Below are 57,671 nucleotides of genomic sequence, written 5' to 3'. Positions count from 1 at the left end.
TCGATGCAGGTTTCAGCAGAATTCAGTTTACACCAGATCTTTTACCGGCAGATTTGCTGGGAACAATGATCTACAACCAAAAGAAAGAAGAATTTATTGTTAGAAAAGGTCCATTGTTCTCTAACTTTATTTTGGCGGATGAGATTAATCGTGCACCGGCTAAAGTACAGAGTGCTTTATTGGAAGCGATGCAGGAGCGCCAGGTAACCATTGGCGATAATACTTTCCCATTGCCTAAGCCTTTTTTGGTACTTGCTACTCAAAACCCAATTGAGCAAGAGGGTACTTACCCGTTGCCAGAAGCGCAAGTAGACAGGTTTATGTTGAAGGTTGTGATTGGTTATCCTAAAAAGGAGGATGAGAAAAAGATCATGCGGGCAAATATTGCACCTCAAGGTATGCCTAAGGCTAATGTAGTGATTCACACAGATGATATTTTGAGAGCAAGAAAGGTGGTTAGAGAAGTGTATATGGACGAGAAAATCGAACAATACATTATCGATATCGTTTTTGCGACACGTTTCCCTGCTGATTATAAATTGGCTGATTATAAGAATCTGATTAGTTTTGGTGCTTCGCCTCGTGCAAGTATCAATCTTGCCTTAGCTGCTAAAGCGTATGCTTTTATTAAAAGAAGAGGTTATGTAATCCCTGAAGATGTTAGGGCTGTTTGTCATGATGTATTGAGACATCGTATTGGGCTTACTTATGAGGCTGAAGCCGAAGATATCAATACGGAGACCATCATCACTGGAATACTAAATGCAGTAGAAGTTCCTTAGTATTATGGATACCAAAGACCTCTTAAAAAAAGTAAGGAAGATTGAGATCAAAACTCGTGGTTTAAGCAACCAGATCTTCTCAGGCGAATACCAATCGGCATTTAAAGGTCGTGGTATGGCCTTTAGCGAGGTGCGAGAATACCAGGTGGGAGATGAGATTCGTACCATCGACTGGAATGTAACTGCCCGTTTTAATCATCCTTATGTGAAGGTATTTGATGAAGAACGGGAAATGACAGTGATGTTGCTGGTGGATGTGAGTGGATCTAAGAATTTTGGAACACAGGTTCAGTTGAAGCAAGAATTGGCGACGGAACTATGCGCTGTACTTTCTTTTTCGGCCATACAGAATAATGATAAAGTTGGTGTGCTCTTTTTTAGCGATAAGGTAGAGAAATTTATCCCGCCAAAAAAAGGTCGAAGTCACATTCTGATGATCATTAGGGAGCTGATAGATTTTAAACCACAAAATAAGGGTACCAATGTGGCCGAAGGCTTAAGGTATTTTACCAGCGCTATCAAAAAAAGGTGTACTGCTTTTCTGATCTCAGATTTTATGAGCGGCCCTTTTGAAAATGAACTTAAAATTGCCAATCGTAAACATGACCTGGTTGCTTTAAGGTTATATGATATTCATGAAGAAGAGTTCCCTGATTTGGGATTGATTCCGGTGAAGGATGAAGAAAGTGGAGAAATTGAATGGATCAACACCAGTAGTAAGCAGGTACGTAATTCATTTAAGGCTGCGGCTTTGGAAAGGAATGGAAAGTTGGAAGATATGTTCAGAAAATCAGGGGTAGACTTTACCAAAATCGGGACGCATCAATCCTATATCAAGCCATTAATGACATTGTTTAAGAAAAGAGAAGCCAGAAGATAAGGGTATGAGACAATATTTTAATTTTAGCTGGTGCTTAATGCTGGCCTTAGCTGGTTTTACTTATTCGGCAAAAGCGCAGGACATTAGGGTTGAGGCTAAGCTAGACAAGACCACAATAGTGTTAGGAGATCAGACCAGATTACATTTGATTGTTCATTTGCCAGTTAATGGGCAGGTGGATTTTCCGGTGCTGGCAGATACCATTTCATCTAAAGTACAAATTGTTGAAATGGGTAAGACTGATACCATTGCCGATCAAAATAATCCAGGTGTAAAAACCATTAGCAGGCAATATACCATTACCTCTTTTGATGCAGGCTTACATATGATTCCTGCTTATACATTTGGTAGTAAGTCGGGAAATTTTAATACAGCTGCACTCCCCTTGGAGGTATTGGCTGTAAAGGTAGACACTACGAAGGCCATATATGATATTAAGGAACCTTTGGCGGTGTCTTATTCTTTTATGGACTGGCTTAGGGATAACTGGAAACTGGTGTTATTTGTGGCATTAGGGATCTTAGTAGTCGTTGGACTGATCTGGTACTTCATTAAAAAACGCAGAAATAAGCCTGCTAAAGTTGAAGCTCCTAAACCAATTGTTCCTTTGCATACCATCGCTTTAGACAAGCTGAATGCTTTGAAAAGCGAGAAATTATGGGAACAGGGTCAGATTAAACAGTACCATAGCGAGCTGACAGACATCATTAGGGAGTATTTGGAGAAAAGGTATGAAATCAATGCCTTGGAGCAAACATCTGAAGAGATCTTCGCCGGATTGCGCCATCTTGATATTTCGGAACAAAATACAAATAAGCTAAGGCAGATGTTGCTGCTTGCTGATTTGGTGAAGTTTGCCAAGGCAACACCATTGAACACAGATAATGAACAAAGTATGGAGAATGCAATCAGTTTTGTAATGAATACCAAAGCCGTTGTTGCTCCATTGACTGAAAATAAAGTACAAAATAAAGATAATGAATCTGTTTAGCGGAATTGAATTTGCCAATAAGGGCTTTTTCTGGCTCCTGATTATCATTCCTTTAATGATTGGTTGGTACATCTGGAGAAATAACAAACTTCAGGGGAGCCTGCGGATGTCAGCTTTAAAGGGTTTTTCATCCGGTAAAAAGAAGCGTAGTTATACTATTTTAAGGCATTACGGTATTGTTTTAAGGGTATTGGCATTGATCGCTTTGATTATTGCATTGGCAAGGCCTCAATCGGCTTTTAGTTGGCAAAACTCGACAACTGAGGGGATTGATATTGTAATTGCTACAGATATTTCTGGTAGTATGCTTGCGGAAGATTTGAAACCGAACCGCTTGGAAGCCGGTAAAAATATTGCGATAGACTTTATCAAAGACCGTCCGGAAGATCGAATAGGTTTGGTTATTTTTAGTGGAGAGAGCTTTACGCAGTGTCCACTTACTATTGATCATGATGTGTTGATTAATTTGTTTAAGGACGTTAACAATGGAATGATTGAGGATGGAACTGCGATTGGAATGGGACTGGCAACAGCAGTGAACCGCTTAAAAGAGAGTGAAGCCAAGAGTAAGGTTGTGATTTTGTTGACGGATGGATCGAATACTACAGGTTCTATTCCGCCAATGACTGCTGCCGAAATTGCTAAACAAATGAAGGTAAGGGTTTATACTGTTGGTGTGGGTACAAAAGGCTATGCGCCATATCCGGTAAAAACACCATTCGGGGTCGAGTATCAACAGGTTCCGGTTACCATTGATGAGGATGTATTGACTAAGATTGCTAACACTACTGGTGGAAAGTATTTCCGTGCTACTAATAATGAAAAACTAAAGCAGATTTATCAGCAAATAGATCAATTGGAAAAGGCAAAGATTGCGGTTACGCAATATCATAAAAAGACAGAGCGCTTTTTGCCTTTTGCTTTAATCGCATTGGTGTTGTTGCTGGCTGAGTTTTTATTGAGAAATACAATTTTTAAAGGAGCTTTAACTTAAACAGATGCTACGTTTTGAACATATAGAATTTTTATGGGGCTTAGCAGCCGTTCCACTATTCATCCTGATCTTTTTATGGGTGCGTAGATGGAAAAGAAAAGCTTTATTGGCTTTTGGTGATCCACATACGGTAAGAAGGATGATGCCTGAGGTTTCGTTGAGTAGACCGGGTTTAAAGTTTGTATTGTACACATTGGCTTATGCTTCTTTGGTGGTCGGTATTGCCAATCCTCAGATAGGAACTAAAATGGAAGAGGCGAAAAAGGATGGTGCAGATTTGATGATTTTGTTGGATGTTTCGAACAGTATGTTGGCGGGTGATTTGGCCCCTAATAGACTGGAGAACGCCAAGCGTGCCATTTCGCAGTTGATTGATAATTTACATAACGATCGAATAGGGATTATCATTTTTGCTGGCGAGGCTTATGTTCAGTTGCCTATAACAACGGATTACTCTGCGGCTAAGTTGTTCTTGAATAACATTACTACTGATATTGTGCCAACACAGGGTACTGCGATTGGTGCTGCGATTGATATGGGGATGAAATCCTTTAATTTCGTGAATGGTACCAGTAAGGCGATGATTTTAATGACGGATGGTGAAAACCATGAGGATGATGCAGTTTCGGCAGCTAAAAGTGCGAGCGCGAAGGATGTAGCCATACATGTGATTGGTGTGGGATCAGCTGAGGGGGCACCCGTGCCTATTTACAAGAATGGCAGACCGGTAGGTTTTCATACTGATGAGACTGGAAAAACGGTGGTGACGAAGTTGAACGAGGCGATGTGTAAGGAGATTTCGGAAGCCGGGAATGGTGTGTATGTGAGGGCTAGCAATGCCAATAGTGGTTTAAACATCGTGATGGATCAGGTAAATAAAATGGAAAAGAAAACGTACGACAGTAAGTCATTTAAAAACTATGAAGATAGGTTCCAGTTTTTCCTTGGATTATCTGTTTTGCTGTTGTTGCTAGAGTTTTTAATCTCCAACCGTAGAAACTTGAAATTAACTGAGTTGAATTTGTTTGAAGTGAGGTAGTTATGAAGCAATTGATCATTATTATATATATTGTATTACAAGGAGCTGTAGTTTTTGCACAGAAGGAGAAGAAATACATCCACAACGGCAATAAGTTATATCAGCAACAAAAATATGCAGAAGCTGAGGCAAGCTACCGGCAGTCGGTAGAGAAAACAAAGGAATCTGTAGCTGGTAATTTTAATTTGGGCGATGCTTTGTACAAGCAGAAGAAATTTGAGAATGCTGCACAAAAATTTACGGAGATTGCATCCTCATCAGAAAACAAAGCGGTAAAGGCGCAAGCTTACCATAATTTGGGTAATTCTTTGTTGGAAAATAAAAAGCTGGAAGAGAGTATTGAGGCCTATAAAAAATCTTTGATCAATAATCCTAAAGATGATCAGACGCGGTATAATCTGGCTTATGCTCAGGAAAAATTGAAGCAGCAACAGCAGCAGGATAAGAACAATAAGGATAAAAATAAAGACAAGAAAGATCAGGATAAGAAGGACAAGGATAAGCAGAATAAGGATAAGAAAGATCAGGATAAAAAGGACCAGGATAAAGATCAAAAAGACAAAGACAAGAAGGATCAGGACAAAAAAGATCAGCAGGGGCAACAGCCACAGCCAGATAAGTTGTCTAAAGAGGACGCTGAAAGGATGTTGGAGGCCTTGAAAAATGAAGAGAAAAATACCCAGGATAAGTTGAAAAACAAAAAAGCAAAAGGGGTAAAGGGACGTATTGTTAAAGACTGGTAAAAGGGGTATTATATAATGAAAATGAGATATTATTTATTGTCGGTATTGCTTTTATGGTCGACCATTGGTTTAGGCCAGATAAAGGTTACTGCATCAGTAAGTTCTAATCAGGTGGCAACTGGTGAGCAGTTTGAGATTACTTTTTCAACTACTGGAAATCCGGAATCATTTGATCCACCTGCATTTAACGGGTTTGAGGTAGTTGGTGGGCCTAATCAATCGTCCAGTTTCAGTTCTGTCAATGGAACTACAACGGCAAGCATTTCTGTAAGCTATGTGCTGATTGGAGTTAAAGAAGGGGAGTATGCTATTGGGCCAGCAAGTATGGTGGTCAATGGTAAGGCCTATAAATCTAACGGCGTAAAAATAAAGGTAACAAAGGGAAGAGCTGTTCTTCAGCAGTCGGGACAATCGGCTCAAGGAGGTCAGAGGGGCGCAGTGCCTACTGGCAATTCTGCTGACCTTTCGAAGCGGTTGTTTTTGAGAGCAATCGCCAGTAAAACGAATGTTTACCAGGGCGAGCAAATTGCGGTTACTTATAAGCTATATGCGAATATCGCCATTGTTGGCAATGAGCCTGAGAAATTACCAGATTTCAACGGATTTTGGAGTCAGGAGATTAAAAATGGCAGTCAGAGTGTGGAATGGAAAGAGGAAGTTTACAACGGGACCAGATATCATGTCGGAGTACTAAAAGAGATTATTTTATTCCCAGAACGTTTTGGAAAGCTAACGCTTGATCCTTTGATTATGAATTTTGTGGTGCGTAAAAATGTGCCATCCAATGATCCTATTGAGCAATTTTTTGGTGGTGGTTCTTATGAGGATGTGAAGTATAAAGTGAAAAGTGCACCTGTAACCATTAATGTAAAAGCCCTGCCTGATGCTGGTAAGCCTGAGGGTTTTGAAGGTGCTGTAGGTACTTTTGCAATTGGTGCTGCGATTGATAAATCATCGGTTAAAGCAAATGAAGCGGTTAATTATACACTCAAAATAACGGGCTCTGGTAATTTGAAGCTCTTGAAAGCACCTACTGTGAATTTTCCTGCAGATCTGGAGAAGTATGATCCGAAAATCACAGATCATCTAACTGAAAGCTTGAATGGTGTTTCTGGAAGCAGGGAGTTCAGTTATTTGCTTATTCCAAGACATGAAGGGAATTATACTATTGAACCTTTAAAATTCTCCTATTTTAATCCTGCTACCCAAAAGTATGTGACCTTAACTGCGGGACCTTTTAATTTAAAAGTCGCTAAAGGTGCTCCGGGGTCGAATGTTACAGCTTATGCTTCGGGTAACCAGAAGGACATTAAAATGTTGGCAAAAGATATCGCTTACATTAAAACGAGTACATCAGGTTTACATAAAAAGGGTAGTTCTTTTTACGGATCGGCAACTTACTACAGTTTACTTTGTTTAGGTCCTTTGCTGTTTATTGGTGCCTTGGCTTATCGTAAACGATACAGAGATAATAACAGAGATCAGGTGAAGGTAAAGGGTAGAAATGCCAATAAAATTGCGGCTAAACATTTGGCGAGTGCAAAGAAACAATTGCTGGCTGGAGATAAAAAGTTATTTTATCAAGATGTTTATAAAGGACTATACCAATACCTGAGTGATAAGTTTAATATTCCTGCTGCGGAATTGAATAAGGATAATATCAGTGAGCAGCTAAATGTGGCTGGCATCGCAATGCCATTAATCAGTCAACTCACAGAGACACTGGATTTGTGCGAAATGGCACGGTATGCTCCTGTCTCCGGAATTTCAGATCAGGAAGTATTTGATAAAGCTAAAAGTATCATTAATGACATTGAAGAGCATGGGTAACCTTTTGAAATATAGTTTGTATGTATGGCTATTACTGTTGGCCATCCCATTTTGCGTAACAGCAAAGGAGATCAATGCTGAGACATTTCTCCAGCAGGGGAATGAGGCTTATGCAAGGAATCGTTTTGAGGATGCTGCGGCGGCTTATAAGCAGGTATTGGATGCGGGCTATGAATCTGCGTCAGTTTATTTTAACCTGGGGAATGCGCAATATAAGTTGGCCGAAATGCCTGCTGCAATTTTAAACTATGAAAAGGCATTGAAGTTGGCACCTGGTGACGCAGATATTAAGCTGAACTTACAGTTGGCAAACCTTAAAATAACGGATAGAATCGAAGAGATACCTGAGTTTTTTCTGAGCAAATGGTGGAAAGGATTTATCTTATTCTTTTCTCTAAGTACCTTATCTGTATTTACAATTGTGTGCTTTATTGCAGGCTTTATTTTGCTGATCGCTTATCTGTTTTTGATTTCCGTTTGGCCGAAAAAGATGGCCTTTTATACTGGGATAACTGTGCTTTCCTTAGGCTTGATCTTTCGAGTGATGTCTAGTGTACAATCAGATTACCTGGATGGCAATCCGCAGGGGATCGTTTTTAGTGGCGCTGTTGATGTAAAAAGCGGTCCTGATGGACAGCAGAAAACATTGTTTGTGATCCATGAAGGTACAAAAGTGAGTATTTTGGAACGGAATAATAATTGGGCAAAGGTCGTGTTGGCCAATGGCAACGGGGGATGGATAAAATTGATGGATATTAAGGAAATATAAGCTCCTTAAAAGGGGCTTACCTTGATTGATTTAATATAATTACGCGCTTCCTCAATCTTTTCCGGGAATAAAATACGATCCTTTAATCGATCTGCTATTAAAGATAAGAATGCACTGTCAGACATTTTTATCAGGTTACCAGTATTCTTTTTCTTGGTTCTCATAATACAAATTTAAACATTATTTTTTGTAACGAAGATGGAGTCATATTTTTTGTTCTGGATATACTCTTCCATAATAGTCTCATCATCAGTGTTTTTTTTGCCGCCGTAAAAGGTGAAGTCATTTTGTAATGCATCATAATTCTTGTTAATATATCCTCTATAAACATTTATTCTCCGATGTGATTTTTTACAAAAATCAATGCAGGTTCGTCTACAATCCATTTTGCATTTATCAATAAATTTTTTTGAGCTGTCGCTCCCCTGTACAAACATTATTGAGCCAGGAAAAGAGTCAAAAAATAGAGGGATAGTGCTGAGAACGGTATTGAATACTTTATAAACATCTCCATTTTCGGTACTAACATCATCACATATTTGATCCGTAATGGTATCATAATCTCCAAAAGCTAAATTGTAAACTAGTTTTCCTTCAAAATCTGCCAAGCATGTATAACTTATTGCCTTAACTATGTTGCTGTTCCCATTACTAGTAAAATAATATTTTACACCAGTTTCTGTTTTTTGACCTTTTATAACGAGATAATGAGGACTTGCCATTGATGACTTAAGCTTTTTTGTAAATTTATGAAGATCATAAATGTGATGCCTCGGTTATTTCTAATTTGGTGGAAAACGCCGTTTAATTGAGTTAAACTAATATAAAGTTTGGTCGGATAGAGTCGACAGGATACTATACAAAATGAAATAATGTTTAGTTTTTAACAGTTTGTATATTTGAGCTTATATGGCACCATCACATACAAAACAAACGCAGTTATTCCCATCAAACTTTGCTTTTTTAAATAAGCTAAAAAATCATAATGACAGGGATTGGTTCAATGCCAATAAAGAGGAGTTTCAAGATAAACAGCAAATGGTAACAGCTTTTGCAGATGCATTATTACAAGAGCTCAATACGCACGATGTGATAGAAACTCCTTCGGGTGCAAAAAGTGTGTATCGCATTTATAGGGATACCCGTTTCTCTAAAGACAAGACACCTTATAAGACGTATTGGAGTGGAAGCTTTAAGCGGGCGACCAAATACCGTAGGGGTGGTTATTACTTTCATATCGAACCGGGCAATAGTTTTATTGGTGGTGGGTTTTGGGGACCAAATGCTGATGATCTGAAGCTGATTCGAGAAGATATTTCATTTGATTCGGCGCCTATGAGAAAAATCTTAAATAGCGAGTCATTTATTTCATCTTTTGAAAAATTAAAAGGAGAGCAACTAAAGACTACGCCTAAAGGTTTCGATGCAAATTCTGAGGCTATAGATCTTTTACGGTATAAGCAGTTTCTGCTGATCCGAAAGTTTTCTGATGAAGCTGTTTTAAGTTCAGGCTTTCTAAAAGAAGCAAGCCAGACCTTTAAAGATATGCGCCCATTTTTGGACTATATGAGTGAAGTACTGACTACTGATATCAACGGATTGAGCATATAATACTATCAGCCAGTCTACGGCTTTGTTACTTTGCTTACTTTTCTCTTACGGTTGGTCTTTTTAATGGCAGGTGCGGGTGCTGGCTGAGTGAGTTTTCTGATATAGATGTGCTTAACATTTGCTTTCCCACTTTCTCTTTCATCCACTTCAAAGCCGTTGGTGCTTTTTATTAAAGGTAGCAATTTAGAAAAGCCATAATTTCTAGAGTCAAAATCCGGTTTTTTCTTCATCATCAGATTGCCAAAATCTCCAAGATAAGCCCACCCATCTTCATCTGCCAGGTCAGTAATACTATCTGCGAAGAGTCTAATAATTCCGGGGTCAACTTTGCTCAAAGGCTGCATTTCGGGAGTTTTAGTACTTGTAGTAGTTTGGATTGTACTGTTGTCTTCCGCAGGCAGTTGTTTTGGTTTTAGAATTTCTATATAGATGAATTTATCACAAGCCGTGATAAAAGGAGTTAGTGTTTTCTTTTCACCAATACCAATTACCTTCATGCCAGCTTCTCGAAGTCTTGTTGCTAATCTGGTGAAATCACTGTCGCTAGAGACAATGCAGAAGCCGTCAACTTTACCAGTATAAAGGATATCCATGGCATCGATGATCAGCGCACTATCGCTAGCATTTTTACCACTGGAGTAGCTGTATTGTTGAATGGGAGTGATGGCATTCTCTAGTAGTACCTTTTTCCATCCCGAAACAGTCGGTTTGGTCCAATCAGCATAGATTCTTTTAAAGGTTGGGGTGCCATATTTGGCTATTTCCTCAAACATTTCCTTGACGTTGGCATAAGGTACATTGTCTGCATCGATCAGTACTGCGAGTTTCAGATCTTTCTCGTTTTTCATAAGCCTTGTGCTGGTGATTTTATTAAAGATAAGCAAACATAAACAGAAAAATATTAGTTCCTCTAAATCCGGATATCGGATTTAATAAAGGCTACAATACTTCGGGTGTATGGCTAGCGACAAATTGATTCTTTAAAGCTTCCTGAAGGGATAGCTCAAATCATTCGTATTTCAGTACGCCTTTAACTTCTACTTTTCCTTTCAATAAAAAAGAGTGGAGGCTTTATAATGGGTGGAAATCCAGAGGGGTAAGTACGAATAAAATGTCTATTTTCGATATTCCGAAATCAATTTGTCAGTATGATGGAAAACCACAAGTATGCGAGTAAACTATTTGAGAACCTATATATAACCAAAATGAACCAACTAATTCCTAGAAGGACTGCTATACGAAACCTTTTAATCATTGCCGGAGGCGCAATGGTCTTACCTGCTTGTTATAGCAAGTCGGGAAAACCGACAATACAACTAAATAATTTGAGCTTAACGGAAGAGGATGAGTTGTTTCTTGAAACACTTTGTGAAACACTTGTGCCTGAAACTGACAGTCCGGGCGGTAAAAGTCTCAAATTGCATTTGTTTGTAATGAAAATGGTGGATGACTGTTACAAAACGGAGGATCAGCAAATGTTTATCAAAGGCCTGAGGGAATTCGATGATTTTGTAAAAGAAAAAGTTAGTAAATCTTTTGTAAAAGCTTCAATTCCTGAGCGTGAGGAGTTGTTAAAAAGCATCCAGCAGGATAAAGAAAAGAACAATGCAATTTATAAATTTTATGAGATCACCAAAAGTAAAACCATTCAGGGGTATTTAAACTCAGAATATGTGATGACAAATCTGGTTAAGTATGAACTTGTACCAGGTCGTTATAATGGTTATTTTCCGGCATAATTGGTAATTAAGATTTTTTTGTAAAGAATAGAAATATGGCGAATATCGCAATAGACAGCATAAAAGAAAGAACATTTGATGCTATAGTTATCGGTTCTGGTATTAGTGGAGGCTGGGCCGCTAAAGAGTTTACTGAAAAAGGTTTAAAGACATTGGTTTTGGAGCGGGGTAGAAATGTGGAGCACATCAAAGATTACCCCACCACTAATAAGTTTCCCTATGAGTTTGAGCATCGCAACGAAATGCCGCTTAAAGATAGGGAAGCGAACCCTATCGCCAACCGCTGTTATGCCTATCATGAAGATTCACAACATTTTTTTGTAAAAGATAAGGAGCACCCATATGTGGAGGAAAAGCCTTTCGACTGGATTCGTGGTTACCAGGTAGGGGGCAAGTCGTTACTTTGGGCAAGACAAACCCAGCGTTGGAGCGACTTTGATTTTGAAGGACCTGCACGCGATGGTTTCAGTGTTGATTGGCCAATCCGGTATAAAGATATCGCATCCTGGTATACCTATGTAGAACGTTTTGCCGGTATTTCAGGGAATAAAGATGGATTAGCAGAATTACCTGATGGTGATTTTTTACCTGCATTTCCACTGAATGCTGCAGAAAACCATTTTAAGGAAGTGATTAAGGGAAAATACGCCAATAGGCATGTAATTAGTGCGCGATGTGCACATTTGTCTAAACCCAATCAAATTCATTTTGATCAAGGACGAGGGCAATGTCAAAATCGTATCCTTTGTCACCGTGGTTGCCCATTTGGCGGCTATTTTAGTAGCAATGCTTCTACATTGCCTTGGGCTCAAAAGACAGGAAACTTAACATTGAGGCCATTATCGGTAGTCCATTCGATTATTTATGATTCAAAAAAGGGCAAAGCAACAGGGGTAAAAGTGATTGATACAACCACCAAAGAGGAAATTGATTTTTACGCCGATGTAATATTTGTGAATGCTTCAGCCATAAATACCAACCTCATTTTGCTGAATTCAGTTTCTGATCGTTTTGAGAATGGTTTGGGGAATGATTCTGGATTGCTGGGTAAATACGTGGCTTTTCATAATTATACCGCAGTAATTACTGCTGAATTTGATGGTGAACTTGAATACAAGACCGACGGGCGTAATCCCGCTGGTGGGGGTTACATCCCGCGTTTTAGAAATGTGCATCAGCAGGAAACTGACTTTTTAAGGGGATATGCTGCTGCTTTTAGCGCAAGACGTAAGGAATGGAACGATACGGATGGTGTTGGGGAAGATCTGAAAAAGCACCTGTTAAAAAAGGAGATGGGGCCCTGGAAAGTCGGCTCACATATGATGGGAGAAACAATTCCAAAAGAGAGTAATTATGTAAAACTCGATTCCAGTTTAAAGGATGCCTGGGGCGTTCCTCAACTGCGTATATCAATTGATTATGATGATAATGATCGCAAAATGAGAGCAGATTATTTTGAGCAGATGAAGGATATGTACGAATCAGCAGGTTTTACAAATATTGAAACCCGTATTGACGACAGAAGGCCAGGTAATGATATTCATGAGATGGGTGGTGTGCGTATGGGGAAGGATCCAAAGACATCACTCTTAAATGAATGGAATCAATTGCACAGCTGTAAAAATGTATTTGTGACCGATGGAGCCTGCATGACATCTACCGGTACACAAAACCCATCTTTAACTTATATGGCTTTAACAGCACGGGCTTGCGATTATGCCGTAACCCAATTAAAAAAAGGTAATATTTAATTATTTGGTTGATAAATAAAAATGCTTGTTGCTGATTTTATATGATTCATAAAATCAGCAACTCATTTAATTATTCTTCCCGGTCCAGGACATGTTTGATTTTATTCGCATTCTCCATCAACTCCGTAAGATAAGCCCAGTTTTCTTTTTCAATACAAGATTTGAATTTTCGGAGCTGAGTAATGTGTTCGTTTAGTACATCGAGTACATTTTCTTTGTTCTGTTTAAATATAGGCATCCACATCGCAGGACTACTTTTTGCTAGCCTTACCGTGCTTTCGAAACCCGCACTGGCCAGTTCAAAGATGGCATTTTCTTCTTTCTCTTTTTCCAGTACGGTGTTGGCCAAAGCAAAGGAAGTAATGTGGGAGATATGGCTGACATAGGCCACGTGAACATCGTGATCCTTTCCCTCCATATACACATTATACATGCCTAGTAAAGTGTATAAATGTTCGACTGTTGCCAATGCATCCTTATCACTTTCTGTAGCATTGCAAATGACATTTGCCCTACCATCAAAGGCATCTTCTGTTGCAGCTTCCGGTCCACTGAATTCTGTACCCCACATCGGGTGTGTGGCAATATAGCGCCCCCTTTTAGCATGTCCTTTTACTGCGTCCAATAAAGACATTTTAGTGGAGCCGGTATCCAGTACAATCTGATGTTTTACCTGATCAAGCACCAGTGGTAATAATGTAGCACAAGCACTTACCGGGGCACTCAGTATAATGAGGTCGCTGTTGGCAATTGCGTCGTCTAGATTGGTTATTTCATCTACAATTCCTAGTTCAAGTGCCTTTAGTGTATGTGCCTCCTGGTTGTCCACTCCAAATACTTTAGTGGCAAAGCCTTTTTGCTTTAACACCAATGCCATGGAACCACCAATAAGTCCGAGACCGACTACTGCTATCTTCATTTTTTAAATATAATTATTAATATAAGCGCTATTTATGTTATTTACTGATTCGGGTTATCGCTTGTTCAAACCTGGATAGGTCGCCACAAAGACTGATCCTGATGTATCTATTACCCTGGCTACCGAATATGCCGCCTGGGGTCAGGAAAACGTTTGATCCATAAAGGATTTCATCGCTAAGGGCATAGCCATCTTCATAACGATCAGGAATTTTTGCCCAGACAAATAAACCAACCTGTTTAAGCGAGTAGCTACAACCCAGGATATCTAATATACGGTATACTTGTTCTCTTCTTTCGGCATAGATGCTATTGATATGGCTATACCATTCAGGGCCGAGACTTAATGCTTTTGCTGCCGCCATTTGTAGGGGCTGGAACATACCACTGTCCATATTACTCTTGAACCTTAATACTTCTTCAATCCGTTCTTTCGATCCGCAAAGCATACCAATCCGCCAACCGGCCATATTGTGCGATTTGCTTAAAGAGTTTAATTCCAGAACTACTTCTTTAGCACCAGGTGCTTTCAAAAGACTTACTGGATTGTCATTCAGGATGAAACTATAAGGGTTATCATGCACTAGTAGGATCTGGTTTTCTTTTGCAAAGCGTACCAGGTTTTCAAATAAATCTGGGCCCATTTGCTGTCCGGTGGGCATATGTGGATAATTCACAAACATCAGCTTTACCTTGCTCAGATCCCTTGCTGCTAATGACTCCAAGTCAGGGTACCAGTTTCGCTCTTCCTGTAAAAGGTAACTCACTGGTTTGCCACCTGCCAGTTTAACCGCACTGCTGTAAGTAGGATAACCAGGATCAGGGATCAATGCCTCATCGCCTTCGTTCAGATAGGTCATACAAATATGCATGATGCCTTCTTTTGAACCGATTAATGGTAATACTTCAGTATCAGGATCCAGTGATACCTGGTACCAGCGTTGATACCAATCTGTAAACGCTTGTCGCAATGCGGGGATACCTTTGTAGCCTTGATAACCGTGTACTCCAGGTTTTGCTGCTTCTTCCTGCAATGTCTTGATCACATCAGGATGTGGTGGAAGATCAGGACTGCCAATACCTAAGTTAATGATGTTTTTACCTTCTTTATTCAGGGAATCAATCTCCCGCAGTTTTTGGGAGAAATAGTATTCACTAATCCCATCAAGTCTCTTCGCAATCACACTCATGATACGTTAATTTTGGTTTGTTTATTGGTTTGATGAAATCAAATATAAAAAACCTTTTTTAAGGGCAAACTTACACTTCAACTAAATCTTCTATTTTTATTTGAAGTTTAGGGTTATTCAGTTTAGCTACAGTATTTTTTACCTTGATGATTGTTTGAGCATTTAAGGTTGTTGGCACGAGTTGTTCCATGCTTATGCCTAAAAGTTTATGAATAAGGATCAGATCATTTATGGTAAAAGGGTTTATTCCATTGATAAGTGTTGGTAACCATCAGTGATGTCGATTTTCCCTGTGGCATTTAATGCCTTTTTGACTAAATTGCGCTCATTATGACAGAAAGCGAATTTTTAGTATACTGCCAAGGTCAGGTTTCTGGCCCCTTAAAAGACGAGGATATTGTGCTGATGTTAACTGCCTGGGGAAGTATTAAATATACACAAGGCTATAATCAGGCATTAGAAGATAATGGGGTACTAAAGGAAGATAAATAGATATTTCCCATAATCATACTATTCAAAAGATAAGCTCATCTTGCTGTAACCCAAACCAGTTAAAATAGGCTTCAGTATATTTAAAGCATTTGTGCGGGTTTGTTGGAGGATATCAGACTTACGGACTTCTTCATCGATTTGTTTCTCTGCACTTTTATAAGCTTCATCAACCAAGTCAGCCTCTCTGAAAAAGGCCATTTTGGTATCGTAAACCTTTGATGATTTATGATCTATCTTGATATAGCAAATCTCCGGTTGAGGTAGTTTTAAAACAACGGAATCTCCGTAAACCTGAATATGTTCTGCTTTAACCTTTGCCAGGTCAATACAACCGACAACATCAGCCTTAATGATTAATAATACACTCGCATCTGGTAAAAACGGAGTTTTGTTTTTATGCTCTAACACATCGCTGATGCGGTATTTTACCAATTCCAGTTTCCCCATTGATTCTACCCGTTCCACCAGGAGCTGATGATTACTTTCTACTGTGGTTTTTAAGGTGAATTTTGCCGCAACAAACCAGCCAATAAATCCGATAGCAGTTAGAATTGCTAATACTTTAAACGTTTTAACCATGCTTTAAGCTACCCAATTTATAGGCCAATTTTTTTATGTTGCGAAAATAATACGTTGAATTATTTTATACTAATGTTTTTTCGGCTGATAGTGATAATTCGTAATCAGCAAAGAATTCATCAAATTTTGCTCTGCTTATTCCAGGCATACAGATCACATGACTCATACCGTCTTCGGTAGCAAGCTGCCATTTTACCTTTAACGCTAACGCAGGCGCTGGGAAGACTACTGTTAGGGCAGAAGGATTGCACCAGGCATTAACACCCATTTCTTTAAATCGGTTCAATACATATTGTGCGGTCTCCAGACTTTCAGTAGCACGTTGTTTTAAACCTTCGATACCTAATTTTTTAATGGCATACCACATAAAAATTGGGCTATGGCCATTTCTGCTTCCAGTAATTGTGGTATCTACGGTACCGATATATGGAATAGCTTTACCAATACGTTCCTTATAATTTTTCTTTACCAAAACTACACCACATGGGATCGGAGAGCCAATAAATTTGTGCCCGCTTATGGCTAAACTATCGCAACCATGTGCAAAATCAAAACCAGGTTCAAGATTTAACAATGCACTGTAAGTTCCAGCTAGCGCAGCATCGCAGTGAATGTATTGGCTTTTTACAGCCAACGAAGCTAGCGTTTGTTTGATGCGAGCTAAATCATCCTTTGCTTCAGTCATCGTGGTACCAATATTGGCTAAAATAATGACTGGTTTATCCCGGTTCATTTGCACCATTTGGCGTAGATCCTCATAGTCCATTTCTCCGTTTTCCTGTTTACGGATTACGATGCTCTGGCAATTCAGCAATTGAATGTTTTTTTGTACGCTATAATGGGTGGCCTCCGAATAGTAAACTACACCATTTGGATAAAGTTCCCGAGCTACGTATAGACCATAAAGGTTTCCTTCCGAACCACCATTGGTTACGTATCCCCACCAATTGTCTGTCGGCGCATGAAATAGATCCGCAAAAAATTGGAGTACCTCTTGCTCAAGAGATCTTGAATTTAAGTCATAAGTTGATTCTACCTGTGGATCGCCAACATTGTTTAAAGGAAGCTTTAATAATGGGTAAAGCTCAGAGTAGTCAAAATCCTGGGCTATAGGATAGCCTATAAAGTATTCAGAACGCTCTTTCGCCTTTTCCATATAGGCCATTAATCTTTCATTATCAGGTCTTTTTAACATTGTTCTTTATGATTTGGTATTGCAAAATTGAATAATTGTAGATTAATTATCTATGGATATAGAAAAATCAGGAAATATATCTTTTTATGGACGTTTTGTCAGGTCAAATGACTTATTTTGTTCTTTAAAACCTCATTTAAAGGAAATACTATGGCAACGGCATTAGACCAAATGGACACTAAAATCTTAAATCTGCTGCAAAGAGATTCATCTCTGCATGTAAAAGAAATTGCATCAAGAATCGGACTGAGCCAATCACCGACCTATGAGCGCATTAAAAAATTGGAGAATGAGGGTTTTATTGATAAGTACGTTGCCTTGGTAAATCGGGAGAAACTAGGCAAGCATTTGATGGTTATTTGTACCGTTACGCTTAAAGAGCAATCAATTGTTGCTCTAAAGGAATTTGAGCAGTCTATCATTAAATTTAAAGAGGTACTGGAAGTAATGTGTATTGCGGGAAGTAGCGATTATATTCTAAAAATAGCTGTTGAAGATGTGAATACCTATCATACGTTTGTAATTGAGCAATTATCATCTATTGCGAATATCTCTAACCTGAGTAGTAATTTTGTACTTAAAGAACTTAAAAAAGATACGGCGATAGAGATAGGGTAGCTCAGGAGCCGAAAAAAGGAGTGGCATTTTCTTCTACACATTTAACGGCATATAAGTAAAGAGCGGCAGACCAGGTTTGCCAGTCTTGCCCCATCGGTTCTCCTGTTTGTGCTTTATACCATTCGTTAAAACCGTATTCTAATTCTTTGTTACTGGATTTTTTGATCAAATCAGTAAGCGCATAAAGTTTCTCTTTTGCCAGATGATGTTTGCCTGCTGCTACCAAAGCTGCAATGTGGAAGGCAGAAATAAAAGGCCAAATACCACCATTATGATAGTCCCCTGGCTTGTTGTAGGCCTCGTAACGTGGAATCCAATCGGCATCGCCAGGCAAAATAAAGGGAAAGAAATTAGGCGACAAGGGAACTACTAAATCGCCGATATCTCTCATTAGATTGCACTGTTCTTCTATCCAGGATGCCATATGCTCAGCTCTGGTACGTGATGCTAGGCCGGATAACATGGCGATGCTGTTTCCTAAAAGGTCAAACCTTTCACTGCTGTATATTTTGTACGACCATAATGCGTAATAGGGTTTACGTTTCACAACCATACCTTCGTGACGATGATGTGGATTTGAACTTTCTGTAATGGTGAAATGCTCCATAGCGACTTTTAGTTTATGCGCACGCTCATGGTAGCCCAACATGCTCAGATAAGCGAATGCTGTTGCGTTTACAAACAGACCAAAACCAAGCACCCATTGTTCATCCCGCCAATCACTGGTTGGCTGTTGTGCAATCAAATAATCATCACTCGGACTTTGGTATTCCATCCAGGTCAATGCTTTCTGAACCGAAATCTCCAGAAAATCTTTTTCACCGGTAAATTTCCTGAAAATACCTACAGCTAGTAAAAATAGGGGCGTAGTATCACTTGCACCACGGTTTTCGGGGTCATGTACCATGGAGGGGATGTGTCCTCTTAAAGACTGGTTTTTTGATAAAGTTTCCAGTGATTTTCTGATGGAAGCCGTTAATTTCGCATTGTCCGAAACGGCTATCCCAAATATGGAAAGCATTAAATCTCTTGTATAAGGTTCAGGGTATCCCCAACCTGCCGTCCGCGGTAAACCGTGATACGGTCCTTTCGAATTGTGAAGAAGTACCTCTATAGCTGCAGTCCTTGCTTTTTCTATTTCCTGCCAGTTTTTAGTGCTCATAATCAATATATTTAATATATGTCTAGTCTTTTATTTATGATTTCGATGAAGCGCTTAGCCACGATACGGTAATCGAATTGATTTAAAGCCCTTTGTCGACCCGCTTCTCCCATTTGCTTCCGAAGGTTAGGATTGGTCATTAATTTGATCAGACTCTCCTTAATGTCATTCACATCAGCGCGGTAATCCACTATTCTTGGCTCATCAAAAACTATTCGTTTGCTTTCTTCAAAGCCAGATTCTGTACCAAGGGTAACTTCGTTAATTACTATTTTTTGATTTACACTTGCCATAAAAGCTGTTTCTCCATGTATTAGTGTATCCAACATTCCCATCGCATTAATTCCAATTACCGGTTTAGCACATGCACCAGCTTCAACCTGAAGCATTCCAAAACCTTCCAGACGGGAGGGGGCTGCGTAGATATCGCAAGCTCCAAGAAGAAAAGGCACAAAATCTCTGGATATAATGCTAGTAGGGAAGGAGACATTTTTACCGATCCCGAGCTGTTGGGCGAGTTCTATATCTAAGTGGTTCTGAATGATCGTTCGTGGTTGCGGCCATACCTTGCAGACATATTTCCAATCTGACAATGGGATTCCTGTTACCGCTAGTGCTTCCATCACCTCTCTTCCACCTTTAGAGGCGGCATCTCCGCCAATAGTGAGGATCACTTGCTGTTCCGGACTTATCCCTAAAGCTTCTCGTACGGCTAATACTTTGGGATGATTTTTAGGATATGGTTTAAAATTTTCTGTATCACATCCCACAGGGAGCACTTCAATATTGTCTCCTTTGATCCCATCGCGGATATACATTTCCTTTACCCAATTAGAGGTCACTAAAATCAAAGGCAGTTCATTTAAAACATCCTGATAATTGGCAATATAACCATCTGCAACAAGCCATGGAACACCTTGAATGCCATGTTTACGTGGATGTAGAACTAGTTGAGGGGTGTGTCCCCAGTAACCCGTGCCTACAACAATATCCGGTTTGAACCAATTGTAGTACCATTCTTTTTCCAGTGTTGATTCAACGTGAGCCGCATGGGCATCTACGCCATTTGCCAGTAAACCTTTGTAAAGCAAGTCGCCCTGTGTGGCCAGTCCGCCAGGAGTAGGCGGATAATCATACAATACGAGTACCTTCATGATATTTGGTTCCTTTCAAGCCATTTTAAAGCCTCTTTTTTATGGGTGAATTTCCAGAATGCCTCAGCTTTTGGGGTCGCTTTGGCCTCCCAGCTGTCCTGTTCAAAACCGTATATTTTTGTTATTAGCTCGTATTTTGTATTCCACAGGTCATTAGGCAGATCAAAATAAAGACCGGTTGTTTTTAATGCTTGCGGAAAATACATTCTGTTGCCATCTTCGTAAGCAAATACCCAGATTTCCTTGCTTGATAATTTACCTTCGTACCATAGGTTTAATACTGTCGTTCCAATCTCTTCATGGCGTAAATGTCTGGTGTATTCGCCAGAAGGATTATGGGTTATAATTAGGTCGTAATTTACATTTGGGAGTAGTTTCAGTAGTATTCGTGCAATTTCTTGTTTATCCTGTGGAATTTGTGCCGGGCCATCATCCAAATCGCCCATAGCCCCCTTTGCATGGAAGACTGTTAAGGCTTTGTGGAATTTTGGTGCCCTGTTGGGATCAGATTTTCTGCATAGAGAGGCGATAAAACATTGCCATTCTGGGTGGGCTAATAAGGTTCCTCCGGCCCATAAAACTTCATCGTCAGGGTGTGCTACAATAACAGCTACCTTTTTTGTCTTCTTCTCATTGATCGCTTCAGGCTTCATTATATCAATTAGTTAGTTTACATCGTAATATTTGCTAGATGGATATAACATGATAAAACTCGTTAAGTTTGAACGATATGTTTTCTGGCTTTTAAAATTGAAAAATAAAAAAGGGGAAATCTTAACGATTTCCCCTTGTAGATAGGGTTGGCTTATTGCCAAAGCCCTGATTGTGTTTTTTGAATTAATTCATGCGCATTGCAGGAATAGACTTTTTTGTCAACTTTTCAAATCCTAAAGCATAACTCTCAAATTCAGCAGTAATCTTTTCCATTAAAGCTTTCTTTCCTTCAGCATTGCCTTTGATTTTGGCTTTCCAATTGATTTCGCACTTTGCATCCTTATCCTTGGTGAAAACACAAATTTCTGCTTCTTTAACACCTTTAGGCAACCATTCTGTACCCAGTTGGATCACCATAAACTTGTATTGCTTATCTACCTGCTTAATGGTTTCTTTACGCTTAGTCCCATCTGCAAAAGTAACTTCTCTTTCAACTGGAAAGTTGGCATCAGTAACAACTATCGCAGTTGCATAGCCATTAGAAGCCTTCTGAAGCAATTCAGCTTTATTTAGAATATCCCAAGCCTCATCTTGCGGCATGCTGATAGTAGCGTCTTTATTAACATCATAGATTACTTTTTGCGCAGCCTCCATTTGAGCTTTCGCTGTAACCACTGATAAACCAGTTAATAACAATAGTGATAATACGATCTTCTTCATAATTACATTCCAAATATTTTTTTCATGGCTTTATCTAACGATTCTCCGCGAACATTTTTCTCTACAATTTTTCCTTCTTTATCAACCACCACCAGGTAAGGGATGCCACTGAATAGGTAAGATGCCATTACTGGTTTAGATTCTTGAGCATTGATTTGTGGCCATGCCATTTTCTCTTCAGCCATTGCCTTTTTCCAGGCTTCTGGTTTCGCGTCTACCGATACAGATAAAATCTCTAGACCTTTATCTTTGTATTTTTTGTAAACTTCTTTCAAGTGAGGAATTTCCTGGCGACAAGGACCACACCATGATGCCCAGAAATCGATAATAAGGTATTTACCTTTAAAATCTTTAGGACTCATTTTTTTACCATTTACATCAGGGAAAGAAAAGTCAGGTGTTTTTTGACCATCGGCAATTTTAGCTGTCTGGGCCATGTTGTCAAGTATTTCTTTTTTCTTGTCTTTAGCCTGTGTTAACCAAGGGTATTTTTTAGTCAGATTGTCCAATGTAGACATCAGCAATTCACCATCTCTTTTCCAACTCAAACCATTTAAGGCGTAAAGAACGGCCGGTTGGTTTTTGTATTTATTGATGATGTATTTGGTACGGATATTTGCCTCTTTATTAATACGGTCAAAACCATCCTTCATATAATTTATCCAAAGCGTATCCTTAGAAAGACCTGCTTTCCATTGCTCCTGACCAACAGCAATCATCTGCTGATAGTTAAGGTAATTAACAAGATTGACATCATTGATGAGATCATTATCGGCCGAAGTATTTTCCATATAGATGTATGGAGGGTTTTTGATCTTCATTTTTGCGGTATCAATACCTCTTACATTCACATGGATATTGTCTTTGTCCGCCCAAAAATCGATGCGGTCAAAGTAATATACGCGTACCTGATAAAAATCAGGGTTATCTGCGGGTACTTTAAAAGAGAAATTATTGTTGGCATCAACTTTAGTACTATCTATCGCTTTAAATGCTTTTTTAAAACCTTCTCCTTCATATTTCCCCAGGTAGATAGGGTATTTGTTTTCTGTATCCGGAAACTGAACCTTACCGGTAAAAGTTACGGTTTTTCCTTTTTGGGCAAAGCTGCTGCTTACCATTAACAACGCGGCAATTGCCAGTGTTAAACCTTTTTTAATCATGGTGTTTTTGTATTTATTATAAGTTGTTTTTTAATCTTTCATCATTGGAGGGGTCATCTGCCCTTTCTGGGATGCTTCTTTCCTCAGGTCTTGTGCTTTAGTAGCCATTAATTCCGCTTCAGCAGTTTTACCTTGTTTTTTTAGTGTTCTTTTTCTAAGATCTGCCAGTTGGATATTAGCAAATAGGTTAGGGTTACTGCTTTCTACCTGATCTGCCCAGCTTAAGGCATGTTTATAGTATTGTGCAGGAGCTGCGGTTACTAAATCATTAGCAGCACCAATTACAAAACCAGCTTTATTTTTAAAATCCGAATCTTCCCAAACTGCATCTACTTTTGCTATAAACTTGTCCCATTTGCTTGTCGCCGCAAATTCAATAAGCTCCAGTTGAGCAAGCATTGGTTTTGAGTAATCAGTTCCATTGCTTAACAATTTCCTTATGGCCGTAGCTTTTTCAGTGGCAGCCTTTAGATCAGTCTTCTTTTCGTAGGCTCTTTTAATGGCGTATACAGATGAGCTCATTGTTCTCTGGAAATATGCGTTCACTTTTTCAGCGCCATATTTCTTTTCTAGCTCAGCTTTATTGCTATATAAATAAGCAAAAGACTGAGCTGCTGGGTTATTCAGATATTTTAATGCAAGATTCCAATTATTAGCTTCCATTAAAGATGCTTTTGGAAGCCCATCGAAATATACTTTTGCTACAGCACCCATTTTATCAGCTTCGTAAGCTTTATCAAGTGCTTCCATATAAGCCAAAGCAGTAGCTTCCGAATGATCGCCGCTGTTGAATTTTTTTGCCAGTCCAAATGCCGTGCTTCCTGGGTTTAAAGCTTTTTTTGCTTCCTCCATAAATTCTGGAGCAGACATACTACCCACGATTTTGTGTACTACCTCTCCGTCACCATTAATAAACAGGTAAGTAGGGTAGGCGCTTACCTCAAATTTATCTTTTAATGCAGGGCCTTCACCTTTTTCCATATCGTACTTAACATTTAAGAAAGTTTGGTTAAATAGATCGGCTACGTTGTCTTTAGTAAAAACATCTTTAGCCATCATTTTACATGGCCCACACCAAGTGGTATAGGCATCGAAAAAGATAATCTTTTTCTCTTTTTTGGCTGTGGCCAGCTGAGTTTTCCAGTCGGCTTCCTTAAACGAGATCTCGCGGTTTTGAGCAGTTGCCCCGGTCAAAATACCGAGGCTTAGTGCTAATGTTAATAAATTGCGTTTCATATCTAATAAATAGTTAGGTGGTTACTAATTTTTATTGTGTTTTAGAATTCATCCGTCCAGGGCACCTTAACATCACTGAGCGCATTCTATTTACCTGATCGAGGGTGATGGAGTTATGGGCGCTTGGATAGCGATTGTCATCCATTGCATTCTCAAGAAAGAACTTTTCCCCATTTATTGCTGTTTGAATGTTAGTTGTAAGATCAGAGCCAGTACCTACATACTCGGGTGTATCCTGACAAAAATCAGAGTAAAGGCGACCAGCAGCAAAATATGTTGAAAATAAACCGTAGAAGCTACCAATAGAATTGAAAATTTCAATTCTACGCTCGAAACCTGGTCTGTATACTGTATTTGGCATAAAAACCGTTGCTGCTTGAAAAGTTGTCACGAAATCATCTGCATTCGTAGCAATTGCGGTAACACCAGGTATCAGTATTTCGCCTGGTCCCGCGGCTAACTGTTTTGCCGGAGCTAAATTCCCCGCACCACTACTAGAACCATATGGAAATATGTTGACGTTTAAGTATGTTTTTGGATTCCAGATAAACTTGGTCGTATTTTTATTGATGTAATCAACAAAATCAGCTAAGACAATTGTTGGTGCCGTAGGGGTCACTTTGATTTCATCACTGTAAACAATCCTGTCATAGCCCGGGAATTGTAAAGTTTGCCCGGCTACATTTTTAGCCGCTAGTCTGAACTCGATATTAGCTGCCGCACCATTTGGTGCATTACCTACTTTATTGTTGATGATGTCATTCATAATTTTCAAGCCATTTACTATATCTGAATAATTTGTAGGCTGAAAAGAAGAAAGATCATAAGCCACATTGGTAGGGTTTAATTCCCATACATGGAAAATTACATCAACATATAACGTTGGTAAAACCGGTGGAGTAGCCCTTATGGTTACTTCCTTTACCGGCGATTTGATGTTACCCACCTGAGCATAAAATCTAAGTTTAGACCCTGCAACCGCAGTTGAAGTATTGAAGGTTAACCCGATTTCTTTATTGGTAGTTTCTTCGTAAATTTTAACCGTTCCTGCAGGAAGTTTTCTATAGTCAAACAATTGTTTAACCACACTGCCATCGGATTTTTTGACGTCTTTATAGGTTTCTACAATAAATTTTAAAGTGGCCTTACCATCTGCAATCAGCATGTTGGTACCAGCAGAAAAGACAATAGAATTAACATCCTCCGCATTAAACTCTACCATTTTATAATCAAATTCACTTTGTTTACAGCCCGAAAAGCATACCACAGTGCTTATGATTGCGCTTGTAATAAAATTTTTAATATTCATCTTCATCGTTGTTTGAAATAAAAATTAGTATTCAATTAATCCCCAGCCTGGGTTAGGTACAAGGTTTCCATTTTCTTGTATTTCTACCAGAGGTATCGGTAATGCGTAGCGATAATCGTTTGGTGCAACCGTGATGTTATACTGCTTGTTGAAAAAGGTGAGATTTCTGGTGATGGTTTTATTGGCATAACGTTTCAAATCCAACCAGCGTTTATCAGTATCACCAAAGAATTCTCTTCTTCTTTCGTTGATAATTTCTTGCAGTAGGGGAGCACCACTTAAGCCTGTAAAATTTCCTGCATTCCTAAAAGCACGGAATTTATTTAACGTAATTAGAGCATCGCCCTCGGCACCTAAGCGGTATTGGGCTTCTATCAGCATCATGTAAGCTTCCTCTGGCTTAAATATGCAGGTGTGCCCGCCTTTAGTACTTCCATCTGCCACACCGTCAGATGGCCAGCCCCAGTTTAATATCTTTCCAGCTGCGCCTATTTTACCACCTGCCCTTGCCGGGTTCGTGTTAAAATAGTTCTCTACGCGGATATCTGTGCTGGTAAATAAAGCCGAAAAGTCTGCGTTTAAGGGGATGTTGAATGGCGCAAATCCTATATATTGGAATTCTGATCCATAAATGGGTGAAAAGACGCTCTGCGTATTGCTCTGTTGAAAAATGACTGGATAGTTAGCATCCTTTCCTGCATATGCATTCATGCGGGCCAAAGCTGTAGTAGGTATTAATGCATCTACCGATTCCAGGGCTGCAAGGCTATGTGTTTTAACCTGTGCATAGTCACCGGCTTCTTTGGCTGGAGATTCAGCTTTGTACCAATACACCTGTGCCAACAGATGGCTGATGTAACGTTTATTGTATAACGCGCTAAATCCAGTAGCCGGAATGGTACGGTTCACCATTTCTAACGCTTTATTCAGGTCTTCTAAAATTATTTTATACGCTCCGGCATGGGTTTCACGCTTTGGTTTGATACCTAGTACACCTTCTCCAGTATGTAGATAAATAGGGATACCCATATCAGCTTTATTGTATATACCATAATATTGTAGCAGCTTAAATAAAGAGTAAGCACGATTGGCGTACATTTCGCCAAGCAATTGATCCCGTTCTGTATCACTTACATTCTTTATTGTACCAATCTGATCAATTAGGCTGTTTAAAAAGCCAACAATTTCATAATGATGTGACCACAACATCGTAGATGTAGCCTGCTGGTTCCACAACAATAAATCAGCATAGCCTTTTTCTGTAGGCATCGAGAAGTTGTTGGGAATCATATAGCTGGTTCGAAGTCCGGATTCGAAATCGATGTCATCTGAATAAGCGCCAAACATGAGTGTGGCAAGCGTAGGGCAGGCCGGGACGATCTGACCATATAATGGTTTCACTCTCGGAGTAACCACCCCACGAAGGTAGGCACCTAACAGGGCCTTTACATCCGTAACGGTGGTTACTGTACGTTGGTTCTTTGCGGGAAGATCCAGGTATTTTTTACAACCTGTAAAAAGTCCGAAAACCAGGATCAAATATGTAATAACTATTTTATGTCTCATGACTTCCAATTTTAAAATCCTACAGTTAATGAAAGGGTATATGCTTTGGTGTTTGGATACCCAAAAGTGGTTTGAGTTTCCGGGTCAGTACCACTATAGTTACTTACCATGAATAAATTGTTAGCAACCAACGTGGCTTTTAGCGTTTTTAATGCCGTTTGCTTTAACAAGCTTTTTGGAGCTCTCCAAGAGAATGACATTTCATTACATTTTAGATAATTTCCTTTTTCCAGGTCAGTAGAAATTAAATATTGTGTATAACTTGAGGTGCCGTTTTTATAGAGCGGAATATTTGTAATGTCTCCAACCTGAGCCCATCTGTTAAGGTTCTCCTTAAGCCTGTTGGTTCTGCTTGCTGTAATGTCATCAGGATTTAAAGTAGGTCCTTCACGTCTATCTCTGAAGCCCATAATTTGATTGCCTGTAGCAAGTACAAAAGTAGTAGCAAACTCAAGACTCTTGTAGATAAAACGGGTACTAAAGCCACCATAAAGTTCCGGATCCCTATGTCCCAAGTAAGAGGTAACATAATCTGATTGCAGCACAGCGGTTGATGTTTTACTTAGATCTACTAGTTCATCCGTATAGGACGTTACTACTTCTGTGCCTACCAGTTCTGTTTTTTTCTTTTTGGCATATACCATTAAACTTCCGTTTTCGGGATCAACATGAGAGAACTTATAGCCATACCATCCATTTACCGGGTAACCTTGAATATTTCTGGTAGCTGAATTGGCAATGTTTGGTACAGTTTTCTCAAAAATATTATCCAAATTGTTTTTAACCCGGGTAATGTTTCCACTTACTTCCCAAAGCAAATCTTTGGTTTTAATGGCTTCAAATCTAGCAGATATCTCAAAACCCTTATTGCTCATTGTACCAATGTTTACAATTGCCGATGGTCTACCTACGGATGGGGGAGTGGTGGTATTGTCCAGTAAATCATTAACCTTTTCTTTAAAATACCTGAACTCCGTGTTGATTCTTCCATTAAATAAGGAAATTTCGGCGCCTAAATTGGTCTCTTGTTTCTTTTCCCATTTAATCACAGGATTTCCATAAGCGAATGCCTGTGCCACAGCAATGTTGTTGTAAACGTTTGTTCCTAAAGTATAAGTGTGGAAAGGCAAAGCGCTTCTGTTGATACTCCCACGATAGCCATAACCCATTGAAAGGACAAGACGACTGATTATGGAATTGTATTTTTCTAAGAAGCTTTCATTGTGCGCATTCCATTTTACACCGGCGGACCAAAGTGGCGAGAATTGATTGTTAGAACCAATAATATCCACTCCATCATATCTTAGATTTCCATTAAATACATAACGGTCATTATACGAATATACCAATGATCCGATGTAAGAGGCATTTCTATTTTCGCGGGTCGATGTACCGCCAAACCTGGAAAGATCAAGATTCATGAACCTTGTGTCAGGAACCAAGTCCCAGCTTGGATAGCCGGCAATGGCATATTCCTGTAAATAAATGGGATTAAAATGATTAAACCTGTCGTTAAGAATAGCGCCAAATTCAAAAGCTGTAAATGCCTGAACAAAATGTTTATTTATTTTTTTCATATATTCAAGCGTATTCCGGACGGTATAGTCCATTGTTCTTCCAGTTTTTTCCTCCAGAAAACCACGGTTATAATCGGATAAGACATTGGAATTTGAAGAAGATTTATTTAGCCAGTTATTTATCCATGACCTATAGGTCCCAGCATAAGATTCATCTTTATCATGCACACTAGTGTAAGATCCTGATACGTTTCCGGTATACTTAAACCCTTTCAAAAAGTTATATTCAACACCTATTTGTCCACGCACATTCCCATAGTTATTAGTTAGCTTATTCTCCCTCAATTCCCTCAGAATATTAAAATTAGTGTATTGTAATGCAGGGGCAGTTCCTATGGTATAAGGAATCTCCCTATACGTCATGTCAGCAGCATAAGAACCATCGACATTATAAGGTTTCTCATAAGGATTGGCAAATACAGCATATTTGAATGGATCCATGCCAGCCTGCCCCTCAACATTTCTCTTGATGGTGGAATATAGGTTCAGATTAACTAACAATTTATTAGTAATGAACCTCGAAAGCTTCATGTTAAAACCGGCTGTTTGAAACTTATTTTCGATTAGGCTACCCTGCGAATTTTGATAATTAAGCGATGTAAAATAGGTTGTTTTTGTATTTCCACCACTCATACTAATGTTGTGAGACTGACTAAAGGCATTTCTATACAACTCATCAATCCAGTTGGTATTGGTTTGACCGAGCTGTGCAATTTTTTGTTCTGCCTCCGCCGATGTCATAGCGCCATTCTCGACTAGGTTTAGCAACTGACCAACACGGCCACTTCTCTCGTAAGACATGTGGAAATTGTTATATAAATCGCGTTCAAATCCAATCTTTTCCTGACTGTTCATAAACTTGAACTTATTTTCAGGCTTTTGTGTAATGCCGAATTTTCCTGAATAATTGATATAATCGCTACCTGCTTTACCTGTTTTTGTGGTAATCACAATTACACCGTTTGCAGCTCTTGATCCATAAATGGCGGCTGCTGTGGCATCTTTTAGAATAGTGATCGTTTCGATATTTTCAGGAGGAATATTTCCAATACCATTTGAAATCAGGGCATTCATACCTCCAGAAACTTCTCCCTCTTGTAATGGCATTCCATCAAGCACATACAATGGCTCAACATTACCAGTAAGGGTATTTACACCTCTGATGATAATTTGTCCCGTTTCTCCTGGACGACCAGTTACACTTCTCACATATACACCCGGAAGTTTTCCTGCAAGCGCTTTGTCAAATGTGGTTATCCCAGAATTTTCCAGATCTTTTGCAGTAGCAATCGCAACAGAACCAACTGCAACATTTCTACTAAGTTGTTGTAGTCCAGTACTGATAATTACTGCTTCCTCTAAGCGAGTTAGCCCTTCATGGAGTATGATTGAAATTGGTCTTTTTAAATCAGCAATGGCTACTCTTTTGGTATTGTAACCTACATAAGAGACCAGTAGGACTGCATCTGCAGGTACAGAGCTTAATCTGAATTTTCCCTGACCATCTGTCTTGGTAAACAAATCGGTTTGCATCACTTTAATTGTTGCACCTGGAATAGGGTGGCCAAGGGTATCAGTTACTTTTCCTTCCAAGACGATATTTAGTGTAGCCTTTTCACGTTCATTTTCTCTCAGGATAACGGTTTTATCCACAAGAGAAAAGGTAAATGGTTGGTCTTTAAAACACTGTTTTAAAACATCAATCAGATCGATATTTTTAACATTTATCGTTACAGGTTTTGCTTTCTTTAATAAGTCTAGCTTGTAAATAAAATCGAAACCGCTTTGCTGACGAATGTCATTTATAACCATATCAAGAGAGGCATTCTTTTTATTGATTGTTATTTTTTGTGCAAAGCTAGTGGCACTGACTTGCATTACAGTTGCTATTAATAAAACGGTGGTTAGTCGCATAATGAGCAGGAATTTATAGATATAGCCCAAAGGTATACCCGGTTTTTTGGTATATATTTTATACATTTGATTTGGTTATAAAGTTGATACTGTTGTAGAAAATATTGTTGACTAAATGCCAATCATTGGCCAGGAGTGTTTGCAGCACCTCTGGCTTTTTAGCATTCTAGCCTTATAATTGTTTAGGTAGTTATTTCGTCACAATTACCCTCCTTCCTTCAATTTTAAAATGAACATCTCCGGTTTTTTCTATAATATTTAATAGAGCAGAAAGACTTTTTGCTCTTGAGATCTTTGCTACAAAGGGGTCAGATGCAGGTTTTACTTCATAAATAACATCAACGTTGTACCATCTGGATACTTTATTCATGATGCTTTCCAGGCTCTCATTGAAATTAAAATAGCCATTTTTCCAGGCTACGGCTTCTTCTAGGTCTACTTGGTTATTAATTGAAATCGTATGGCCTGAAATAATTGATTGTTGACCAGGGATAAGTGTTTTTCCAGTTTTTTCTATTGAATTGACTACATAGATGCTTCCCTCTAATAACGTTGTTTTTACACTTGCTTCGTCTTCATATGCATCGATGTTAAAATGTGTGCCCAATACTTTTACATCCTGATCTGCACTTTTAACAATAAAAGGGTGTTTTTTATCTTTTGCGACTTCGAAATAGGCTTCACCCTTTAACTCGACCTTACGTTCAGTGACATTGGCAAATGTAGAAGGAAATTTCAAACTACTGGCTGCATTGAGCCAAACTTTGGTGCCATCTGGCAACTGGATTTGGTAAGTTCCGCCTCGGGGTGTAGTTATACTGGCCATTTCATTCTCCTTAGTCTGTGCTGTAGAATTGATAGCCGTGTTATCATTATATCTTAAATCTTTACCAATAACCAGCCCTGTTTTTGCATTGCTAAGTTGTATGGTTTTACCGTTACCTAGTGTCAGAGTTGCTTTGTTACCTCCTGGTGCAATATCGGTTTGATTTGCAATTTTAGCATCTGGGGTTACGATTACAGGACGAGAGGAGTAAAACCAGATACTCATCGATATAACAGCAATAGCAGCTGCCACCACAGAAATGCGTGGCCAAAGGTTAATCTTTTTAGTGTTTATAGTTTTTGAAATGGTGTCCCACATTTCAATGTGGTTTTGCGGATAAGTCTGATCTTCTTCTTCTGACTCATTTTTTTTGATTTCGCTCAACAACCAGTATTGCACTAATGCTTCCTCTTCCTTATTTACTTTACCATGTAAATATCTATCTAAAAGATTTGCCGCTTTTTTGGTATTCATGCTATTTATAGGTTGCTTTTATTTGTCGATGTATAAGTATTACCCATAGACTTCAAAAAGTAGTAGAAAAAAAATAAAATAATTTTAGCGGCGCATTAGGGCAAGGAGAATGAGCCCTGTGTTTCCATACTTATCTACATTTGTACGAATGATCTTGAGGGCATTGCTAACTTGTTTTCTGACCGTGTTTTCGGCAATACCCAGCTGTGCGGCAATGTCTTTATAAGAAAGGTCCTTTTGGCGACTGAGTTCAAAGATGGTCTTCATTTTTCCTGGAAGTTGGCTAATTTCCTTTTCAATCAGGCTGTATAATATTTCAACATCATAATCAGGACCTTGTTCTTCCATGATTTCATACTGAAATTGTGCTAGTGAATTCAGGTAGTCACTCTTTAGGCGACCTTTTCTAATGAACTTTAATACGTTGTTTTGCGCAGCAATGTATAAATATGCTGCCAAATTGCCTTCTGTCCTGATGTTATTGCATTTGTCCCAAATCTTAATAAAAAGATCTTGAACCACATCCTTGGATGCTTCTCCATCTCGGAGCATTTGGTTTACCTGATGATATATTTTGGGCGCATACCTATCATAGATTTCATTAAAGGCTTTCTGATCGCCTTGTTTAAGAAAATCCAGTAACTGTTGGTCAGTAAATGCGCCATAGGCTACCATTATAATTATTCCCCCTTTGCTTAGTTGTTGAATTCTACGCAAGGTAAAATATTTAAACGCATATTCCCACAGCACTTCTTTAAAACTTATCATTATAGCAATGATTTTTTGGAAGAATAATGACTTTTGAGATAGGGGAGAGATTTTCGTATCTCATAGATCAGCAAGTTTCGGGTGTTTATAACAAAAATTTCTTTCGACCTTTGGATTATAAGAATTATGATATATGACTGAACAAGAAAATATCAATTATAAGCGAATTGCAGAAGCAATAGCATATATCAAAGCAAATTTTAAAACGCAACCCAATCTTGATGAGGTTGCAAAGGAAGTTAGTTTAAGCCCATTTCATTTCCAAAGACTTTTTAGCGAATGGGCAGGAACGAGTCCAAAGAAATTTCTACAATATACAACTGTAGAATATGCTAAAACGCTTTTGAAAGAAAATCAAGCAACGTTGTTTGAAACTACTCATGAAGCAGGACTTTCGGGGACAGGGCGATTACATGACTTGTTTATCAACATAGAAGGGATGACGCCTGCCGAATACAAAAATGGAGGAAAAGCACTGACTATTAATTACACTTTTGCAGAAAGTCCTTTTGGAGATATTCTGGTGGCGTCTACTGAAAAAGGAATTTGTTATATGGCGTTCTCCGATAATGAAGCCGTTGCTTTTTCAATGATGCAAAACCATTTTCCAAATGCTTATTTCAAACAAAATACTGATTTAATTCAGCAAAACGCACTCTATATTTTCAGTCAGGATTGGTCGAAACTTAACGAAATCAAACTGCACCTAAAAGGAACTGATTTTCAATTAAAAGTGTGGGAAACACTTTTGAAAATCCCATTGGGGCGGCTAACCACTTATGGAGCTATTGCTAATCAAATTGAAAGCCCAAATGCTTCGAGAGCAGTAGGTACAGCAATTGGCCATAACCCTGTTGCATTCCTAATTCCTTGTCATCGGGTAATTCAATCTACAGGTGTGTTTGGCGGGTATATGTGGGGAAATACAAGAAAAACAGCCATTATTGGTTGGGAAGGAGCAAAAAAGCAGTTAGAATTTTAAGCTAGGTAGTGTCTATAAAACAAAAAAACGCCCTCATGATCTGTTTTTTCTTTCTATGGGAACTGAAGAAGATGGGAGAGTACGGGAGAAATACTTTTATATGTAAATTAAAAACATTAGATTGGTTTTATGCATTAGTAGACGCAGTTTTACTAATGATCAAGCAATCATCTCATGGAGCAATCAGATCTTTCTGAACAAAAATTTAATGCCATTTTTACTTATGCACCTATCGGATTGGTAGAAGTTGACCAGAATGGTAAAATAATAAGGTTGAATTTAATGGGGCAGGCCTTGTTAAATCCCTTATTTGAGATTTACCAGATTGATACGGAGCACATTTACCCAATGCTTGATTGTATCTTCCCAGGACTTTCCCAAAAAATTCAGGATTACAAAGACCCCATGGGGCAGATTATTTACAATCATTTGCACTGTTTTAAACTACCTTCTCCAAACGACCAGTTCGAAAAGCATTTCCAGTTCAACATTACTAAAATGTTTGAGGACTGTATCATTATTGGCTTTGAAGATCTTACCAATAAGTACCTAGAAGAAAAAGCCATGCAACAGGCTAAGTTGGATAATGCCGTGGCACAAGGGAAATTCGAAATCGCATCCGAAGTACTGCACGATATAGGCAATGCAGTAGTTGGTTTTGGCTCTTATTTGAGACGTATCAGTCGTTCCATGGAACAGAACAATGTAGCGAACCTGGAAAATATAGTCCTGTTTCTAAAAGGACAGCAAGCTGCTTTAGATACTGCATTGGGTCAGGAAAAAGCCGAAGCACTGGTGAATTTAATGGAAGGAATTACCAAAACGCAAAAAGATAGCTACGAAGAAACCAATGGCTCCATTGCCGAACAGTTCAATATCATCAGCCATATTCAGGAGATCTTGACTATACAGCGCCATTATGTAACTGGTCATGGTGCACCGGAACGCAAAGCTGTTAATCTGAAAGAGATTATTCATGATTGTCAGTCCATGCTGTTCGCTTCTTATGATAGAAAGGGCATTACCCTAAATTTTAATGCTGCTGAGCAAATGCCAATGATTAAAGGTGACCGCACCAAACTGATGCAGGTGATTTTAAACTTGCTTAAAAATAGTGTAGAGGCAATTGACATGGATGCTCCCCAAAAGAGAATCACTATTGATTTGCAGTTGAAAGATAAAATGCTACAGCTGCGCATACAGGATACCGGTAAGGGCTTCGACACCGACACGGCAGCCAGGATTTTTGAGCGGGGATTTACCACTAAAGACACGGGTACCGGCTTGGGTTTGTACAATTGCAGGTCTATTATAGAGAGCCATGCAGGCTCCATAGACGTGCAAAGCGAAGGCGCTAACCGGGGTGCAACAACCCTGATCAGGTTTGCCAGTTAAATTTATCAATTCATCTTCCCTAAATTTTTTATAATGAACCAAGTAAATACATCCGTATTAGTGATCGACGATGAAGAAATGGTGCGTGATAATATTGAAGAAATATTGGTGCCCAGAAAAGTTGCCGTTATAGACAGTAACATCAGTAAAGCAGCCAGTATTTTATTTGATACCCCGCAAGAAATACTGATTCCACGCACCAGTAAAATCCCTGTTTTTACTGTAGATAAAGCTGCGAATGGAATGGATGGGGTTGAACTGGTGAAAAAATCGATAGCTGCAAACCAGCCCTATGCAGTAATTTTTCTGGACATCAGGATGCCTGGTTGGGATGGGGTCGAGACTGCTATGCAGATCCGTAAACATGATAGCCAGGCTGAAATTATTTTTATCACTGCTTACAGCGACCGCTCCATAGAGGATATTGTAGATAAGGCAGGGCAAAACGTAGGTTATCATTGTAAGCCTTATGCTGCAGAGGAAATAATATTGCTTGCCACCAAAGCGATAACAGATTATGACCGATTGCGTAGCTTGGAGAAATTGATTGAATCGATATCCTCCATTGGCTTAAATGAGCACCAGTTAAACGCGCTGTTTAAAAACATTTTGGAACAGTTGGCTATGTCCGTAGGTACAGACATGGCTTTACTAGGCAAACTAAATGACGATTTTAGTTACGAAAAAATACTTTCCATCGGTGCGATTGATTCAAAGATAAACCTGGATGAGCTAATTACCAGGGTGAAAACTATTAAAATTGAGCCGGATGAAGTGGTGCAGCAGGATGAACTGGTGCTGGCACGGTTAGACAGTTACTCTGTTTTTGCAGTACTGCAAAAACAGGAGAAGTTGAAAACAGAGAAAATGTATCTGCTCAAATTGTTTGTGCAAAATGCAGCACAGGCCATTAGAAACGCCGAACTAACCGAAAAACTGATCCAAAAAGAAAAACTTTCTATCGTAGGCAAAGCCATCGGGATGGTGATGCACGATCTGCGCTCGCCCATCAAAAATATGAGGATCATCACCACGATGATGCAGGATGAAAATGAGCCAAGGGATTTGATCCCGATGCTGGATCAATGCGCAGTGCAGGCCTCTGAAATATTCGAGGACTTTTTAGATTTTATTAGGGAAAGCCCGGTGAAAAAAGAAACCGTAAACTTTAAGTACGTAATTGAGACAGCGGTAAACCTTGCATTGGGTACTAGTAACCAACAGCAGATAGCCATTCATATGGCAATTCCTGCGGACCTGGTTGCGCAGCTTGATGAGCGGAAAATCAAAAGGGCAGTGATGAATCTGTTAAACAATGCCCTCGAGGTCCTTCAAAACAAAAAGATAGCCCACCCTGTTATTAGAATTATAGTAAGTGCTGATGAAATAAAAGATCAGTTGTCTATCATGATCCGGGATAATGGACCTGGAATTGATCCTGAGATTATTAAAACACTTTTTGAGCCCTTTGTGACCACAAATAAAAATAACGGAACCGGACTTGGGCTGGCGATTGTAAAACAATGCATTACTGCACATGGTGGCACCATCATTGCAGAAAATGATCAGGGAGCTGTTTTCACCATTCATCTCCCCTACAAATGAACATCAAGAGCCCGTAACAATTAGTCACTCCTTTCAACAAGAGATTAATTATGCCAGACGTAAATTATTTTCACCGTGATTAGAAAATGTAATATGTTAACGCTAGAAAATGTAACTTCTGTTTTTAGATCTTCTCCAAATGGTTATATGGTGCTGCTACCCAACAGTCCCTATTTTACAATTGCAGCTGTAAACAAGCCGTTTCTTGACGTAATAAAGGCCAATCGTGCTGATCTGATTGGAAAAGGGATCTTTGAAACGATTTACCATAGGCCTTCCATTTGGGGTCCAAAGGGAATGAAAAGCCTGAAAAATGCACTGGAAGATACGATGCAGTCTAAAAAGGCATCCAATTATAATGTGGCTGACTGGGAAATTAATACCTTTCCATTGTTGGATGATGAAGAAAAGATAAAGTTTATTGTTCACAATCTGACGGATACCACTCAAGTGATAACTAACGATGATCAACAAATAGCGTTAAACAATATGCTTCTGACTCAAAATAGTTTTCAGCACCCTCTTTTCGACGATTATCCTGACGCAGTTTTTACGCTTGATCCCGAAGGAAATTTCCTTAGCGCCAACAAAGCATTAATTGATCTGACTGAATGTAGGGAGGAAGAGCTATTTAAGCTTTCCTTTACACCCTTTATAGCACCTGGAGATCTTGAAAAAGCACATGATCATTTCAAAAAGACCATTCATGGCGAACTCCAGAATTTCGACATCAGGACAATCAGTGCAAAAGGCACGCATCGGATGCTAAATGTGACCAATCTTCCTATTGTGATTAACCAGGAAGTAATTGGCGTACATGTGATAGCTAAGGACATCACCGCTATTACGAAAACACAAAAACAATTGGACGATTACCACTACAGGATATCGGACATTCTGGAAAGTATTACAGATGGCTTTATGGCGTTGGATAGAGATTGGGTGGTGACCTATTGGAATAAGGAAGCAGAGCGGCTATTACTCATGTCGCGAGAGTATATGATAGGAAAAAATATTTGGGAGGTATATGAGGATGCCATACCAACAAAGTTTTATTCTGAGTATCACAGGGCGGTTGATGAAAATATTTCAGTAAGGTTTGATGAGTATTTCTCACGCTTAAATATTTGGATTGAGGTATCTGCATTTCCTTCTGATGAAGGCTTGTCGCTTTATTTTAGAGATATCACGGAAAGAAAACATGGAGAAGAACAACTGCAGCAGGAAAAAGAAAAATACCTGGAACTGTTTAATTTGAGTCCATTGCCCCAATGGGTGTTTGATGCTGAAACCCTTCAATTTTTAGATGTGAATAATGCAGCAGTTAAACACTACGGTTATAGTAAAGAAGAATTTCTTGAGATGACGATAAAAGACATCAGACCGGCAGCGGATGTTAAAGAGTTAGGTGAAATATTGAAGGACACCTTTAAAACGGGGATATTCCAGGCGAGAATGGTAAGGCATCTGAAAAAATCCGGAGAGCTCATGCACATTTGTGTAGAGGCTAATGCGGTAACTTTTGAAGGTAAGGCAGCTATGCTGGTACTCGCAATTGATTATACGGAGAAATTGAAATCTGAGCGTGCCCTGGCCGCAAGTGAGCAGCGGTTTAAAGCGCTAGTACAGGATGGATCTGATTTAGTAGCCATACTCGATCCTACCGGCAATTATAAATATGTTAGCCCTACCTCGAAATCTATTTTAGGGATAGATCCTGAACAGCTTATAGGAAAAAATGCATTTGACTTTATTCATAAAGATGACAAAGAAAAGGTCATCAGTCAGTTTGGTTTGTTGAACGAACAAAAAAGGGTTAAAATTATGCCTTTCCGCTTTAAAGGTGTTGATAGTCATTATCATTGGATAGAGACGATCATTACAGATATGACAGAAGATCCGGTTGTAGCTGGTATCGTGGCGAATTCAAGAGACGTAACTCAACGGATGGAAGAAGAACTCAAAACCCAGGATGGTATTGATCGTTTGCGGGAAATTGCCTGGATGCAAGCCCATGAGGTAAGAGCACCTTTAGCATGTGTTATGGGATTATCCAAAATCCTATTGGATAATAATGAAGACGAGCGTTCAAAGAAAGAGTCTTTGCTGCATCTTATGCGTTCGGCGGGCGAGCTGGATTCCATTATCAGGGAAATCATAAAGAAAGCGGAAGATTTACCCAAAGAGCTATGAGTCCCATAATCTTTCGGTAGCGTATAACCTTTTGACTGACTAATAAGTGCAGGTCTGTTATAAATAAAAAAGGGATGATTTAACAATCATCCCTTTTTTGTGGAGTCGAAGGGTTTCGAACCCTTGTCCAGTTGTGTGATAAATTATGCCTTCTACATGCTTATTTTCCAATTAATTGTAGGGATCTGGCGGGCTGGAAACCGACCTAACCGTTCACCTTAGGTACTTTATCTCGCAACTGTACCGTACCTTACAATTGCCAGCGTTGTTATTTCGATGCCCCATATTCTAACCTAACATCGCAGCAGTCAGAGGGACAAAAGCTATTTAATTCTAAATTAAGCAGCTAAGGCGTAGTTATTTTCGCCAATTATAGTGTGAACGTTCTCTTTTAAGTGCTCTCCGTACAACGCACTGCATGCTAACATACTTAGCTTCACCCTGTCAAATCCATACGACCCCAGTAATGCCCGGATGGTGTGTGGTTAACAACTCCTTTCCAACCATCAGCACACAAATATAAGAAAATTATGCCAAAGTTCTACCAGGATACTGTTTTAAAGCAATATCAAGGCAATCCATAGCCTTATTCAAATCGTCGGTATTTAGCACATATGCCATCCTTACTTGATTTTTTCCGGAACCTGTAGTCGAGTAGAAGCCAGTCGCAGGAGCCATCATCACCGTTTCACCATTGTTACTAAAGCTTTGCAGTATCCATTGGCAAAACTGATCAGCATCATCAATAGGCAATTTAGCGACTACATAAAATGCGCCACCCGGATTGGGGCAAAATACACCATCCATGTCATTTAACCTTTTTACAAGCGTATCTCTACGTAAAGTATACTCTTTGTTTACTTCCTCGAAATAACTGTCAGGCGTATCAACAGCAGCGGTACCTGCAATTTGCTCAACCATACCCGGACTTAATCTTGCCTGAGCAAATTTTAGTCCTGATTTAATGATCTCTTTGTTTTTAGTAATTAAGCAACCTAATCTTGCGCCACAAGCGCTGTAACGCTTAGAGACCGTATCTAAAACAACTACATTTTCATCCAGACCATCCATATGCATTGGCGAGATAAATTCCCTGCCATCATAGCAAAACTCACGGTAGGCTTCATCTGATAATAAGAATAGATCATATTTTAAGCACAAAGCTTTTAAGGCTTCCAATTCTTCTTTTGAATATAAATAGCCAGTAGGGTTATTTGGATTACAAATGATGATTGCTTTTGTACGATCGGTAATCAGTTTTTCAAACTCTTCAATTGCAGGCAGTGCAAAACCATTTTCAATATGAGATAAGATTGGTTTTACAACCACATTACTCATACATGCAAAGCCATTGTAATTTGCATAAAAAGGCTCAGGAATGATGATCTCATCACCTTCATTAACGCAGGTTTGCATCGCAATAGTAATGGCCTCAGAACCGCCAACCGTAACCAATATATCTTCGGGCGTAATGTTGTACCCTAATTTATTATAGTATTCAGTAAGTTTTGTCCGGTAGCTTAAAGTTCCTTCAGATGGGGTATAGGCCCAAACATTAAAATCAATATTCTTAATGGCATTCAGCATGCCCTCAGGTGTAGCAATGTCGGGTTGACCAATGTTTAAATGGTAAACTTTTTTACCTTCCTTTTTTGCCTGATCAGCAAATGGAGTTAGTTTTCTTATGGGCGAAGCAGGCATTTGTAGCCCTTTTTCTGAGATATTTGGCATGGTGGAAAATAAAGTCCCGTAATAATAAGTTAGTTATAGGTGCAAAAATAAAAAAACCTCGTTGATTAACGAGGTTTTAATCAAAAGTATGTTTTGAATTTTATTTGCTGGCTGCAGCTATAGTTTCACCTTTAATGTACAATACCTTGGTAGTCGTTTTTGCATTAGAAGTAATTGTAATGCTTTTGCTAAATGGAAGTGCTGCGCCTGTTGGATTGTAAGTAACTTTAATTACACCTGCATCACCTTTTTTAATTGGTGTTTGCGTATACTCAGGAACAGTACATCCACACGTAGTCTCAACTTTGGTAATAATCAAAGGCTGATCTCCAATATTTGTGAACTTAAATTCAATTGTAGCTGGCTTGTTCACTGGAATTTTTCCGAAGTCATGACTCTCCTTGTCAAATTTGAATTCAGCAGGTTTTGATTGTGCGTTAGTAGCAACACTTATACCTAGGAATAACGTAAATAGCAGAATTATTTTTCTCATTTTAATGTAGTTTTAGAACAAATTTAATGTTTTCATTTAGAATACAAAAAGTATTCCATGATATAAATTACCATTCACTGTTAAGTCATACTTTAGATTTTGTGTATCTTTGCCGCATAATTGATTTGCTTATGATGCCAAATAGTAAACTTACCACAAATCCAATAGACGCCTCGGAGTTAAGTTTTGATGACTTCAAAACTATAGTTGTAAACGACTATAAAATAGCTTTTGAAAGTAGACAGGCTAGTTTATTGGGACGAAAGGAAGTGTTGACCGGCAAGGCTAAGTTTGGAATTTTTGGTGATGGCAAGGAGCTTCCTCAGATTGCCATGGCAAAGGCCTTTAAGAATGGCGACTGGCGCTCTGGCTATTACAGAGACCAGACATTCGCCTTTGCAGCCGGTATTTGTACAATAAAAGAATTTTTTGCGCAGTTATATGCTAATCCAAGTGTAGAAGCAGACCCTGCGTCCGCTGGGAGACAAATGAACTGTCATTTTGCAACCCGCACCATTAAAGAGGACGGTAGTTGGAAAGATTTAACAGAGATGAAGAATTGCTCTTCAGACATTGCGCCTACAGGTGGACAAATGGCAAGGTTAGTTGGACTAGCTTATGCTTCTAAGCTATACAGACAAAATCCAGAACTGGAGTACTTAAAGAATTTCTCTGTACAAGGAAATGAAGTGGCATTTGGTACAATAGGAAATGCATCTACATCAGAAGGTGTGTTTTTTGAAGCCATCAATGCAGCCGGTGTTTTACAGGTGCCTATGGCGATGTCTGTTTGGGATGATGGTTACGGAATTTCTGTTCCGGCAAAGTATCAAACAACAAAAGAAGATATTTCTGAAATATTGAAAGGTTTTCAGCGTGATGAAAATGCTGCTGGTTACGAAATATTTAAAGTAAGAGGCTGGGATTATCCAGCTTTATGCGAGACTTATCAACGTGCAATAGATATATGTAGGGATGAGCACGTTCCTGTATTGATTCACGTAACAGAAGTGACACAGCCACAAGGTCATTCTACTTCTGGTTCTCATGAACGGTATAAAGATAAGGCAAGATTGGAGTGGGAGAAAGAGTTTGACTGTATCGTTCAGATGCGTAAATGGATGCTGGAGTCAGCAATCATTACCGAGGAAGAAATAGTTGAACTTGAAAATGCGGCCAAGAAAATGGTTCGTGAAACTCAGAAAGAAGCTTGGAATGAATTTTTAGGCTCTATAAAGGCCGAAAAAGATCAGGTTATTGAGTTACTTAATGCTATGGCCAATGGCGATCCTGCGATTATAAAAATTTCAATTCAATTGGCCAATACCCCGGATGCCCAAAGAAGAGAAGTGATCTCTTCGGCAAGAAAGGCTTTGCGTTTAACTGTAAAAGATTCTTCGACAGGCAGACACAACCTTTTAACCTGGTATAATGAGCAGATTGGATTAAATGAAGACAGGTACAATTCTAAATTGTTTACTGATGGGGTGGATAGTCCATTTTTAGTAAACGAATTGAAACCTGTATTTAACGAGGAAAGTAAAATGGTTGACGGGCGCGAATTGTTGAACGCCTGCTTTGACGCTAACTTTGCCCGTGACCAGCGATTGGTAGCTTTTGGTGAAGATTTAGGTGCTATTGGTGATGTAAATCAGGGTTTTGCTGGTTTGCAAGCCAAATATGGTGATCTAAGGATTACGGATACAGGTATCAGGGAAATGACCATAGTAGGGCAGGGAATAGGCTTGGCTATGCGCGGTTTGCGTCCAATTGCCGAAATTCAATACCTTGACTATTTGTTGTTCGCAATTAATATATTAAGTGATGACCTGGCGAGTTTGTCATATCGTACTAAAGCAGGTCAAAAAGCGCCTGTTATTATCAGAACACGTGGACATAGATTAGAAGGCGTGTGGCATTCAGGTTCGCCAATGGGAATGATCCTTGGCTCACTTAGAGGTTTACATATATGCGTACCGCGTAACATGACACAAGCTGCCGGAATGTACAATACCTTATTTAGATCTGATGAGCCTGCATTGGTGATCGAATGTTTGAACGGTTACCGCTTGAAAGAGAAATTACCGGAAAATGTAGGTGAATATACTGTTTCGCTAGGAAAAGCTGAGGTAATTAAAGAAGGAACTGATATTACTGTGGTTTCTTACGGTTCTACTTTAAGAATTGTAGAGGAAGCAGCTGAAGAGCTAGCACAGTTAGGCATATCTATCGAGATTGTAGATCCTCAGACTCTATTGCCATTCGATACGGATCATATTTGTGCGCAATCCTTAGCCAAAACTAACAAGCTATTGGTAGTTGATGAAGATGTGCCAGGTGGTGGAACTGCTTTCTTGTTGCAACAGATTCTGGAAGAACAAAAAGGATACTATCACTTGGATGGACAGCCTAAATCGCTGAGTGCAAAGGCACATCGTCCGCCTTATGGATCTGATGGTGATTATTTTAGCAAACCTTCTGTAGATGACGTGATTGAAACCATTTACAGTATGATGAATGAAAGTAACCCTGGCAAGTATCCAGCTATTTTTTAAATAAAAGAAAACGAGCAAGCTATTAAAGCTTGCTCGTTTTGTTTCTAAGCAAATGATCTGCAAGTACCAATGCAGCCATTGCTTCCACAATAACTACCGCTCTAGGTACTACACATGGATCATGTCTGCCTTTCCCTTTAATTTCTGCGGCTTCACCGGCAGCATTAATGGTTTGTTGGTTGTGCATAATCGTAGCAACAGGTTTAAAAGCAACGGTAAAGTTGATCTCCATTCCATTAGAAATGCCACCTTGTATGCCCCCTGAAAAATTAGTCAGTGTTTTTGGCTGACCTTCATTTGCCAAAAAGATATCATTGTGTTCTGATCCTCTCATTTCACTCCCCCCAAAGCCAGATCCATATTCAAAACCATGTACGGCATTAATGCTCAACATCGCTTTACCAAGATCTGCATGTAGTTTGTCGAAAACAGGATCTCCTAATCCAACTGGACAGTTTTTAACGATACAACTTACTTTTCCACCCACAGTATCACCATCCTTTCTTACGCTATCAATAAACTCGATCATTTGGTGTGCCGTAGCTGGATCTGCACAGCGTACAATGTTATCTTCTCTGGTTGTCAGTAATTCAGCTATGTTGTCGCCTTCTAAATTAGGTGCGTCGATTTTTCCAACAGCAGATACGTGTGCGAAAACTTCAATTCCATGGTGCTTCAGCAATAGTTTAGCAATCGCTCCAGCTGCTACACGGGCTGCGGTTTCTCTGGCTGATGAACGGCCACCACCGCGATGATCTCTGATCCCGTATTTGGCATCATAAGTATAATCCGCATGCGAAGGACGATAAACGTCGGTATTGTGACTGTAATCCTTACTACGCTGATCTTCATTAGGGATCAGCATGGCTATTGGTGTTCCTGTACTTTTACCTTCAAATGTTCCTGATAAGATCTGAACAGTATCGCTTTCTTTACGCTGTGTGGTGATTTTTGATTGTCCAGGTCTGCGCTTATCCAATTCTGACTGGATAAATTCCAGATCTATAGGTAGCTGTGCCGGACAACCATCAAGGATAACACCTATGGCTACTCCATGAGATTCACCAAAGGTAGTAATGCGAAATAATTGACCGAATGTATTACCTGCCATTTTAGAATTATTTAATATTTTATTAAAATTAAACTTCTTTTACTGTAAAACCTGCTTTCTCCAAGTCCTTCCAAAAATCAGGGTATGATTTCTCCACTACTTGATAATCTTCCATTTCTACTTCATCGATAAACAGACTTAATGGCGCAAAAGCCATGGCCATCCGATGATCGTCGTAAGTGTGGAATTGCACCTTTTTAGGGAAGCTTAGGTTGTCGCAATTTAGAGTATATACCTCATTATCCTCTATCAAAGAAACGCCAATTTTAGCCAACTCCTGCTGTAAAGCAAGTACGCGGTTGGTTTCCTTTATTTTTAAGGTTTCTAATCCCGTAAAAGAAAGGTTTAAGCCCTTTGCTGCAGCACAAACAATAATAGTTTGTGCTAAATCTGGACAGTCCTTTAAATTCAATACTTCTGTTATAGCTACGGAAGTTCCCGACTTTAATGCAATGCCATTAGCAGTTTGCGAAGTGCGTACACCAAAAGGAATCATAATATCCCTGATCTGGCTATCGCCTTGCAGACTTTTTTCTTTTAGATGAGGTAAGGCTATGTTACTCTGATCTGCCAGGGCTACAATGCTATACCAGTAAGAAGCTGCACTCCAATCCGGTTCTACAGTTAAGTTGCAGGATTTGAAAGTTTGGTTGTCGATATGGATGGTATGGTTATCCCAGGAATGTTTAATTCCCGCTTCTTCGAGCATACTCAAGGTCATTTCCAGATATGGTCGCGAAGTTAATTCACCTTCAATTTCTAAAGATAAGCCTAATGGCAAAGAAGGGGCAATCATTAAAAGTGCAGATAAATATTGACTGCTAATGTCACCTTGAATTTTAACCGTTCTGCTACTTTGCTTAAAGCTATTGCTGATATCGAGAGGCGGATAACCATCCTGCCCGGCATAATTAATACCAGCGCCAAGTTTTTGTAAGGCTTCAACCAATAGTTTTATTGGCCGCTCTTTCATCCTGCCAGAACCTGTAAGGTGAAACGTACCATTTGCGATAGAGAGATACGCCGTTAAAAAACGCATCGCTGTACCTGCATGTCCTACATTTACAGTAATGTAGGCATCTCCATTGTGTGCTTTTACCTGATTAAGAATATTATTCAAGGTCACTGTATCCACCGCATCAGATAAATTATTGACTTCAACGATTCCTTTTGATAGGGCGCTGATGATCAGCGCCCTGTTGCTTTCGCTTTTAGAACCGGTTAAGGCAATTTCAGCATTTATATCTTTAATCCCTTTAAAAGAAACAATTGCGTTTTTACTCATTGTTAAGCTTTAACTTCTGCGTGTGCTTCTGCTGCAATGCCTTTTTCAGCTTTACCAGCATTCATAATTTCAGTTTGTTTACGAATAGATTCTCCGTGAACTAATTCCAGGAACTTTTCAGTAAAGTTTAAATCCAATTTTAAAGCTTTTGCAAATGCAGTACCTTTTTTAATGATAGCATCCCAACGGTTTACTTGTAAAATGGTCACTTGGTTATCGCGTTTAAATTCACCGATTTTACCAACAATAGCCATACGCTCACCTAATTTTTGCAATAAAAGGTCATCGATTTTGTCGATTTGCTTACGTAAGTCAGCCAATTGATCTATAAATACTTCGTTTTTAGATTCTGGTTCACGAACGGTTAAACGCTCAGCAAGCTCGGCAAGTGCAGCAGGAGTAACTTGTTGTTTAGCATCAGTCCATGCTACCGAAGGATCTACGTGTGATTCGATCATTAAACCTTGCATATCTAAATCCAATGCTTTTTGAGAAATGTAAGGGATCAATTCGCGGTTACCGCAGATATGACTCGGATCGTTAATGATTGGAAGATCAGGACATAAAGTTTTCAATTGAATAGCCAGTTCCCACATTGGTTCGTTGCGGAACGAGCTTTTTTCGAATGAAGAGAAACCACGGTGAATAGCACCTAATTTAGTGATACCAGCACCATTAAGACGCTCTAAAGCACCAATCCATAACTGAAGATCAGGGTTAACTGGGTTTTTAACCAATACAGGAACGTCAACGCCTCTTAAAGCATCAGCAATTTCCTGAACACAGAATGGGTTTACAGTCGAACGTGCACCAATCCAAAGGATATCAACACCTGCTGCCAATGCCTCTTCAACATGTTTTGCATTAGCTACTTCTACTGCCGTAGGTAATCCAGTCTCTAATTTTGCTCTTTTTAACCACTCTAATCCTATGCTACCAATTCCTTCAAATTCTCCCGGACGAGTACGTGGTTTCCAGATACCAGCTCTTAAAACAGATACTTTACCCGTTGCAGCTAATAAATGTGCAGTGGTTAATAATTGCTCTTCAGTTTCTGCACTACATGGTCCAGAAATGATTAGTGGTTCGTTTTTCGTGTCAAGCCAAGTGTTTAATGGCTGGATGTTCAATTGTAGTTTCATTTTTTTGGGGTTTAAATTGTTGTTTTTGTATTTTACGAAGGCTTATTATTGAAGACTATACTTGATCGTTCTTCTTGTATTCGCCCATGATGTTAAAGTTTACGGTGTATTTTAATGCCTGACGGACAGCCTTGTCATAATTTTCTGTGCTCGTCCATTCCATGTCCACATAGAAGTAATATTCGTTGCGTTTTCCTAAAACCGGCATACTTTGGATCTTAGTTAAGTTTACCTGTTGCTCAGCAAATATGTTAAGGATTTTAGATAAGGCACCTACATGATTGCCAACCTGAAAACAGATTGAGGCTTTATTGCTATCTTCCATTTCTGCTGTTTTGTCTAGTTTAAGGATCAAAAAACGAGTATAGTTCTTTTTGTTCGACTCGATTCTTCGTTCAATGATGTTTAAGCCATATAATTCCGCAGCAAGTGTGTTGGCAATAGCAACGGTATCAGTTAATTGCTCTTCCTTAATTTTTTTAGCGCAAGCAGCAGTATCGTTACCTTCGATTACCTGAATGTGTGGGTAATCGTAAAAGAAATCTACACACTGACGAATCGCAATAGGATGGGAGGTAGCAAATTTAATATCTTCAAATTTTACACCGGGTAAAGCCATTAAATGTAATTGTATAGGCAGGTATACTTCGCCTACCACTGCAAAATTATATTCGCGGATTAAGGTGTAGTTCGGCAATAGACTGCCTGCGATAGAGTTTTCTATAGCCATAACTACAAAGTCAGCTTCCTTTTTTTCTAAAATCTCACAAGTCTGCTTAAATGAGTTACATTCAATAGTTTGAATGTCCTTTCCGAAAAATTTGAAAGCAGCCTCTTCGTGAAAAGATGCCTTAATGCCTTGAATTGCTACTCTTGTTCCTTGGTTCATTGGATTAGTTTTTGCCTTTTTTTATTAGTTTCTGATTGCGTTAAAACAAAAAAAGTCCCGGCGTTTGGCCGGGACTTTCGTATACATTTATCGTGTTGATATCAGTGCATATTAGTCCCGGCTCTTACTAAAATAGTAGAAGTAACCAAACCAATATGTAGTGATATTTCTCATCTGTTTTTCTATTCTTTTCTTTTTTTCGATCAGACTTGCAAGCAGGCCCTTTCTTTTATCATTTTGTCAAATGTACTAACAAAATTTTATTTGTCAATAGTTAATTTAAAAAAATATTTTTTTGTTGTGAATATGCGTTGCCGTGGCATTCAAAACTTTAGCTATTTCTGTTAACCATGGATGGCATTAAAGTAAGCAAAACTTGCTAATATGTCGTTTTCCGATACTCTGCAGTTGTAATCGCATTTGCCAATACTTCTTAGCAATGAAAACATAATTTGACCATTCTCATTTTTCTTATCACTCTGCATAAATTCCATCAAAGATGTATAACTCTCTTCCTTGATATAGTAAGCCGGGTAAAGCTTGCGGATGTAGTCAGTCACGTCATTCAAATCCTCTGCACTTAGCGTATTGTTTTTGTTGGATAAGAAAGCTTCGCAAATCATGCCTATAGCAATGGCTTCACCATGTGTTAAAGGTTTTTCATCATTAATAAGCGCATAAGTTTCTACAGCGTGACCAATCGTATGTCCAAAGTTTAGGATCTTTCTTAAGCCTTTCTCATGTGGATCTTCCGTAACTACTTCATTTTTTATCTCTACCGAACGGTAAATAGCTTGAGGAATGATATTCTGGTAGTCACTATTTTTTAGCTCATTGTAATAGTTGCGGTCTACAATTAAACCATGTTTAATCATTTCGGCAAAGCCCGATAGTAATTCTCTTTGTGGTAATGTTTTTAAAAAGGCGGTTTCAATAAAAACTGCTTGAGGCAGGGTAAAGGTTCCTACCATATTTTTAACATTGTCTACATCAATACCGGTTTTGCCACCTACAGAAGCATCAACCTGCGAGAGGAGGGTAGTCGGGATATTGATAAAGTCGATCCCTCTTTTATAGGTAGAAGCTACAAAACCACCCATATCCGTAATTACGCCACCACCAAGGTTAATCATTAAGCATTTACGGTCTGCACCAAAATCAAGTAGTGTTTTCCAGATGCCAATACAGAAATCTATGTTCTTATTTTCCTCACCTGGATCAGTCTCTATTAGGTCAAAATCACTAAAGTCACCCAACATTTCTTGAAATAGAGGTAAACAAACTTCTGAAGTTGTACTGTCCGCAAACACAAATATTTTGCTGTATTTTTCTGATTCCAATACCTCTACTAAAGGCGCCAACTGTGTTTCGAAATGAATGGTATGGCCTGCGCTATCTAATTTGTTCATTAAACTACTGTTATTTTTTGTCCCATAAAATCAATCACATCGCCAACGCGAACTTTTAATCGTTTACGGTGGTCAACTTTTCCGTTGTACTTTACTAAACCATCTTCAACAACGGTCTGCGCTTCTCCGCCACTTTGAACCAGTCCTGTTGCTTTTAATAATTGAATAAGGGGAATAAATTCGCCTTCTAATTTGAATTTTATCATCGCAAGGCAAACTTACAATTAATTATAAAGTGTTTTACCACCAATAGCATGGGAATTTATACTTTTGCAGTCAAAATGACTAACTGACATTCGTAAATGGAACTATCCCCCAAGAAATCATTAAATTTTGATGATACTGAAATTGCTTTCCGCAATAAATCAAATAATGAATTAAATGCTGCCTACTGGTTGTTCAAACTGATTAGCAGTAACTTTTTAACAAAAGTTGGCCCGCCAATCACTAACTTTTTCCTTAACATAGGTTTACCAATTAAAGGTGTAATTAAAGCGACTATATTTAAACATTTCTGCGGTGGCGAAACTATTGCAGAGTGCGAGCATACAATCGAACAGCTTGCAGCTGGTCAGGTTGGAACCATTTTAGATTATTCTGTAGAAGGGGAGGATGAAGAAGCTGTTTTTGATTTTACCTGTGCCGAAATTATAAGAACCATTGAACGCGCTGCCGGGGACAAGCGTATTCCGATTACTGTATTTAAAGTTACGGGCATAGGCCGTTTTGGTTTGCTGGAGAAATTGGATGCCAAACAAGAATTGACAACTGCTGAACAGGCAGAATTTGAGAAGGTTAAACAACGCTGCGAGAAAATCTGCAGAATGGCCTATGATAAAAATGTACCCATCATGGTTGATGCTGAAGAAACCTGGATACAAGATACAATTGACGAATTGGCTATAGATATGATGCGTTTATTTAATCAAAAAAGCATCATCGTGTATAATACCTATCAAATGTACCGTCATGATAAACTGGCTGATATGAAAGCTGATCACTTGATTGCTAAAGCTTCGGGCTTTATTTTAGGTGTGAAAATGGTACGTGGTGCCTATATGGAGAAGGAACGCAAAAGGGCAGCGGAAATGGGTTACCCATCACCGATACAGCCTGATAAAGCAGCTTCTGACCGTGATTATGATGCTTCTTTAGATTATTGCATGGAGCATATTTTTGATATCGCTATTGTTTGCGGAACACACAACGAAAATAGTTGTCGTGTTTTGGCTCAATTGCTGGATAAACATGGGGTAGCTCATAACCATCCGCATGTTTATTTTGCACAATTGTTAGGAATGAGCGATAATCTAAGTTTCAATTTGTCTGATGCAGGTTATAATGTAACCAAGTATGTTCCGTATGGCCCAATTGAAGCTGTTATGCCGTACTTATTTAGACGAGCGCAAGAGAATACTTCAGTTGCTGGACAAACGAGCAGAGAGCTTGGTTTAATCGTGAAAGAGAAACAACGCAGAAGGTTAAACTAAAAGTTTAATCTTTATCATTAAAAAGGCCGTATCAAAATTCAAATTGATACGGCCTTTTCTATGAATTCTCCATCCCATTTTACAAGATGTGATGATCAATCAGTACCTGCTCTAAATCTTTAGGATGTTTGGTCATTAGTAATGTATTTAGTCCCGCTAATTTGGCACCTTCAATATGCTGCGGACTGTCGTCTATAAATAAAGTCTCCGCAGGATCTAGTTTGTTCTCGCTAATTACCTGTTCAAATATTTCCACATTGGGTTTGCGCAAGAACATATGTTGAGAATAATAAACCTTTTCAAACAGACTACTGTTATCGGGCATGTCAAACTCTCTTTTCAGGTAATCTACGATGTAGTTGTAATGCGTCTCGTTGTTATTACTCAATAAAAAAGTGCGGTATTTTTGTTTTACTTTAAGCAATACTTCATGGATTCCGGGAGGAACACCAATCAATAAACTGTTCCAGGCTGCATCAATTTCTTCGTCCGTTAGTTTACTATTTTCTGCAGCTTCACGTATTCCAGCTCTAAATTGGGCGGGGGTGATGGCTGCAGTCTCAAAATCATTAAAAAGATTGTGGTGACTTTTATGTGCGAAAAATTCTGTGCTGTTTGTGATACCTAGATGTAACAGAGCGTCTTGTGTTCTTTTAAAATCTATTTCGAAAATAACATTGCCGTAATCGAATATAATATTTTTAATTTTTTTCATAAAAGTGTTTCAAATTTGGATGTAAATATGTAACATTGCACTCGCAAAATCAAACAGATTTTCGCGGGCCTATAGCTCAGTTGGTTAGAGTAGGAGACTCATAATCTCTTGGTCGCTGGTTCGAGCCCAGCTGGGCCCACACCTATTTAAAAGCCGTTTCTTGAAAATAGAAACGGCTTTTTTTGTTTCTAAAAGTAGGTTTTTAGCCTCCATCACTGGCTTTGGCAGTCGTCCACAAGTCAGGTTCAACAAGAATTTTTGTTTAACTGCGTGCAAAAAATGTAACGTAACTGTAACGTAACTATGTGCGCCAAACAACCATTTTTATGGCAACTGTTAGTGCTAAAATCTATTCCCATCACACTAGAAATGATGGGACGTTCAATGTCAAAATTTGTGTCTATCACAAAGGAGATCGAAAGTTTTTCGATACCAATCATTTCCTAGCTGCAAAACAACTGACACCGGAATTCAAAATCAAAGACAAATTCATTTTAAGGATCATAGATGATGAACTACAGGACTATCGAAAAACTATTAGTGAACTTGGAATCAAACTCAACCTCTTGTCATGTGAGGCTTTAAGAGATTATCTCGAAGCAAAAGACAAAGCAATTGACTTTATCGCTTTTGGGCGGAAACATATCTCTCAAATGTTGATTGAAAAACGTAAAGGTTCTGCCCACAACTTTAACACTGTCATCAATAGCCTTTGTGATTATTTCAGAAGGCCTTCTGTTCCAATTGAAGAAATCAACTCCAACATGTTGTTCTCCTATGAAAAGTATCTAAAATCTACAAGAAAAATCGTTCGTCCTGGTCAAAACGGGCAGGATGTTGAGACTACTGAAAAAGGTCTATCAAAAGGTGGGCTGTACAATCACATGCGAGACCTCAGAACTATTTTCAACGAGGCCAGACGATGTTATAACAATATTGATTTTGGTTTGATTGTGATCAAACACTATCCTTTTGAAACTTATAAATTGGGATCCGCACCTAAAACACAAAAGCGCTGTCATACGATTGAACAGGTAAGAAAGATCAGAGATTCTAAACCTGTTCCTGGCAGCCGTGCCGAATTAGCACGCGATCTTTATATGTTAAGTTTTTATATGTGCGGAGCGAATGCCGTAGATATTTACAATCACCTAGATTTGATCACACCAAAATCCACGCGGTGGGATTATAACCGTTCAAAGACAGCTGAAATAAGAGAGGACAACGCTTTCATTAGTGTGAAGATCATTCCGGAAGCAAAGAAAATTATCAGAAAGTATTTGGGGAAGTTAAAGAAAAGATATTGCTCACACGGAGGCTTAGATACCGCACTCTATCACGGTTTTAAAGCTCTACAAAAGTTGACTGGAATTAAAGCCACTGAATATTGGGCAAGACATAGTTTTGCGAATATTGCCAGGAACAAATGTGGGGTTACGAAAGATGATATTCAAGAAGCTTTAAACCACGTTGACGAGGAACATAGAACTACTGACATATATTTGGATAGAGATTGGAACATTATCGATGTTGTACAAGAGAAAGTGCGGATTGCACTTGCTGGAAAATCAGATTCAGAGGTTTTAGTCGAGAACAGACTTATAAATGAGACGGACGACCGAGTGGATCATTATGTAAATGATGAACCTAGAAATGACCGCCAAATACCGTTAAATGATAAAGCTGAAATTCTCAGGTATCTACAAGAGATTGGATACCAGAAAAAACAGCATCCGAATTTTGCAGAATATTTTAAATATGTGAAGGCAATTTGCGATTATGAACTTTCTGTGATCGAAGTTTATGGCGACGGTGCTTTGCAGATAATAGGGCTTCCTATAGCTGTCAAGAGCGAAAAATTAGCGTATTGGAAAGAAAATGAAACTACGTTCGATACACTTATTATACATCCAACTTTGAGTGAATTAAAGATAATCGAAAATGTAATGACCAGAAGTAGGGTTTTGTAAATGAAAGAGGTGGAGTTAGCAATATTTCCACCTCTTTTCTTTATCTGGGTCTATTGAACCAGTCTGAATACAAAGCTTGTAAAGACTTTATGTGATAATAGAATCCGTTTGCGATATTTAAAGTCCAATCAATTATATGATAAAACAAATTACATTCGACGCGTTTGACTTCTACCTGAACGGAGTGGAACATGATAAACAAAGACTTATTGCGCTTAAGATAGAACAAAACAATCTTTTTGCTGTGTTAAAGAAACTCAACTGGCAAGATTTGAAAGTATTGCCAAAACCAGAGGATCGCAGCAACTCCATGTGCTTCGAGGTTCAGTTTGAACAGAGGCATATAGATGTGATTAATGAGTTGAAAAATACATATTCTAACTTAAGATATCTAGAGGATGTTGGCTTAGAAAACTTCTTTGAAGGTGATATTCTTGCCACGAGCTATGATATTCAGATTGGCAAATTGGATTACAGGATTCATATCTCTGATATTGCGAAATCGTTTAGACGACTCGGATTAGGATGTAAGATTTATAGAGCAATATTAGAATATACAGATTATATAACATCTGAGGAACGGCAGCTTTCAGGATACGGAAAACTAATATGGAATTCCCTTTTTTTTACTTTTTACACTGAGAGACGAGCATTCTGTTTTGCCAGTGACAAGGATGGCGCTCAGATTTTGAAAGTACTAGAAGAAAAAATAAATCCAGAATACATTGACAATATGCTATGGGATGAAGATTTTGTAGAACGCTTTAAGCCACTAATTATGAAATCTAAATTGGCCATTTTGTTGTAATGACAAAACCTATGTTCTTTGGGATTTTGCCAAGAGTAACTACTTTTGTTTTTAGATGAGTAATTTAGATAAATTTAACGCAGCTTTCGAAAAGCTGCAGGTTTTGGGGAAGGCATTACTGGACTCAATTCGGATTGAACAGTAATCTAAAGTGGTTGTTACCTATTTTAATCCTAAGGTCTTTGTTCAGATGTTTGATTCCATAAAGGAATTTCATCCGATCAGGGACATGATCCGCCAGTCCTCAAAAGGGATTAAAATTTATGGGGAGACCAGGAATATTATTGCTGATAAATTAATTGAGTTGTCTGATCTGCAAGGTTTCCAAAAGGTGGAGGGACTGCTGCAGATTATGAATCTAATCTCGGTTTCCGAAGAAAAGAATTTTATTGTCACTGATGAATCAGATCATTACGATGACCTTTATCCTGATAGATTGGTTAATGTAATTAAATTTATCAAGGATAATCTACACAATCAGATTACCTTACATCAGGTTGCAGATATTGCATGTATGACGGAACAAAGTTTCTGTCGTTTCTTTAAAAAGAGGGTTAAGAAAAACTTTTCACAATTTTTAAATGAACTTAGGATTGCACATGCAAGAGAATTGTTAATCCAGACCGAAAAATCAGTTAATGACATTGCATATCTATGTGGATTTAAGTCAAGTTCTCATTTTTGTCATGTTTTTAAAGGATATGCTGGCGAAAGTCCGGTTCAATATAAACTATCTATGAAAAGAGCAGTTTAATAGGTAGGCATAAAAACCAATATCTCTGGAATTGTACTAAGTGACAGAATTTTTATAGATTTAAGCCGAACAAAACTTTATTTAGTTATAGATCCCTTGATTTGATATCCAGAATGTATGAAAATCTTTCAAATTATGAACTTTCTATTCTTTTAAAGAACGGAGATGAATTTGCTTATCTGGAAATTTACGATAGATATAAAGTATTGTTACTTAAACATGCTTATACTAAACTATCTGATAGGGATGAAGCAGATGACATTGTTCAGGAGCTCTTTATTCATTTGTGGGAAAGCAGATCTACCATAGAATTTACCACTAATTTATCTGGATACCTTTATACGGCAGTCCGTAACCGTATTTTCAATCACTTCGTAAAAAGAAAGAGAACGGAAAGTTATCTGGACTCTCTGGGCGCCTTTTTAAAGGAGGGCGACTATATTACTGAAATAACCATAAGAGAGCGAGAGCTTGCAGTATTAATTGAGCAGGAAGTAAATGCCTTGCCTCCAAGAATGCGCGAAGTATTTAATCTAAGCAGAAATTCAGGCTTGTCTCATAAAGAAATCTCAGAACAGCTTGGAACCTCTGAACAAACAATTTCAAAGCAGATTTCAAATACACTGAAATTATTACGGGCAAAAATGGAATCTATTTTAAATGTATTCATTTGATAATCAGTGATTAACTTGTTTTTCTAATTTATTTCCATTTTCCGATACCTGTTACACCCTTTCTTAATTGTCATATATTTAGAAAGCGTAAATTAGTTGATGGACAGTAAGGAACAAGAGTTATTAAAGAAATATTTAGAAGGTAAGAGCACGGAAACTGAAAATGCCCTCCTTGAATCCTGGTATTTAAAATACAAGGACCCAGGCGCTATGGAGGCATCTGAAGAAGAAATTAAAATCAGATATACAAAAATCGCAAAGGCTTTACCCGTTACTAAAAAGCCATTACAATCAAATTTAATGCTATGGAAAGGTTTGGCCGCGGCCTGTTTAGTGGCTTTTACATTAGGTGTGTACTTTTATTTTGGCAACAAACAGGTCGACATAGCTCCAGGTGGTAATAGAGCAATATTGCAAATTGCAAACGGAAAAAAGATAGATCTGAATAGTCAAAAGGATGGAATTATCAATGATGGAACAGGATTGAGTTATGAAGATGGTAGTCCGGTTGACGGTGTAGATAACAATGGTGCTGAAATTCAGGAACTGAACCTGAGTACGCCTAACGGGGGACAGTATCAGCTTACTTTATCAGACGGAACTAAAGTGTGGCTAAACGCTGCAAGTAGCATAACTTATCCAAGTAGGTTTGGAAATAAGAATCGCGTTGTAAAGGTGATAGGAGAAGCATATTTCGAGGTAGCCCATATTTCCTCAAGACCATTTGTAGTAGAGAGTAAAGGACAAACCCTGTTTGTATTGGGAACAGGTTTTAACATTGCCGCCTATCCAAATGACAGATTGATTAAAACAACACTGGTACATGGTAAAGTTAAAATCACCAACAATCTAGGCGATAAAAAAGGAACCATATTAAGTCCCGGTCAACAGTTACAGGTTTCAGCAAATGAAATTAAACTGATCAATGATGCAGACATTGAAGAAATTACGGCATGGAGAGATGGCTATTTTAAATTTAGTGAAAGTCTGGAAAGTATCATGAGTAAAATATCACGCTGGTATGATGTCGATATTATTTACCAGGGTAATTTTGACGGTAATCTTAAGTTTTTAGGAAAAGTTTCAAGAACAAAAAATCTATCTGCAATATTGGAAATCATAGAATCGGCAAGTAATGTTCATTTTAAAGTCGAAGGAAGGAGTGTGATAGTTATGAATTAAAAAATTACATAAACTAGAACACCATAAAAAAAACCGGAAGTGGTTCGAAGCACTCCCGGTAGAAAATTAAGGTGTATCTCCCGGTTTCAACAAAATCGGATAATAAATATAGGATAAACTAAACTTACAACCTCCTCCACTAATTTTAAAAATCAGTAATGGTTTGCAATACCTGTGGAGATAACCTAACTAAGCAAATGTATGAATTTAAATCGCCATTTAATGGCAATTATGTCCATCGTATTTTTAAATTTCGCGCTGTCAACCAAACCAACCCTGGCGCATTAATCGCTTTAGAAAAGTATAGTGCGTCATCGGTAAAACCATTACTTATGCGAATCACACTTATCTTCTTATTTGTCACGTTCACGTTGCTCAATGTTTCAGCGGGTCTGTTGCATGCACAGAAAATTTCAATTCACAAAGTGAACGTTCCACTTTATGAAGTGATCAATGAAATTAGGAATCAGACAGGTTATGATTTCTTTATGAATATGGATTTGTTGAAAAATGCAAAGCCAGTTACCATAAGTATGGATAATGAAACCCTGGAAACAGTATTGGCGAAATGTTTTGATAGTCAATCTTTAACCTACGAAATAAAGGATAACAAAACAGTAATTGTTAAGAGCCGCGAGATAGGT

52 protein-coding genes, 1 tRNA gene and 1 other RNA gene (2 of these 54 cut by a window edge) are annotated in these 57,671 nt (G+C 38.7%); 26 read left to right on the top strand and 28 right to left on the bottom strand.

What is annotated here, in order from left to right; genetic code table 11:
* The 8 genes in view from FBD94_RS09605 to FBD94_RS09570 are tightly spaced (at most 21 nt apart) and all read left to right on the top strand, a layout consistent with a single transcriptional unit that may run on beyond the window.
* Positions 1–782, top strand: the 3' portion of a protein-coding gene (locus FBD94_RS09605) for an AAA family ATPase (protein ID WP_136880046.1). The gene continues 247 nt to the left of window position 1, outside the view; 782 of the gene's 1,029 nt are visible here — the last part of the coding sequence; the start codon falls outside the window, past its left edge; it ends in the stop codon at positions 780–782.
* A 4-nt stretch (positions 783–786) separates the two neighbouring features.
* The gene (locus FBD94_RS09600) at positions 787–1,662 is read left to right on the top strand and encodes a DUF58 domain-containing protein (RefSeq protein ID WP_169472267.1); all 876 of its coding nucleotides are present in this window, start codon (positions 787–789) and stop codon (positions 1,660–1,662) included.
* 4 nt (positions 1,663–1,666) lie between these two features.
* Positions 1,667–2,653 carry a BatD family protein gene (locus FBD94_RS09595; RefSeq protein WP_136880045.1) on the top strand — a complete coding sequence of 329 codons (987 nt, stop codon included), beginning with the start codon at positions 1,667–1,669 and terminating at the stop codon, positions 2,651–2,653.
* Positions 2,640–3,647: a vWA domain-containing protein gene (locus FBD94_RS09590; RefSeq protein ID WP_169472266.1), complete on the top strand. Its 1,008-nt coding sequence runs from the start codon at positions 2,640–2,642 to the stop codon at positions 3,645–3,647. Before FBD94_RS09595 ends, FBD94_RS09590 begins: the two co-directional genes overlap by 14 nt.
* A gap of 4 nt (positions 3,648–3,651) precedes the next feature.
* On the top strand, positions 3,652–4,686 hold the full coding sequence (locus tag FBD94_RS09585) for a vWA domain-containing protein (protein WP_136880044.1): 1,035 nt from the start codon (positions 3,652–3,654) through the stop codon (positions 4,684–4,686).
* 2 nt (positions 4,687–4,688) lie between these two features.
* A complete protein-coding gene (locus tag FBD94_RS09580) occupies positions 4,689–5,429 on the top strand; it encodes a tetratricopeptide repeat protein (RefSeq protein ID WP_136880043.1) in 741 nt (246 codons plus the stop codon).
* A gap of 21 nt (positions 5,430–5,450) precedes the next feature.
* Positions 5,451–7,259, top strand: coding sequence for a BatD family protein (locus tag FBD94_RS09575; protein WP_235884428.1), 1,809 nt, complete (start codon positions 5,451–5,453; stop codon positions 7,257–7,259).
* A complete protein-coding gene (locus tag FBD94_RS09570) occupies positions 7,237–8,028 on the top strand; it encodes an SH3 domain-containing protein (protein ID WP_235884426.1) in 792 nt (263 codons plus the stop codon). The genes FBD94_RS09575 and FBD94_RS09570 overlap by 23 nt, the downstream gene beginning before the upstream one ends.
* A gap of 5 nt (positions 8,029–8,033) precedes the next feature.
* Here the strand turns inward: FBD94_RS09570 and FBD94_RS25925 are convergent, their stop codons facing one another.
* Complete coding sequence (locus tag FBD94_RS25925; protein ID WP_169472265.1) at positions 8,034–8,192, bottom strand: hypothetical protein; 159 nt, start codon at positions 8,190–8,192, stop codon at positions 8,034–8,036.
* Positions 8,193–8,201: 9 nt separating this feature from the next.
* A complete protein-coding gene (locus FBD94_RS09565) occupies positions 8,202–8,750 on the bottom strand; it encodes a DUF6934 family protein (protein WP_136880041.1) in 549 nt (182 codons plus the stop codon).
* Between the two features lie 187 nt (positions 8,751–8,937).
* Between FBD94_RS09565 and FBD94_RS09560 the strand changes: the two genes are divergently transcribed.
* A complete protein-coding gene (locus tag FBD94_RS09560) occupies positions 8,938–9,639 on the top strand; it encodes a DUF2461 domain-containing protein (RefSeq protein WP_136880040.1) in 702 nt (233 codons plus the stop codon).
* A 14-nt stretch (positions 9,640–9,653) separates the two neighbouring features.
* Here FBD94_RS09560 and FBD94_RS09555 read toward each other — a convergent pair whose 3' ends face one another.
* Positions 9,654–10,487, bottom strand: a complete 834-nt coding sequence (locus FBD94_RS09555) for an NYN domain-containing protein (protein ID WP_136880039.1) — start codon at positions 10,485–10,487, stop codon at positions 9,654–9,656.
* Positions 10,488–10,844: 357 nt separating this feature from the next.
* Between FBD94_RS09555 and FBD94_RS09550 the strand changes: the two genes are divergently transcribed.
* Positions 10,845–11,378, top strand: a complete 534-nt coding sequence (locus tag FBD94_RS09550; RefSeq protein WP_235884424.1) for a gluconate 2-dehydrogenase subunit 3 family protein — start codon at positions 10,845–10,847, stop codon at positions 11,376–11,378.
* A 35-nt stretch (positions 11,379–11,413) separates the two neighbouring features.
* Complete coding sequence (locus FBD94_RS09545; RefSeq protein WP_136880038.1) at positions 11,414–13,129, top strand: GMC oxidoreductase; 1,716 nt, start codon at positions 11,414–11,416, stop codon at positions 13,127–13,129.
* A gap of 70 nt (positions 13,130–13,199) precedes the next feature.
* Here FBD94_RS09545 and FBD94_RS09540 read toward each other — a convergent pair whose 3' ends face one another.
* A complete protein-coding gene (locus FBD94_RS09540; protein ID WP_131610299.1) occupies positions 13,200–14,048 on the bottom strand; it encodes a prephenate dehydrogenase in 849 nt (282 codons plus the stop codon).
* Between the two features lie 37 nt (positions 14,049–14,085).
* Positions 14,086–15,237 carry a pyridoxal phosphate-dependent aminotransferase gene (locus tag FBD94_RS09535; protein WP_131610300.1) on the bottom strand — a complete coding sequence of 384 codons (1,152 nt, stop codon included), beginning with the start codon at positions 15,235–15,237 and terminating at the stop codon, positions 14,086–14,088.
* A gap of 330 nt (positions 15,238–15,567) precedes the next feature.
* Between FBD94_RS09535 and FBD94_RS25920 the strand changes: the two genes are divergently transcribed.
* A complete protein-coding gene (locus tag FBD94_RS25920; RefSeq protein WP_169472264.1) occupies positions 15,568–15,729 on the top strand; it encodes a hypothetical protein in 162 nt (53 codons plus the stop codon).
* A gap of 18 nt (positions 15,730–15,747) precedes the next feature.
* On the opposite strand, the gene FBD94_RS09530 is transcribed toward FBD94_RS25920, so the two are convergent.
* On the bottom strand, positions 15,748–16,308 hold the full coding sequence (locus tag FBD94_RS09530; RefSeq protein ID WP_136880037.1) for a DUF4230 domain-containing protein: 561 nt from the start codon (positions 16,306–16,308) through the stop codon (positions 15,748–15,750).
* A 64-nt stretch (positions 16,309–16,372) separates the two neighbouring features.
* A complete protein-coding gene (locus FBD94_RS09525; RefSeq protein WP_136880036.1) occupies positions 16,373–17,503 on the bottom strand; it encodes a histidine decarboxylase in 1,131 nt (376 codons plus the stop codon).
* Positions 17,504–17,653: 150 nt separating this feature from the next.
* On the opposite strand from FBD94_RS09525, the gene FBD94_RS09520 reads away from it, so the two are divergent.
* Complete coding sequence (locus FBD94_RS09520; protein ID WP_136880035.1) at positions 17,654–18,121, top strand: Lrp/AsnC family transcriptional regulator; 468 nt, start codon at positions 17,654–17,656, stop codon at positions 18,119–18,121.
* A 1-nt stretch (position 18,122) separates the two neighbouring features.
* Here the strand turns inward: FBD94_RS09520 and FBD94_RS09515 are convergent, their stop codons facing one another.
* The 11 genes from FBD94_RS09515 to FBD94_RS09465 all read right to left on the bottom strand — a co-directional run bounded on the left by FBD94_RS09515 (position 18,123) and on the right by FBD94_RS09465 (position 32,644).
* A complete protein-coding gene (locus FBD94_RS09515) occupies positions 18,123–19,283 on the bottom strand; it encodes a glycoside hydrolase 100 family protein (protein WP_136880034.1) in 1,161 nt (386 codons plus the stop codon).
* An 11-nt stretch (positions 19,284–19,294) separates the two neighbouring features.
* Positions 19,295–20,437 (bottom strand): glycosyltransferase family 4 protein, encoded by a 1,143-nt coding sequence (locus FBD94_RS09510; protein ID WP_136880033.1) that lies wholly within the window; start codon positions 20,435–20,437, stop codon positions 19,295–19,297.
* Positions 20,434–21,090 (bottom strand): PIG-L deacetylase family protein, encoded by a 657-nt coding sequence (locus FBD94_RS09505; protein ID WP_136880032.1) that lies wholly within the window; start codon positions 21,088–21,090, stop codon positions 20,434–20,436. Before FBD94_RS09505 ends, FBD94_RS09510 begins: the two co-directional genes overlap by 4 nt.
* Positions 21,091–21,274: 184 nt before the next feature.
* Positions 21,275–21,811, bottom strand: coding sequence for an SRPBCC family protein (locus tag FBD94_RS09500; protein WP_136880031.1), 537 nt, complete (start codon positions 21,809–21,811; stop codon positions 21,275–21,277).
* Between the two features lie 2 nt (positions 21,812–21,813).
* Positions 21,814–22,974 carry a TlpA family protein disulfide reductase gene (locus FBD94_RS09495; RefSeq protein ID WP_131610309.1) on the bottom strand — a complete coding sequence of 387 codons (1,161 nt, stop codon included), beginning with the start codon at positions 22,972–22,974 and terminating at the stop codon, positions 21,814–21,816.
* 30 nt (positions 22,975–23,004) lie between these two features.
* The gene (locus tag FBD94_RS09490) at positions 23,005–24,210 is read right to left on the bottom strand and encodes a thioredoxin family protein (RefSeq protein WP_136880030.1); all 1,206 of its coding nucleotides are present in this window, start codon (positions 24,208–24,210) and stop codon (positions 23,005–23,007) included.
* 31 nt (positions 24,211–24,241) lie between these two features.
* Positions 24,242–25,519 (bottom strand): M43 family zinc metalloprotease, encoded by a 1,278-nt coding sequence (locus FBD94_RS09485; protein ID WP_169472263.1) that lies wholly within the window; start codon positions 25,517–25,519, stop codon positions 24,242–24,244.
* 24 nt (positions 25,520–25,543) lie between these two features.
* Complete coding sequence (locus tag FBD94_RS09480) at positions 25,544–27,085, bottom strand: RagB/SusD family nutrient uptake outer membrane protein (protein ID WP_136880028.1); 1,542 nt, start codon at positions 27,083–27,085, stop codon at positions 25,544–25,546.
* 11 nt (positions 27,086–27,096) lie between these two features.
* Entirely contained in the window at positions 27,097–30,642 is a 3,546-nt protein-coding gene (locus FBD94_RS09475; RefSeq protein WP_136880027.1) for a SusC/RagA family TonB-linked outer membrane protein, read from the bottom strand.
* A 124-nt stretch (positions 30,643–30,766) separates the two neighbouring features.
* Complete coding sequence (locus FBD94_RS09470) at positions 30,767–31,876, bottom strand: FecR family protein (RefSeq protein WP_136880026.1); 1,110 nt, start codon at positions 31,874–31,876, stop codon at positions 30,767–30,769.
* An 84-nt stretch (positions 31,877–31,960) separates the two neighbouring features.
* On the bottom strand, positions 31,961–32,644 hold the full coding sequence (locus FBD94_RS09465) for an RNA polymerase sigma factor (RefSeq protein ID WP_136880025.1): 684 nt from the start codon (positions 32,642–32,644) through the stop codon (positions 31,961–31,963).
* A gap of 133 nt (positions 32,645–32,777) precedes the next feature.
* Here FBD94_RS09465 and FBD94_RS09460 point away from each other — a divergent pair, with 133 nt between their 5' ends.
* The 4 genes from FBD94_RS09460 to FBD94_RS09445 all read left to right on the top strand — a co-directional run bounded on the left by FBD94_RS09460 (position 32,778) and on the right by FBD94_RS09445 (position 38,819).
* A complete protein-coding gene (locus FBD94_RS09460; protein WP_136880024.1) occupies positions 32,778–33,626 on the top strand; it encodes a bifunctional helix-turn-helix domain-containing protein/methylated-DNA--[protein]-cysteine S-methyltransferase in 849 nt (282 codons plus the stop codon).
* Between the two features lie 174 nt (positions 33,627–33,800).
* Entirely contained in the window at positions 33,801–35,021 is a 1,221-nt protein-coding gene (locus FBD94_RS09455) for a sensor histidine kinase (RefSeq protein WP_136880023.1), read from the top strand.
* 33 nt (positions 35,022–35,054) lie between these two features.
* Positions 35,055–36,626 carry a hybrid sensor histidine kinase/response regulator gene (locus FBD94_RS09450; protein ID WP_136880022.1) on the top strand — a complete coding sequence of 524 codons (1,572 nt, stop codon included), beginning with the start codon at positions 35,055–35,057 and terminating at the stop codon, positions 36,624–36,626.
* Between the two features lie 93 nt (positions 36,627–36,719).
* On the top strand, positions 36,720–38,819 hold the full coding sequence (locus FBD94_RS09445) for a PAS domain-containing protein (RefSeq protein WP_136880021.1): 2,100 nt from the start codon (positions 36,720–36,722) through the stop codon (positions 38,817–38,819).
* A 97-nt stretch (positions 38,820–38,916) separates the two neighbouring features.
* On the opposite strand, the gene ssrA is transcribed toward FBD94_RS09445, so the two are convergent.
* From ssrA to FBD94_RS09430, 3 genes are all read right to left on the bottom strand, one after another.
* Positions 38,917–39,281: a transfer-messenger RNA gene (ssrA, locus tag FBD94_RS09440) on the bottom strand.
* Positions 39,282–39,347: 66 nt separating this feature from the next.
* A complete protein-coding gene (locus FBD94_RS09435) occupies positions 39,348–40,550 on the bottom strand; it encodes a pyridoxal phosphate-dependent aminotransferase (RefSeq protein ID WP_136880020.1) in 1,203 nt (400 codons plus the stop codon).
* 100 nt (positions 40,551–40,650) lie between these two features.
* Positions 40,651–41,043, bottom strand: coding sequence for a DUF1573 domain-containing protein (locus FBD94_RS09430; protein WP_131610322.1), 393 nt, complete (start codon positions 41,041–41,043; stop codon positions 40,651–40,653).
* 131 nt (positions 41,044–41,174) lie between these two features.
* Between FBD94_RS09430 and FBD94_RS09425 the strand changes: the two genes are divergently transcribed.
* The gene (locus tag FBD94_RS09425; protein WP_136880019.1) at positions 41,175–43,598 is read left to right on the top strand and encodes an alpha-ketoacid dehydrogenase subunit alpha/beta; all 2,424 of its coding nucleotides are present in this window, start codon (positions 41,175–41,177) and stop codon (positions 43,596–43,598) included.
* Between the two features lie 22 nt (positions 43,599–43,620).
* On the opposite strand, the gene aroC is transcribed toward FBD94_RS09425, so the two are convergent.
* From aroC to FBD94_RS09395, 6 genes are all read right to left on the bottom strand, one after another.
* Positions 43,621–44,709: a chorismate synthase gene (gene aroC, locus FBD94_RS09420; RefSeq protein WP_136880018.1), complete on the bottom strand. Its 1,089-nt coding sequence runs from the start codon at positions 44,707–44,709 to the stop codon at positions 43,621–43,623.
* 28 nt (positions 44,710–44,737) lie between these two features.
* On the bottom strand, positions 44,738–45,994 hold the full coding sequence (gene aroA, locus FBD94_RS09415) for a 3-phosphoshikimate 1-carboxyvinyltransferase (RefSeq protein ID WP_136880017.1): 1,257 nt from the start codon (positions 45,992–45,994) through the stop codon (positions 44,738–44,740).
* A gap of 2 nt (positions 45,995–45,996) precedes the next feature.
* Positions 45,997–47,136, bottom strand: a complete 1,140-nt coding sequence (locus FBD94_RS09410; protein ID WP_131610326.1) for a chorismate mutase — start codon at positions 47,134–47,136, stop codon at positions 45,997–45,999.
* A 55-nt stretch (positions 47,137–47,191) separates the two neighbouring features.
* On the bottom strand, positions 47,192–48,025 hold the full coding sequence (locus tag FBD94_RS09405; protein ID WP_136880016.1) for a prephenate dehydratase: 834 nt from the start codon (positions 48,023–48,025) through the stop codon (positions 47,192–47,194).
* Between the two features lie 344 nt (positions 48,026–48,369).
* Positions 48,370–49,434: a 3-dehydroquinate synthase gene (gene aroB / locus FBD94_RS09400; RefSeq protein ID WP_136880015.1), complete on the bottom strand. Its 1,065-nt coding sequence runs from the start codon at positions 49,432–49,434 to the stop codon at positions 48,370–48,372.
* Positions 49,434–49,640 (bottom strand): RNA-binding S4 domain-containing protein, encoded by a 207-nt coding sequence (locus tag FBD94_RS09395; protein ID WP_131610329.1) that lies wholly within the window; start codon positions 49,638–49,640, stop codon positions 49,434–49,436. The genes aroB and FBD94_RS09395 overlap by 1 nt, the downstream gene beginning before the upstream one ends.
* Positions 49,641–49,736: 96 nt before the next feature.
* Here FBD94_RS09395 and FBD94_RS09390 point away from each other — a divergent pair, with 96 nt between their 5' ends.
* Positions 49,737–50,924, top strand: a complete 1,188-nt coding sequence (locus tag FBD94_RS09390; protein WP_136880014.1) for a proline dehydrogenase family protein — start codon at positions 49,737–49,739, stop codon at positions 50,922–50,924.
* A gap of 79 nt (positions 50,925–51,003) precedes the next feature.
* On the opposite strand, the gene FBD94_RS09385 is transcribed toward FBD94_RS09390, so the two are convergent.
* Complete coding sequence (locus FBD94_RS09385) at positions 51,004–51,639, bottom strand: HAD family hydrolase (RefSeq protein ID WP_136880013.1); 636 nt, start codon at positions 51,637–51,639, stop codon at positions 51,004–51,006.
* 65 nt (positions 51,640–51,704) lie between these two features.
* Here FBD94_RS09385 and FBD94_RS09380 point away from each other — a divergent pair.
* The 7 genes from FBD94_RS09380 to FBD94_RS09350 form a co-directional block, all read left to right on the top strand.
* Positions 51,705–51,778, top strand: a tRNA-Ile gene (locus FBD94_RS09380).
* Between the two features lie 187 nt (positions 51,779–51,965).
* A complete protein-coding gene (locus tag FBD94_RS09375; protein ID WP_136880012.1) occupies positions 51,966–53,609 on the top strand; it encodes a site-specific integrase in 1,644 nt (547 codons plus the stop codon).
* Between the two features lie 136 nt (positions 53,610–53,745).
* On the top strand, positions 53,746–54,417 hold the full coding sequence (locus FBD94_RS09370) for a hypothetical protein (RefSeq protein ID WP_136880011.1): 672 nt from the start codon (positions 53,746–53,748) through the stop codon (positions 54,415–54,417).
* A gap of 190 nt (positions 54,418–54,607) precedes the next feature.
* Positions 54,608–55,171 (top strand): helix-turn-helix transcriptional regulator, encoded by a 564-nt coding sequence (locus FBD94_RS09365; protein ID WP_136880010.1) that lies wholly within the window; start codon positions 54,608–54,610, stop codon positions 55,169–55,171.
* 113 nt (positions 55,172–55,284) lie between these two features.
* Complete coding sequence (locus FBD94_RS09360; protein ID WP_131610333.1) at positions 55,285–55,845, top strand: RNA polymerase sigma factor; 561 nt, start codon at positions 55,285–55,287, stop codon at positions 55,843–55,845.
* Between the two features lie 99 nt (positions 55,846–55,944).
* Entirely contained in the window at positions 55,945–57,027 is a 1,083-nt protein-coding gene (locus tag FBD94_RS09355) for a FecR family protein (protein WP_131610334.1), read from the top strand.
* Positions 57,028–57,185: 158 nt separating this feature from the next.
* Positions 57,186–57,671 carry the 5' portion of a SusC/RagA family TonB-linked outer membrane protein gene (locus FBD94_RS09350; RefSeq protein ID WP_136880009.1) on the top strand. The gene runs 3,108 nt beyond the window's last position, so the window shows 486 of its 3,594 coding nt (coding positions 1–486); its start codon is at positions 57,186–57,188; the stop codon falls past the right edge of the window.

Origin of the sequence: Pedobacter hiemivivus, assembly GCF_005144565.1 — a bacterium.
Lineage (GTDB): Bacteria > Bacteroidota > Bacteroidia > Sphingobacteriales > Sphingobacteriaceae > Pedobacter > Pedobacter hiemivivus.
This window is presented reverse-complemented; position numbering and strand designations above follow the sequence as displayed.

Excerpts from the sequence above, each read along its gene's own strand:
- FBD94_RS09600 (WP_169472267.1), top strand. The coding sequence starts at position 787 with ATGGATACCAAAGACCTCTTAAAAAAAGTAAGGAAGATTGAGATCAAA.
- FBD94_RS09595 (WP_136880045.1), top strand. The coding sequence starts at position 1,667 with ATGAGACAATATTTTAATTTTAGCTGGTGCTTAATGCTGGCCTTAGCT.
- FBD94_RS09590 (WP_169472266.1), top strand. The coding sequence starts at position 2,640 with ATGAATCTGTTTAGCGGAATTGAATTTGCCAATAAGGGCTTTTTCTGG.
- FBD94_RS09585 (WP_136880044.1), top strand. The coding sequence starts at position 3,652 with ATGCTACGTTTTGAACATATAGAATTTTTATGGGGCTTAGCAGCCGTT.
- FBD94_RS09580 (WP_136880043.1), top strand. The coding sequence starts at position 4,689 with ATGAAGCAATTGATCATTATTATATATATTGTATTACAAGGAGCTGTA.
- FBD94_RS09575 (WP_235884428.1), top strand. The coding sequence starts at position 5,451 with ATGAGATATTATTTATTGTCGGTATTGCTTTTATGGTCGACCATTGGT.
- FBD94_RS09570 (WP_235884426.1), top strand. The coding sequence starts at position 7,237 with ATGACATTGAAGAGCATGGGTAACCTTTTGAAATATAGTTTGTATGTA.
- FBD94_RS25925 (WP_169472265.1), bottom strand. The coding sequence starts at position 8,192 with ATGAGAACCAAGAAAAAGAATACTGGTAACCTGATAAAAATGTCTGAC.
- FBD94_RS09565 (WP_136880041.1), bottom strand. The coding sequence starts at position 8,750 with ATGGCAAGTCCTCATTATCTCGTTATAAAAGGTCAAAAAACAGAAACT.
- FBD94_RS09560 (WP_136880040.1), top strand. The coding sequence starts at position 8,938 with ATGGCACCATCACATACAAAACAAACGCAGTTATTCCCATCAAACTTT.
- FBD94_RS09555 (WP_136880039.1), bottom strand. The coding sequence starts at position 10,487 with ATGAAAAACGAGAAAGATCTGAAACTCGCAGTACTGATCGATGCAGAC.
- FBD94_RS09550 (WP_235884424.1), top strand. The coding sequence starts at position 10,845 with ATGAACCAACTAATTCCTAGAAGGACTGCTATACGAAACCTTTTAATC.
- FBD94_RS09545 (WP_136880038.1), top strand. The coding sequence starts at position 11,414 with ATGGCGAATATCGCAATAGACAGCATAAAAGAAAGAACATTTGATGCT.
- FBD94_RS09540 (WP_131610299.1), bottom strand. The coding sequence starts at position 14,048 with ATGAAGATAGCAGTAGTCGGTCTCGGACTTATTGGTGGTTCCATGGCA.
- FBD94_RS09535 (WP_131610300.1), bottom strand. The coding sequence starts at position 15,237 with ATGAGTGTGATTGCGAAGAGACTTGATGGGATTAGTGAATACTATTTC.
- FBD94_RS25920 (WP_169472264.1), top strand. The coding sequence starts at position 15,568 with ATGACAGAAAGCGAATTTTTAGTATACTGCCAAGGTCAGGTTTCTGGC.
- FBD94_RS09530 (WP_136880037.1), bottom strand. The coding sequence starts at position 16,308 with ATGGTTAAAACGTTTAAAGTATTAGCAATTCTAACTGCTATCGGATTT.
- FBD94_RS09525 (WP_136880036.1), bottom strand. The coding sequence starts at position 17,503 with ATGTTAAAAAGACCTGATAATGAAAGATTAATGGCCTATATGGAAAAG.
- FBD94_RS09520 (WP_136880035.1), top strand. The coding sequence starts at position 17,654 with ATGGCAACGGCATTAGACCAAATGGACACTAAAATCTTAAATCTGCTG.
- FBD94_RS09515 (WP_136880034.1), bottom strand. The coding sequence starts at position 19,283 with ATGAGCACTAAAAACTGGCAGGAAATAGAAAAAGCAAGGACTGCAGCT.
- FBD94_RS09510 (WP_136880033.1), bottom strand. The coding sequence starts at position 20,437 with ATGAAGGTACTCGTATTGTATGATTATCCGCCTACTCCTGGCGGACTG.
- FBD94_RS09505 (WP_136880032.1), bottom strand. The coding sequence starts at position 21,090 with ATGAAGCCTGAAGCGATCAATGAGAAGAAGACAAAAAAGGTAGCTGTT.
- FBD94_RS09500 (WP_136880031.1), bottom strand. The coding sequence starts at position 21,811 with ATGAAGAAGATCGTATTATCACTATTGTTATTAACTGGTTTATCAGTG.
- FBD94_RS09495 (WP_131610309.1), bottom strand. The coding sequence starts at position 22,974 with ATGATTAAAAAAGGTTTAACACTGGCAATTGCCGCGTTGTTAATGGTA.
- FBD94_RS09490 (WP_136880030.1), bottom strand. The coding sequence starts at position 24,210 with ATGAAACGCAATTTATTAACATTAGCACTAAGCCTCGGTATTTTGACC.
- FBD94_RS09485 (WP_169472263.1), bottom strand. The coding sequence starts at position 25,519 with ATGAATATTAAAAATTTTATTACAAGCGCAATCATAAGCACTGTGGTA.
- FBD94_RS09480 (WP_136880028.1), bottom strand. The coding sequence starts at position 27,085 with ATGAGACATAAAATAGTTATTACATATTTGATCCTGGTTTTCGGACTT.
- FBD94_RS09475 (WP_136880027.1), bottom strand. The coding sequence starts at position 30,642 with ATGTATAAAATATATACCAAAAAACCGGGTATACCTTTGGGCTATATC.
- FBD94_RS09470 (WP_136880026.1), bottom strand. The coding sequence starts at position 31,876 with ATGAATACCAAAAAAGCGGCAAATCTTTTAGATAGATATTTACATGGT.
- FBD94_RS09465 (WP_136880025.1), bottom strand. The coding sequence starts at position 32,644 with ATGATAAGTTTTAAAGAAGTGCTGTGGGAATATGCGTTTAAATATTTT.
- FBD94_RS09460 (WP_136880024.1), top strand. The coding sequence starts at position 32,778 with ATGACTGAACAAGAAAATATCAATTATAAGCGAATTGCAGAAGCAATA.
- FBD94_RS09455 (WP_136880023.1), top strand. The coding sequence starts at position 33,801 with ATGGAGCAATCAGATCTTTCTGAACAAAAATTTAATGCCATTTTTACT.
- FBD94_RS09450 (WP_136880022.1), top strand. The coding sequence starts at position 35,055 with ATGAACCAAGTAAATACATCCGTATTAGTGATCGACGATGAAGAAATG.
- FBD94_RS09445 (WP_136880021.1), top strand. The coding sequence starts at position 36,720 with ATGTTAACGCTAGAAAATGTAACTTCTGTTTTTAGATCTTCTCCAAAT.
- FBD94_RS09435 (WP_136880020.1), bottom strand. The coding sequence starts at position 40,550 with ATGCCAAATATCTCAGAAAAAGGGCTACAAATGCCTGCTTCGCCCATA.
- FBD94_RS09430 (WP_131610322.1), bottom strand. The coding sequence starts at position 41,043 with ATGAGAAAAATAATTCTGCTATTTACGTTATTCCTAGGTATAAGTGTT.
- FBD94_RS09425 (WP_136880019.1), top strand. The coding sequence starts at position 41,175 with ATGATGCCAAATAGTAAACTTACCACAAATCCAATAGACGCCTCGGAG.
- aroC (WP_136880018.1), bottom strand. The coding sequence starts at position 44,709 with ATGGCAGGTAATACATTCGGTCAATTATTTCGCATTACTACCTTTGGT.
- aroA (WP_136880017.1), bottom strand. The coding sequence starts at position 45,994 with ATGAGTAAAAACGCAATTGTTTCTTTTAAAGGGATTAAAGATATAAAT.
- FBD94_RS09410 (WP_131610326.1), bottom strand. The coding sequence starts at position 47,136 with ATGAAACTACAATTGAACATCCAGCCATTAAACACTTGGCTTGACACG.
- FBD94_RS09405 (WP_136880016.1), bottom strand. The coding sequence starts at position 48,025 with ATGAACCAAGGAACAAGAGTAGCAATTCAAGGCATTAAGGCATCTTTT.
- aroB (WP_136880015.1), bottom strand. The coding sequence starts at position 49,434 with ATGAACAAATTAGATAGCGCAGGCCATACCATTCATTTCGAAACACAG.
- FBD94_RS09395 (WP_131610329.1), bottom strand. The coding sequence starts at position 49,640 with ATGATAAAATTCAAATTAGAAGGCGAATTTATTCCCCTTATTCAATTA.
- FBD94_RS09390 (WP_136880014.1), top strand. The coding sequence starts at position 49,737 with ATGGAACTATCCCCCAAGAAATCATTAAATTTTGATGATACTGAAATT.
- FBD94_RS09385 (WP_136880013.1), bottom strand. The coding sequence starts at position 51,639 with ATGAAAAAAATTAAAAATATTATATTCGATTACGGCAATGTTATTTTC.
- FBD94_RS09375 (WP_136880012.1), top strand. The coding sequence starts at position 51,966 with ATGGCAACTGTTAGTGCTAAAATCTATTCCCATCACACTAGAAATGAT.
- FBD94_RS09370 (WP_136880011.1), top strand. The coding sequence starts at position 53,746 with ATGATAAAACAAATTACATTCGACGCGTTTGACTTCTACCTGAACGGA.
- FBD94_RS09365 (WP_136880010.1), top strand. The coding sequence starts at position 54,608 with ATGTTTGATTCCATAAAGGAATTTCATCCGATCAGGGACATGATCCGC.
- FBD94_RS09360 (WP_131610333.1), top strand. The coding sequence starts at position 55,285 with ATGTATGAAAATCTTTCAAATTATGAACTTTCTATTCTTTTAAAGAAC.
- FBD94_RS09355 (WP_131610334.1), top strand. The coding sequence starts at position 55,945 with ATGGACAGTAAGGAACAAGAGTTATTAAAGAAATATTTAGAAGGTAAG.